Annotated in this window: 58 protein-coding genes and 2 pseudogenes (1 of these 60 running past the window's edge); 40 read left to right on the forward strand and 20 right to left on the reverse strand. The window is 76.5% G+C overall.

The window, feature by feature from the left end:
* On the reverse strand, nt 1-1384 hold a 1384-nt coding region (locus ACI8AR_RS07560), incomplete at its 3' end, for a DUF349 domain-containing protein (RefSeq protein WP_457050457.1).
* Between the two features lie 40 nt (nt 1385-1424).
* Between ACI8AR_RS07560 and ACI8AR_RS07565 the strand changes: the two genes are divergently transcribed.
* Genes ACI8AR_RS07565 through dapF form a run of 3 tightly spaced genes read left to right on the forward strand, consistent with a single transcriptional unit; the run spans nt 1425 to nt 3948 of the window.
* Entirely contained in the window at nt 1425-2144 is a 720-nt protein-coding gene (locus tag ACI8AR_RS07565; protein ID WP_457050458.1) for a hypothetical protein, read from the forward strand.
* Complete coding sequence (gene miaA, locus ACI8AR_RS07570) at nt 2141-3061, forward strand: tRNA (adenosine(37)-N6)-dimethylallyltransferase MiaA (protein WP_457050459.1); 921 nt, start codon at nt 2141-2143, stop codon at nt 3059-3061. Before ACI8AR_RS07565 ends, miaA begins: the two co-directional genes overlap by 4 nt.
* A complete protein-coding gene (gene dapF / locus ACI8AR_RS07575; RefSeq protein ID WP_457050460.1) occupies nt 3058-3948 on the forward strand; it encodes a diaminopimelate epimerase in 891 nt (296 codons plus the stop codon). Before miaA ends, dapF begins: the two co-directional genes overlap by 4 nt.
* On the opposite strand, the gene ACI8AR_RS07580 is transcribed toward dapF, so the two are convergent.
* On the reverse strand, nt 3945-4148 hold the full coding sequence (locus tag ACI8AR_RS07580) for a hypothetical protein (protein ID WP_457050461.1): 204 nt from the start codon (nt 4146-4148) through the stop codon (nt 3945-3947). The genes dapF and ACI8AR_RS07580 overlap by 4 nt on opposite strands.
* A gap of 152 nt (nt 4149-4300) precedes the next feature.
* Between ACI8AR_RS07580 and hflX the strand changes: the two genes are divergently transcribed.
* The 3 genes from hflX (at nt 4301) to ACI8AR_RS07595 (ending at nt 7667) form a co-directional block, all read left to right on the forward strand.
* Nucleotides 4301-5764, forward strand: a complete 1464-nt coding sequence (gene hflX, locus ACI8AR_RS07585; RefSeq protein ID WP_457050462.1) for a GTPase HflX — start codon at nt 4301-4303, stop codon at nt 5762-5764.
* Between the two features lie 114 nt (nt 5765-5878).
* Nucleotides 5879-6625, forward strand: a complete 747-nt coding sequence (locus ACI8AR_RS07590) for a phosphatase PAP2 family protein (protein ID WP_457050463.1) — start codon at nt 5879-5881, stop codon at nt 6623-6625.
* Nucleotides 6597-7667 carry a hypothetical protein gene (locus tag ACI8AR_RS07595; protein ID WP_457050464.1) on the forward strand — a complete coding sequence of 357 codons (1071 nt, stop codon included), beginning with the start codon at nt 6597-6599 and terminating at the stop codon, nt 7665-7667. The genes ACI8AR_RS07590 and ACI8AR_RS07595 overlap by 29 nt, the downstream gene beginning before the upstream one ends.
* Nucleotides 7668-7696: 29 nt before the next feature.
* Here ACI8AR_RS07595 and lexA read toward each other — a convergent pair whose 3' ends face one another.
* On the reverse strand, nt 7697-8476 hold the full coding sequence (lexA, locus tag ACI8AR_RS07600; protein ID WP_457050465.1) for a transcriptional repressor LexA: 780 nt from the start codon (nt 8474-8476) through the stop codon (nt 7697-7699).
* A 237-nt stretch (nt 8477-8713) separates the two neighbouring features.
* On the opposite strand from lexA, the gene ACI8AR_RS07605 reads away from it, so the two are divergent.
* The 5 genes from ACI8AR_RS07605 (at nt 8714) to ACI8AR_RS07625 (ending at nt 15926) form a co-directional block, all read left to right on the forward strand.
* Nucleotides 8714-9349, forward strand: a complete 636-nt coding sequence (locus ACI8AR_RS07605; protein WP_457050466.1) for a LysM peptidoglycan-binding domain-containing protein — start codon at nt 8714-8716, stop codon at nt 9347-9349.
* 121 nt (nt 9350-9470) lie between these two features.
* Nucleotides 9471-10046, forward strand: coding sequence for a hypothetical protein (locus ACI8AR_RS07610; RefSeq protein ID WP_457050467.1), 576 nt, complete (start codon nt 9471-9473; stop codon nt 10044-10046).
* A gap of 499 nt (nt 10047-10545) precedes the next feature.
* A complete protein-coding gene (nrdR, locus tag ACI8AR_RS07615; protein ID WP_456938295.1) occupies nt 10546-11091 on the forward strand; it encodes a transcriptional regulator NrdR in 546 nt (181 codons plus the stop codon).
* A gap of 136 nt (nt 11092-11227) precedes the next feature.
* Complete coding sequence (locus ACI8AR_RS07620) at nt 11228-14095, forward strand: vitamin B12-dependent ribonucleotide reductase (protein ID WP_457050468.1); 2868 nt, start codon at nt 11228-11230, stop codon at nt 14093-14095.
* Nucleotides 14096-14471: 376 nt separating this feature from the next.
* The gene (locus tag ACI8AR_RS07625) at nt 14472-15926 is read left to right on the forward strand and encodes an FAD-binding oxidoreductase (protein ID WP_457050469.1); all 1455 of its coding nucleotides are present in this window, start codon (nt 14472-14474) and stop codon (nt 15924-15926) included.
* 212 nt (nt 15927-16138) lie between these two features.
* Here ACI8AR_RS07625 and ACI8AR_RS07630 read toward each other — a convergent pair whose 3' ends face one another.
* Both ACI8AR_RS07630 and ACI8AR_RS07635 read right to left on the reverse strand, forming a co-directional pair.
* Nucleotides 16139-16411 carry a hypothetical protein gene (locus ACI8AR_RS07630; protein WP_457050470.1) on the reverse strand — a complete coding sequence of 91 codons (273 nt, stop codon included), beginning with the start codon at nt 16409-16411 and terminating at the stop codon, nt 16139-16141.
* 137 nt (nt 16412-16548) lie between these two features.
* Nucleotides 16549-16854 (reverse strand): hypothetical protein, encoded by a 306-nt coding sequence (locus ACI8AR_RS07635; RefSeq protein ID WP_457050471.1) that lies wholly within the window; start codon nt 16852-16854, stop codon nt 16549-16551.
* A 223-nt stretch (nt 16855-17077) separates the two neighbouring features.
* On the opposite strand from ACI8AR_RS07635, the gene ACI8AR_RS07640 reads away from it, so the two are divergent.
* The 6 genes from ACI8AR_RS07640 to ACI8AR_RS07665 all read left to right on the forward strand — a co-directional run bounded on the left by ACI8AR_RS07640 (nt 17078) and on the right by ACI8AR_RS07665 (nt 24085).
* The gene (locus tag ACI8AR_RS07640) at nt 17078-18874 is read left to right on the forward strand and encodes a multicopper oxidase domain-containing protein (RefSeq protein WP_457050472.1); all 1797 of its coding nucleotides are present in this window, start codon (nt 17078-17080) and stop codon (nt 18872-18874) included.
* A complete protein-coding gene (locus ACI8AR_RS07645; RefSeq protein WP_457050473.1) occupies nt 18871-19986 on the forward strand; it encodes a flavin-containing monooxygenase in 1116 nt (371 codons plus the stop codon). The genes ACI8AR_RS07640 and ACI8AR_RS07645 overlap by 4 nt, the downstream gene beginning before the upstream one ends.
* Before the next feature lie 27 nt (nt 19987-20013).
* Entirely contained in the window at nt 20014-21378 is a 1365-nt protein-coding gene (locus ACI8AR_RS07650; protein WP_457050474.1) for a DJ-1/PfpI family protein, read from the forward strand.
* A 39-nt stretch (nt 21379-21417) separates the two neighbouring features.
* Nucleotides 21418-21876: a hypothetical protein gene (locus ACI8AR_RS07655; protein ID WP_457050475.1), complete on the forward strand. Its 459-nt coding sequence runs from the start codon at nt 21418-21420 to the stop codon at nt 21874-21876.
* 144 nt (nt 21877-22020) lie between these two features.
* A complete protein-coding gene (locus ACI8AR_RS07660) occupies nt 22021-23184 on the forward strand; it encodes a patatin-like phospholipase family protein (protein ID WP_457050476.1) in 1164 nt (387 codons plus the stop codon).
* 112 nt (nt 23185-23296) lie between these two features.
* A complete protein-coding gene (locus tag ACI8AR_RS07665) occupies nt 23297-24085 on the forward strand; it encodes a GAF domain-containing protein (protein ID WP_457050477.1) in 789 nt (262 codons plus the stop codon).
* 34 nt (nt 24086-24119) lie between these two features.
* Here the strand turns inward: ACI8AR_RS07665 and ACI8AR_RS07670 are convergent, their stop codons facing one another.
* Complete coding sequence (locus ACI8AR_RS07670; RefSeq protein WP_456938282.1) at nt 24120-24332, reverse strand: hypothetical protein; 213 nt, start codon at nt 24330-24332, stop codon at nt 24120-24122.
* 166 nt (nt 24333-24498) lie between these two features.
* Here ACI8AR_RS07670 and ACI8AR_RS07675 point away from each other — a divergent pair, with 166 nt between their 5' ends.
* The gene (locus ACI8AR_RS07675; RefSeq protein WP_457050478.1) at nt 24499-24696 is read left to right on the forward strand and encodes a hypothetical protein; all 198 of its coding nucleotides are present in this window, start codon (nt 24499-24501) and stop codon (nt 24694-24696) included.
* Between the two features lie 12 nt (nt 24697-24708).
* Here ACI8AR_RS07675 and ACI8AR_RS07680 read toward each other — a convergent pair whose 3' ends face one another.
* Complete coding sequence (locus tag ACI8AR_RS07680; protein WP_456938280.1) at nt 24709-25194, reverse strand: hypothetical protein; 486 nt, start codon at nt 25192-25194, stop codon at nt 24709-24711.
* Between the two features lie 237 nt (nt 25195-25431).
* On the opposite strand from ACI8AR_RS07680, the gene ACI8AR_RS07685 reads away from it, so the two are divergent.
* The 8 genes and pseudogenes from ACI8AR_RS07685 (at nt 25432) to ACI8AR_RS07720 (ending at nt 32149) form a co-directional block, all read left to right on the forward strand.
* Nucleotides 25432-26127: a SemiSWEET transporter gene (locus ACI8AR_RS07685; RefSeq protein WP_457050479.1), complete on the forward strand. Its 696-nt coding sequence runs from the start codon at nt 25432-25434 to the stop codon at nt 26125-26127.
* A gap of 55 nt (nt 26128-26182) precedes the next feature.
* Nucleotides 26183-27028 carry an SDR family oxidoreductase gene (locus ACI8AR_RS07690; protein WP_457050480.1) on the forward strand — a complete coding sequence of 282 codons (846 nt, stop codon included), beginning with the start codon at nt 26183-26185 and terminating at the stop codon, nt 27026-27028.
* The gene (locus tag ACI8AR_RS07695; protein WP_457050481.1) at nt 27025-27348 is read left to right on the forward strand and encodes a hypothetical protein; all 324 of its coding nucleotides are present in this window, start codon (nt 27025-27027) and stop codon (nt 27346-27348) included. Before ACI8AR_RS07690 ends, ACI8AR_RS07695 begins: the two co-directional genes overlap by 4 nt.
* Nucleotides 27349-27381: 33 nt before the next feature.
* Nucleotides 27382-27891: pseudogene (locus ACI8AR_RS07700) on the forward strand (alpha/beta hydrolase fold domain-containing protein); the annotation flags it as partial.
* A gap of 110 nt (nt 27892-28001) precedes the next feature.
* Nucleotides 28002-28634: an ATP-dependent Clp protease proteolytic subunit gene (locus tag ACI8AR_RS07705; protein ID WP_457050482.1), complete on the forward strand. Its 633-nt coding sequence runs from the start codon at nt 28002-28004 to the stop codon at nt 28632-28634.
* On the forward strand, nt 28631-28873 hold the full coding sequence (locus tag ACI8AR_RS07710) for a hypothetical protein (RefSeq protein WP_457050483.1): 243 nt from the start codon (nt 28631-28633) through the stop codon (nt 28871-28873). The genes ACI8AR_RS07705 and ACI8AR_RS07710 overlap by 4 nt, the downstream gene beginning before the upstream one ends.
* Before the next feature lie 61 nt (nt 28874-28934).
* Nucleotides 28935-30950 (forward strand): DUF222 domain-containing protein, encoded by a 2016-nt coding sequence (locus ACI8AR_RS07715; protein ID WP_457050484.1) that lies wholly within the window; start codon nt 28935-28937, stop codon nt 30948-30950.
* A gap of 221 nt (nt 30951-31171) precedes the next feature.
* On the forward strand, nt 31172-32149 hold the full coding sequence (locus ACI8AR_RS07720; protein ID WP_457050485.1) for an NAD-dependent epimerase/dehydratase family protein: 978 nt from the start codon (nt 31172-31174) through the stop codon (nt 32147-32149).
* Here ACI8AR_RS07720 and ACI8AR_RS07725 read toward each other — a convergent pair.
* From ACI8AR_RS07725 to ACI8AR_RS07735, 3 genes are all read right to left on the reverse strand, one after another.
* A complete protein-coding gene (locus tag ACI8AR_RS07725; protein ID WP_457050486.1) occupies nt 32134-34257 on the reverse strand; it encodes a phosphotransferase in 2124 nt (707 codons plus the stop codon). The genes ACI8AR_RS07720 and ACI8AR_RS07725 overlap by 16 nt on opposite strands.
* A complete protein-coding gene (locus tag ACI8AR_RS07730; protein ID WP_457050487.1) occupies nt 34254-34982 on the reverse strand; it encodes an SDR family oxidoreductase in 729 nt (242 codons plus the stop codon). Before ACI8AR_RS07730 ends, ACI8AR_RS07725 begins: the two co-directional genes overlap by 4 nt.
* A 101-nt stretch (nt 34983-35083) precedes the next feature.
* On the reverse strand, nt 35084-35899 hold the full coding sequence (locus tag ACI8AR_RS07735; protein ID WP_457050488.1) for an alpha/beta fold hydrolase: 816 nt from the start codon (nt 35897-35899) through the stop codon (nt 35084-35086).
* A gap of 163 nt (nt 35900-36062) precedes the next feature.
* Here ACI8AR_RS07735 and mgrA point away from each other — a divergent pair, with 163 nt between their 5' ends.
* Entirely contained in the window at nt 36063-37094 is a 1032-nt protein-coding gene (gene mgrA / locus ACI8AR_RS07740) for an L-glyceraldehyde 3-phosphate reductase (protein WP_456928952.1), read from the forward strand.
* A gap of 31 nt (nt 37095-37125) precedes the next feature.
* Entirely contained in the window at nt 37126-37686 is a 561-nt protein-coding gene (locus ACI8AR_RS07745; RefSeq protein WP_457050489.1) for a putative glycolipid-binding domain-containing protein, read from the forward strand.
* 6 nt (nt 37687-37692) lie between these two features.
* Here the strand turns inward: ACI8AR_RS07745 and ACI8AR_RS07750 are convergent, their stop codons facing one another.
* Nucleotides 37693-38028 (reverse strand): VOC family protein, encoded by a 336-nt coding sequence (locus ACI8AR_RS07750; RefSeq protein ID WP_457050490.1) that lies wholly within the window; start codon nt 38026-38028, stop codon nt 37693-37695.
* Between the two features lie 67 nt (nt 38029-38095).
* Entirely contained in the window at nt 38096-38602 is a 507-nt protein-coding gene (locus ACI8AR_RS07755) for a MarR family winged helix-turn-helix transcriptional regulator (protein ID WP_456928949.1), read from the reverse strand.
* A gap of 88 nt (nt 38603-38690) precedes the next feature.
* Between ACI8AR_RS07755 and ACI8AR_RS07760 the strand changes: the two genes are divergently transcribed.
* A complete protein-coding gene (locus ACI8AR_RS07760; RefSeq protein WP_457050491.1) occupies nt 38691-39383 on the forward strand; it encodes a GTP cyclohydrolase II in 693 nt (230 codons plus the stop codon).
* Between the two features lie 3 nt (nt 39384-39386).
* On the forward strand, nt 39387-40268 hold the full coding sequence (locus tag ACI8AR_RS07765) for a dioxygenase family protein (protein ID WP_457050492.1): 882 nt from the start codon (nt 39387-39389) through the stop codon (nt 40266-40268).
* A gap of 67 nt (nt 40269-40335) precedes the next feature.
* Here the strand turns inward: ACI8AR_RS07765 and ACI8AR_RS07770 are convergent, their stop codons facing one another.
* Nucleotides 40336-40917 (reverse strand): alpha/beta hydrolase family protein, encoded by a 582-nt coding sequence (locus tag ACI8AR_RS07770; protein WP_457050493.1) that lies wholly within the window; start codon nt 40915-40917, stop codon nt 40336-40338.
* A 57-nt stretch (nt 40918-40974) separates the two neighbouring features.
* On the opposite strand from ACI8AR_RS07770, the pseudogene ACI8AR_RS07775 reads away from it, so the two are divergent.
* Nucleotides 40975-41238: pseudogene (locus tag ACI8AR_RS07775) on the forward strand (VOC family protein); the annotation flags it as partial.
* A gap of 3 nt (nt 41239-41241) precedes the next feature.
* On the opposite strand, the gene ACI8AR_RS07780 reads toward ACI8AR_RS07775, so the two are convergent.
* A complete protein-coding gene (locus ACI8AR_RS07780) occupies nt 41242-41397 on the reverse strand; it encodes a hypothetical protein (RefSeq protein ID WP_456938256.1) in 156 nt (51 codons plus the stop codon).
* A 60-nt stretch (nt 41398-41457) separates the two neighbouring features.
* Here ACI8AR_RS07780 and ACI8AR_RS07785 point away from each other — a divergent pair, with 60 nt between their 5' ends.
* Nucleotides 41458-41847, forward strand: coding sequence for a hypothetical protein (locus tag ACI8AR_RS07785; protein ID WP_457050494.1), 390 nt, complete (start codon nt 41458-41460; stop codon nt 41845-41847).
* Between the two features lie 6 nt (nt 41848-41853).
* On the opposite strand, the gene ACI8AR_RS07790 is transcribed toward ACI8AR_RS07785, so the two are convergent.
* Nucleotides 41854-43425, reverse strand: a complete 1572-nt coding sequence (locus ACI8AR_RS07790; protein WP_457050495.1) for a Na+/H+ antiporter — start codon at nt 43423-43425, stop codon at nt 41854-41856.
* The gene (locus ACI8AR_RS07795) at nt 43425-43682 is read right to left on the reverse strand and encodes a ubiquitin carboxyl-terminal hydrolase 14 (RefSeq protein WP_457050496.1); all 258 of its coding nucleotides are present in this window, start codon (nt 43680-43682) and stop codon (nt 43425-43427) included. The genes ACI8AR_RS07790 and ACI8AR_RS07795 overlap by 1 nt, the downstream gene beginning before the upstream one ends.
* A 134-nt stretch (nt 43683-43816) precedes the next feature.
* Between ACI8AR_RS07795 and ACI8AR_RS07800 the strand changes: the two genes are divergently transcribed.
* Together ACI8AR_RS07800 and ACI8AR_RS07805 are read left to right on the forward strand one after the other, a co-directional pair.
* Nucleotides 43817-44749: a hypothetical protein gene (locus ACI8AR_RS07800; RefSeq protein ID WP_457050497.1), complete on the forward strand. Its 933-nt coding sequence runs from the start codon at nt 43817-43819 to the stop codon at nt 44747-44749.
* A gap of 54 nt (nt 44750-44803) precedes the next feature.
* Nucleotides 44804-45610, forward strand: coding sequence for an SDR family oxidoreductase (locus ACI8AR_RS07805; RefSeq protein ID WP_457050498.1), 807 nt, complete (start codon nt 44804-44806; stop codon nt 45608-45610).
* Here ACI8AR_RS07805 and ACI8AR_RS07810 read toward each other — a convergent pair.
* From ACI8AR_RS07810 to ACI8AR_RS07820, 3 genes are all read right to left on the reverse strand, one after another.
* A complete protein-coding gene (locus ACI8AR_RS07810) occupies nt 45607-47004 on the reverse strand; it encodes an NAD(P)/FAD-dependent oxidoreductase (protein WP_457050499.1) in 1398 nt (465 codons plus the stop codon). The genes ACI8AR_RS07805 and ACI8AR_RS07810 overlap by 4 nt on opposite strands.
* Before the next feature lie 152 nt (nt 47005-47156).
* Nucleotides 47157-48092 carry a diguanylate cyclase domain-containing protein gene (locus tag ACI8AR_RS07815; RefSeq protein ID WP_457050500.1) on the reverse strand — a complete coding sequence of 312 codons (936 nt, stop codon included), beginning with the start codon at nt 48090-48092 and terminating at the stop codon, nt 47157-47159.
* Nucleotides 48093-48190: 98 nt separating this feature from the next.
* On the reverse strand, nt 48191-49135 hold the full coding sequence (locus ACI8AR_RS07820) for a S1C family serine protease (protein WP_456928928.1): 945 nt from the start codon (nt 49133-49135) through the stop codon (nt 48191-48193).
* A gap of 298 nt (nt 49136-49433) precedes the next feature.
* On the opposite strand from ACI8AR_RS07820, the gene ACI8AR_RS07825 reads away from it, so the two are divergent.
* The 3 genes from ACI8AR_RS07825 to ACI8AR_RS07835 are packed head-to-tail and all read left to right on the forward strand — an operon-like array spanning nt 49434 to nt 52522.
* Nucleotides 49434-50570, forward strand: coding sequence for a carboxylate-amine ligase (locus tag ACI8AR_RS07825; RefSeq protein WP_457050501.1), 1137 nt, complete (start codon nt 49434-49436; stop codon nt 50568-50570).
* Entirely contained in the window at nt 50571-51854 is a 1284-nt protein-coding gene (locus ACI8AR_RS07830) for an erythromycin esterase family protein (protein WP_457050502.1), read from the forward strand.
* A gap of 2 nt (nt 51855-51856) precedes the next feature.
* On the forward strand, nt 51857-52522 hold the full coding sequence (locus ACI8AR_RS07835; protein WP_457050503.1) for an alpha/beta hydrolase: 666 nt from the start codon (nt 51857-51859) through the stop codon (nt 52520-52522).
* A gap of 118 nt (nt 52523-52640) precedes the next feature.
* Here ACI8AR_RS07835 and ACI8AR_RS07840 read toward each other — a convergent pair whose 3' ends face one another.
* The gene (locus ACI8AR_RS07840; protein WP_457050504.1) at nt 52641-54086 is read right to left on the reverse strand and encodes an NAD(P)/FAD-dependent oxidoreductase; all 1446 of its coding nucleotides are present in this window, start codon (nt 54084-54086) and stop codon (nt 52641-52643) included.
* A gap of 155 nt (nt 54087-54241) precedes the next feature.
* Between ACI8AR_RS07840 and ACI8AR_RS07845 the strand changes: the two genes are divergently transcribed.
* From ACI8AR_RS07845 to ACI8AR_RS07855, 3 genes are all read left to right on the forward strand, one after another.
* Entirely contained in the window at nt 54242-54907 is a 666-nt protein-coding gene (locus tag ACI8AR_RS07845; RefSeq protein WP_457050624.1) for an alpha/beta fold hydrolase, read from the forward strand.
* A gap of 4 nt (nt 54908-54911) precedes the next feature.
* Nucleotides 54912-56078: an ROK family protein gene (locus ACI8AR_RS07850; protein WP_457050505.1), complete on the forward strand. Its 1167-nt coding sequence runs from the start codon at nt 54912-54914 to the stop codon at nt 56076-56078.
* 176 nt (nt 56079-56254) lie between these two features.
* Nucleotides 56255-56399, forward strand: partial view of a sugar ABC transporter ATP-binding protein gene (locus tag ACI8AR_RS07855; RefSeq protein ID WP_457050506.1) — the beginning only. It continues 1406 nt past the right edge of the window; the window shows 145 of its 1551 coding nt (coding positions 1-145); it begins with the start codon at nt 56255-56257; its stop codon lies off the right edge, out of view.

Raw genomic sequence — 56399 nt, forward strand, 5'->3', positions numbered from 1 at the left:
GCGGGGTGGGGGGGGGGCGGGCGCGCGTTGTGGTGGAGCTTGGGGTCGAGGGGGCCGCGCCCCCCCCCGGCGCGCCCCCCCCCCCCCCCCCCCCCCGCTGCTCGACGGCCTGCATGCGGTCCTCCAGCGAGCGCATCGCGCCGCGCGGCACGTGCCCGATGGCGTCGTAGCGCTCCTGGATCCGGCGCAGCGCGGCCTGGGCGCCGCGCAGGTCGGTCGACGGGTCGAGCTTCTCGGCCTCGGCCAGCAGCTCCTCCTTCGCCTGCTGGTTGGCCAGCTGCTCGGAGTTGCGCGCCTTGTCCGACTCGGCGCGGGCGGTGAAGAAGACGTCCTGCGCGGCGCGGAACTGCTTCCACAGGTCGTCGTCGCCGTCGCGGCCGGTGCGCGGCACCGCCTTCCAGCGGTCCATGAGCGACCGCATGGCAGCGCTGGTCGGGCCCCAGTCGGTCGACGTCGACAGCCGCTGCGCCTCGGCGATGAGCTCCTGCTTGGCCGCGCGGGCCTCGCCGCGCTGGGCGTCCAGCGCCGCGAAGTGCGCGCCGCGGCGGCGGCCGAAGGCGTCCCGGGCGGCGGCGAAGCGCGACCACAGCGCCTCGTCGGTCTTCCGGTCGATCCCGCGGATCGTCTTCCACTCCTCGACGATCGCCTTGAGCCGGTCGCCGGCGGCCTTCCACGACGTCGACTCCGCGGCGATCTGCTCCGCCTCGGCGGCCAGCGCCTCCTTGCGGGCGACCTGCGCGGCGCGGGCGGCGGCCTTCTCGGCGCGCGACTCGGCGGCAGCGGAGTCGGCGGTGCCGACCATGGCGCGGGCGCGGGCGGCCAGCCCGTCGAGGTCCCCGACGGCGGTGGCGGTGGGGATGGTGTCGGCCAGCGCCTGCGCCTTGGCCTTGATCTCGTTCGGGTTGCCGGTGTGCGCCTTCAGCCGCGCCTCGAGCAGCCCGACCTCGGTGGCCAGGTCGTCGTAGCGGCGGGCGAAGTGCGCCAGGCCCGCGGCCGGGTCGCCGGCCTGCCAGGAGCCGACCGCGCGCTCGCCGTCGGCGGTGCGCACGTAGACGGTGCCGTCCTCGTCGACCCGGCCCCACTGCGCGGGGTCCGACGCCGCCTCGGCGGCCGCTGCGGTCACCCCTCCGGCAGGCGGCGCGCTCTCGGGGGCCGCGGCATGGGCCTCGGGGACAGCGGTCTCAGGGGCGGCGGGCTCCGGGGCGGCGGGCTCCGGGGCAGCGGTCTCCGGGGGAGCGGCCTCCGCCGTCGGGTCGGCCAGCGCCGCCTCGTCGGGGGTGGGCGCGGCGGGGGTCCCGGCCTCCGGGGTGACCGCGTCGGGACCCGCCGTCTCGGGCGTGGGGACCTGCTGCGACCCGTCTCCGGGGTTCGTCGTGCTCGACACGCACCGCAGTGTCCCACGCCGCATCGGCGAGACTGCTCCGGTGAGCAGCAGTCCCGCCGCAGCCGTCCCGGTCGCCTTCTGCCCGTGCCCGCCGCTGCTGCTCCCCGAGGTCGCCGGACGGGCCGCCGCGGACACCGCCGCGCTGCGCGCCGCGTGCACCGACGCCGTCGCCGCGCTGGTGGCGGCCGCGCCGGGACCGGTGGTCGTCGTCGGCCCCGACGCGGAGGGCCGGCACGGCCCGGGCGACGCCGGTGACCTGCGCGGCTTCGGCGTGGACGTCGAGGTGTCGCTGGACGGGCAGGCGCGGCCGGGGGGCCGTCGGCTGCCGCTGTCGCTGACCGTCGGCACGTGGCTGCTGCGCGGTGCCGGGCACACCGGCCCGCGGGTCGGCGTCGGCCCCGGCGACCTCGCCGCCGTCGTCGCGGAGCTGCCCGGTGCCGGCCTGCTGGTCGTGGGCGACGGCTCGGCGCGCCGCAGCGAGAAGGCGCCCGGCCACCTCGACCCGGCCGCCGCGCCCTTCGACGCCGCCGTCGCCGCGGCCCTGGCCGCCGGGGACGCCGCGGCGCTGGCCGCGCTGGACCCGGCCGAGGGGGAGCGACTGCTGGCGGCCGGCGTGCCGGCCTGGCGGGCGGCCGGTGCGCTGCTGACCGGCCGGGACGTCACCGCCGAGCTGCGGTTCGACGACGCCCCCTTCGGCGTCGGCTACCTCGTCGCGTCCTGGAGCGTCGCGTCCCGGACGGCCGCCGGGACCACACCGTGACGCTCCCGCCCGTGGTCGCGGTCGTGGGGCCGACGGCGACCGGCAAGACCGCGCTCGCGGTGACCCTCGCCCAGCGGCTCGGCGGCGAGGTGGTCAACGCCGACTCCATGCAGCTCTACCGCGGCATGGACATCGGCACCGCCAAGCCCGACCCCGCCGAGCGGCAGGGCGTGCCGCACCACCTGCTCGACGTCTGGTCCGTGCGGCAGGCGGCGTCGGTGGCCGAGTACGCGCGGCTGGCGCGCGCCGAGGTGGACAGGCTGCGGGCGCGCGGGGTGCTGCCGCTGCTGGTCGGCGGGTCGGGGCTGTACGTGCGCGCCGTCCTCGACGACCTCGACATGCCCGGCACCGACCCCGCCGTGCGGGCGCGGCTGCAGGCCGAGCTGGAGGAGGCCGGGCCCGCCGCGCTGCACGCCCGGCTGGCCGCGGTCGACCCTGCCGCCGCGGCCGCGGTCCTGCCGTCGAACGGACGGCGGATCGTGCGCGCGCTGGAGGTCGTGGAGATCACCGGCCGGCCGTTCCGCGCGACGCTGCCCGAGCCGCGGCCGCACTACCCGGCGGTGGTCGTCGGCCTGGACCGCGAGCCCGCCGAGCTCGACGAGCGGGTCGCCGCCCGGGTGGACCGGATGTGGGCCGCCGGGTTCGTCGCCGAGGTCGAGGCGCTGGTGGCCGAGGGCCTGCGCGAGGGGCCCACCGCCTCCCGGGCACTGGGCTACGCGCAGGTGCTCGCCCAGCTCGACGGCGGGCTCACGGCCGCCGAGGCGCGCGAGCGGACGGTCAGCACCACCCGTCGCTTCGTCCGCCGGCAGCGCTCCTGGTTCCGCCGGGACGCGACGACGACGTGGTTCGACGCCGCCCGCCCCGACCTCGCCGACGCCGTCGGGGCGCTGCTCGCCGGCCGTACGATCGTGCGGTGAGCGACCGGTTCCTCCTCGGGCACGGCACCGAGAACGACTTCGTCGTCCTGCCCGACCCCGACGGGGACCGCTGGCCCGGGGACCGCCTCGACGCCGCCCTCGTGCAGCGGCTGTGCGAGCGCCGCGCGGGCCTCGGCGGCGACGGCGTCCTGCGGGTGGTGCGCAGCCGGCACGTGCCCGACGCGCCCGCCGTCCTCGGCGACGCGCTCGACGCCTGCGAGTGGTTCATGGACCACCGCAACGCCGACGGCTCGCACGCGGAGATGTGCGGCAACGGCATCCGGCTGTTCCTGCACGCGCTGGTCACCGAGGGCCTGCTCGACCGCGCCGCCTGCGCCGACGGCGTGCTGGTCGGCACCCGGGGCGGCCCGCGGCGGGTCGGCGCCGGCGCCGACGGCAGCTACTGGGTCGACATGGGCCCGGCCCGGCCGTTCGGCCGCGGCGAGGCCACCGTCGCCGGGCAGGCGTTCCCGGGCCAGGCGGTGTCGATGGGCAACCCCCACCTGGTCTGCCTGACCGACGCGGATCTCGACGCCCTGGACCTCACCGCCCAGCCCGGCTTCGACCCGGGCCTGTTCCCCGAGGGCGTCAACGTCGAGTTCGTGCGGGTGCTCGCGGGTCCGGCCGAGGGCGCCGACGCGCACGTGCGGCTGCGGGTGCACGAGCGCGGCGTGGGGGAGACCCGCTCCTGCGGCACCGGCGCCTGCGCCACGGCGTACGCGGCGCTGGCGGCCCGCGCGGACGGGCCCGCGGTGCGCGGCACCGTCGTGGTCGACGTCCCCGGCGGCCGGCTCACGGTGGACGTCTCCCCGGAGACGACGGTGCTGCGCGGTCCCGCCGTCGTCGTCGCCTCCGGGGAGCTGACCCGGGAGTGGCTCGCCGGCTAGGGGTTGTCCGGGGTGTCCGCGCGGGTCTCGGGCTCGTCGGTGGGCGCCTCGGGCTTGTCGGCCGGGCCGGTGTTGCCGGTGCCGCGCGGCTCGCCGCGGCCGGTGTCCTGGTCGGCGCCGCCGAACGGGTTGCGCGGCGGGTCCAGGCCGGCCGGGTCGCGGCCGGGGTCGTCGGTGCCGGCGTCGCTGCTGGTGCTCACGGGGGTCCCTCCTCGGCTGTGGTGTCCGTCCCGCCCTACCCGCCTCCCGGCGGGATGCACCTGACCCGTTCCGGTGTTGTAGGGGGCGTATGACGACTGCAGAGACGACAACCCAGGTGACCGGCGTGGCCTCGCGTGTCACGCTGGACGTGATGACGACCGCCTCCGAGAGCACCCCCCTCGACGACGACACGCTCGCCGAGACCCGTCCCGCGCCGGCCGGCCAGTGGGACGAGGACGACGACACGACCGGCTCCTACGCGCTCGAGGCCCGTGGCGCACTGCGCCGCGTCGCCGGGCTGTCCACCGAGCTCGCCGACGTCACCGAGGTCGAGTACCGGCAGCTGCGCCTCGAACGCGTCGTGCTCGTCGGTGTGTGGACCGAGGGCACCCAGGCCGACGCCGACCGCTCCCTGGCCGAGCTGGCCGCGCTCGCCGAGACCGCGGGCTCCCAGGTCCTCGAGGCCGTGAGCCAGCGGCGGGACAAGCCCGACGCCGGCACCTACGTGGGCTCGGGCAAGGCCAACGAGATCCGCGACATCGTGGCCGCGACCGGCGCGGACACCGTGATCTGCGACGGCGAGCTGACCCCCGGCCAGCTCAACGCGCTGGAGAAGATCCTCAAGGTCAAGGTGGTCGACCGGACCGCGCTGATCCTCGACATCTTCGCCCAGCACGCCACCAGCCGGGAGGGCAAGGCCCAGGTCGAGCTCGCCCAGATGCAGTACATGCTGCCGCGACTGCGCGGCTGGGGTGAGTCGCTGTCCCGGCAGGCCGGTGGCCGCGTCGCCGGCGGTGGCGGCATCGGCACCCGCGGTCCCGGTGAGACGAAGATCGAGACCGACCGGCGGCGGATCCGGTCGCGGGTGAGCAAGCTGCGCCGCGAGATCGCCGGCATGGCGACCGCCCGGGCCACCCAGCGCTCGGGCCGCGACCGCCACGCCGTCCCCGGCGTGGCGATCGCCGGCTACACCAACGCCGGCAAGTCCAGCCTGCTCAACCGGCTGACCGGCGCGGGCGTGCTGGTGGAGGACGCACTGTTCGCCACCCTCGACCCGACGGTGCGCCGGGCCCAGTCGCCCGACGGCCGCGAGTACACGCTCACCGACACCGTCGGCTTCGTGCGGCACCTGCCGCACCAGCTCGTCGACGCGTTCCGCTCCACGCTCGAGGAGGTGGCCGGCGCCGACCTGCTGCTGCACGTCGTCGACGGCTCCGACCCCGATCCGCTCGGCCAGATCGACGCGGTGCACGTGGTGCTGCGCGAGATCGACGCCGCCGCGGTGCCCGAGCTGATCGTCGTCAACAAGGTCGACGCCATGACCGAGGACGACGTGCTGACCCTGCGCCGGGCGCTGCCCGGGGCCGTGTGGGTCTCCGCGCGCACCGGCGAGGGCATCGAGCAGCTGCGCGAGGTCGTGGCCGCCCGGCTGCCGCACCCGGACGTCGAGGTCGAGGTGCTCGTCCCCTACGACCGCGGCGACCTGGTCGCCCGCGTGCACCGCGACGGCGAGGTGCTCAGCGAGGACCACGAGGCCGCCGGCACCCGGCTGACCGCCCGCGTCGACGGCGGCCTGGCCGCCGCGCTCGAGCGGTTCGCCGTCCCGGTCGGCTGACCGCCCCCTCCACCCCGGACCGCCCGGGTGCCCGGCTCCACGCCGGGTGCCCGGGCGGCTCGCCGTTCCGGCCCGTGAGGTCACGGGCGGGTCACGGCCCGGTACCGTGACCCGGTGACCAGCGGCGTGGTGCGGCGCACCTCCGGCGCGCCGGCCGGGCGCCCGGAGCGGGCCGCCCGGCCGCCCGCCGTGGTCGGTGCCGGCCGCCCGCCGTGGTGGCTGCTGCTCGTCGCGTTCGCGGTCACCGTCGGGGTCACCGTCGACCTGCTCAGCCGCGGGGTGCTCGAGCGGCTGGACCTCGAGGTCTCCGAGGTGGTCAGCGCCTGGGACCTGCGCGACTCCCCGGCCTACTGGCCGGTGTGGGCGGTCACCCAGATCGGCGGCCGCGGCACCATCCTCATCGTGCTGGCCGCCCTGGTCGGCTGGCTGTGCCTGCGGGAACGGACGCTGCTGCCCCTGCTGCGGGTGGTCACCGCGCTGGCCCTGCTCACCGTCGTCGTCTACGCGTTCAAGTTCGGCACCGGTCGCACCGCGCCCGCCTATCCCGGCTCGTTCTTCCACCGCGACGGCGCCAGCTACCCCTCCGGGCACGTGGCCAACGCCGTGCTCATGTGGGGCGTGGCGCGCTGGCAGGCGGTCGAGTACGGGCTCGGTCCGCGGGTGCAGCGCACGCTGTGGTGGCTGGCCGTCGTCGGGCCGGTGGCCACCGGGATCGCGATGGTCTCGCTGGACTTCCACTGGGTCACCGACGCCGTCGTGGGCGCGGCCGTCGGGCTCCTGCTGCTGGGCGTGGTTCACGCACTCGACGCGCTGGTGCTGTCACGCTGGGCGAGTGCCCGAGCCGGCCGCCCGTCCGCGTAGCGTCGCCCGGCGGGCCCCGGCCGTCCTGCTGACCACGGTCCTGCTCGGCCTCCCGGCGGCCCCGGCCGCCGCCGAGGAGTCGGCCGCCCCCTCGGTCCGCTGCCAGGTGACCGACCCCCGGCTGGCCGAGCTCTCCGGCCTCGTCGACGTCGGCGACCGGGTGCTCGCCATGGTGGACGGCGGCGACCAGGTCGCCGTGTACGTGCTCGACGGCGCCTGCCAGGTGGTCGACGTGACCACCGCGCCGGTGGACCCCTACGACCCCGAGGACCTCGCCGTCGGCCCGGACGGCACGGTGTGGCTGGCCGACACCGGCGACAACACCGCGGTCCGGACGACGGTCGCGCTCGTCGCGCTGCGGCCCGACGGCGGGACGGCGCTGTACCGGCTGACCTATCCCGACGGCCCGCACGACGCCGAGGCGCTGCTGCTGGCCCCCGACGGCACGCCGTACGTGGTGACCAAGGAGGTGCTCGGGGCCAGCCACGTCTACCGGCCGGCCGCGCCGCTGGTCGACGGCGGCACGGTCGCGCTGGCCGACGTCGGCACGGTGGCGTTCACGCTCACCGGCACACCTGGCGGTCCCGTGGGCCGGGCGGGGCAGCTGATGGTCACCGGCGGGGCGGTGGCCCGCGACGGCAGCCGGATCGCGCTGCGCACCTACACCGACGCCTACGTCTGGCCGCTGACTGGCGCCGACGTCCCGGGGGCGCTGGCCGGGGAGCCCGTGCGGATCGCGCTGCCCGAGGCGCCGCAGGGGGAGGCGGTGTCGTTCACCGCGGACGGGAGCGCGCTGCTGGTGGCCGGCGAGGGCGTGCCCGGGGACGTCACCTCGGTGCCCGTCCCGGCGGGGTCCGCGCCGCCGGCGCCGGCGGGGTCCGACCCGGCCGGCCCGTCGCCGTCGGCGCTGCTCGGCGGGGACTCCGCGGGCCCGTCGCCGGTGACCGCGGGCGTGGCCGCGGCCGTCGTCGCGACCGCGCTGGTGTGGTGGGGCGAGCGGCTGCGCCGCCGCCGGTCCGGTGGTCCGCCCGCCGGCGCCTGAGCTCCGGCGCCGGCGGGCGGACCTGCGGCTCAGACCCGTCGCAGGACGGTGACGACGCGGCCGAGGATGGTGGCCTCGTCGCCGGGGATCGGCTCGTAGGCCGGGTTGTGCGGCAGCAGCCAGACGTGCCCGTCCCGGGGCTTGTAGGTCTTGACCGTGGCCTCGCCGTCGAGCATCGCGGCGACGATCTCGCCGTTCTCGGCGGTGGGCTGCTGGCGGACGACGACCCAGTCGCCGTCGCAGATGGCCGCGTCGACCATCGAGTCACCGGCGACGCGCAGCATGAACAACGTGCCCTCGCCGACGAGCTCGCGGGGGAGCGGGAAGACGTCCTCGACGGCCTGCTCGGCGAGCACTGGGCCACCGGCCGCGATCCGCCCGACCAGCGGCACGTAGGTGGGCGCGGTCGAGCCGTCGGCGGCCGCGGCGGGCGCAGCCGGGGCGGTCTCGCCCCCGGTCTCGCCGGGCAGCCGCACGTCGAGCGCGCGGGGCCGGTTGGGGTCGCGCCGCAGCCAGCCCTTCTTCTGCAGCACCGACAGCTGGTGGGCGACCGACGACGCCGACGACAGGCCCACCGCCTCGCCGATCTCGCGCACCGAGGGCGGGTAGCCGCGCCGCTCGATCGAGTCGCGGATGACCTCGAGGACCCGGCGCTGCCGCTGGGTCAGGCCGTCGCCGGCCTCGCCGCGGTCGGGGAAGGTGCGCACGGCGCCCGCGCCGTCCGCGCCGGCGCCGCGCTCCGCGGCCGGCCGGCGGGTCGTCGTGCCGCCGCCCCGGGTGCCCTGGCCGGTCCCGCTCGTGCCCGCCACGTCTCCTCCTCGCCGGCCGCGTCCCCGCGGCCCGTCCGTCGCCCTCCCGGCCCCGAGGCCGGTCGGCGGGCGGTGCGCCCGCACGGACCGTAGCGCGCCGGCGCCGGAGGTTCAAACGTGTGTTCGAAGGACACGCCGCGCCGCTCTCGCACTCGTCGGACCCGTGCGGTAGACATCCGATCAGACGTTCGATCGAACACGCGTTCGATGCGGTCGACCCGATCAGGAGGAGCGGTCATGGGCAGCGTGCGGCAGGCAGTGCTCGAGTTCGACGCGGCGGTCCGGGTCCCGTGGCGGCCGCCGCTCCGCGGGGAGGGCGCGCCGGCGGCCGCCGGTGCGGGCCGCTCCGCGTCGCCGGCGCGCACCGACCGGCCGGCTCCGCGCGCTGCCCTGCCGGGCTCGGGTCCCCGCGTCACCGGGCACCTGCGGCCGGTGCCCGACCTCCCCGCCGCGGCGCCCGCCCGCGCCGCCGGGCCGGCCGCCGAGGGGCCGCGCACCCGCCGCGACCCGGCCCGCCCGAGCGGTCGGCCGGTGCGCTCGGAGCCCGCCCGGGCCGCCGTCCGCGCTCGGTGTGCGCCGGCCCCGGCGCCGGTGCGGCTCACCCGCCGCGGGCGCCGCCTGGTCACCGTGCTGGTCCTCGCCGCCGGTGTCGGCGGCGCCGCCCTCGGCCGGGAGTTCCTCGCCCCCCACGACGGTCTGCGCCTGGCCGGCGGGAGCAGTGTCGTGGTCGAGAGCGGGGACACGGTGTGGTCGATCGCCGCGGAGGTCGCCGGCGCCGACCAGGACGTGCGCGCGGTGGTCGACGCGATCGAGGTGCTCAACGGCCTGGAGGGGGCGGTCGTCGTCCCCGGCCAGGTGCTCCGCCTGCCCTAGGCGCCCCGCGCCCGGCGCCGTCACCGCGGAGATGTTGACGAGACCACGCCGGTGAGTTCGTCAACCGTGCAGGCGCCGTCGTTTACGTTCCGGAGTCGTCAGGGCACTTACGGTCAGGAGCGTGTCAGCAGCCGTGAACAGCAGCGCAGCGGTGACCTTCCGGTCCCCGCAGGACGTCGAGGTGCTCGTGGACGGTGCCTGGGTGCCGGGCGCCATGCTCGGCTGGCGCCACGACGTGACCGGCGGCTGCGAGGCCCGCGTCCGGCTGCGCGACGCCGCGGGAGCGGACAGCTGGGTCGACCTGGCCGTCGTGCGGCTGCCCGAGCGGCACCTGACGCTGGCCTCCGGCCGCCCGGACCCGGCGGCCGACCCCGCGGGGACGGCCGTGCTCCCGGCCGTGGACCGGCGCGCGGTCGTCCCGGCTGCCCACGCCGCCCGCCGCGGTGCCCGCCGGCACGGCGGTGACGTCACCGCCGAGCAGCCCGCCGTCCGCCCCACCGCGGCCGGGCGGCACCGCGCGCCCGCCGGCTCCGGCCGGCACCGGGCGGTGACCGCCGAGATGCCGGTCGTCATCTGCCCGGCTCCGGCCGGCGGTGCGGCCGCGGAGGAGTCGGACATGCTGACCCGCCCCATCCGCCTCGGCGACCTGGTGCCGCACCCTCGCGGCGGCCGCCCCGCGGTCCGTCCTCCCGCCTGATCCGATGCCGGGGCGCGTCCCCGGCGGTCCTCCGTCCACCTCCGCCGGCGTCCCGCCGGACGTCCCGGGGAGGCGTCTGCGCGCCGGCCGGGCGTCCGCGCGTGCCCTGCGCGCGGTGGCCGGTTACACCCGGACACCCCTCCCCGCGCGCCGACACGCGCGGCTCCCCGGCGTGTCGTGTGACGGGAGGGAGTCCTGCTCGCGCCTGGTCACCACGGGGTCACGACCGGGTCTCGGCGGAAGAGACACGCGGGTTCCCACCTTGCAGATGTAGTGGAGCGCGGCCTACTGTCCCCCTACATCTAGTAGTTGCACCGATGGAAGTCCTCCACAGGCCGTCCTCAGGACCTCCACGGGGTGTCCACCGGATGTCCCCAGAGGGGTCCACAGACAGACGCAGACGGGCGGGTCCGCCAGGACCGGACGAGCCCGCCGGCACCAGCCGCCCGAGCCGGGTCCCCGGTCCGGGCGGGTCTACCGCGGAGGGAGGTGAACCGCAGTGCGCTGCCCGTTCTGCCACAACCCCGACAGCCGGGTGATCGACTCGCGCGAGGCCGACGAGGGTGCCACCACCCGTCGCCGCCGCTCGTGCCCGGCCTGCGGTCGCCGGTTCACCACCGTCGAGGAGGCGGTGCTCGCCGTCGTCAAGCGCAGCGGGGTCAGCGAGCCGTTCAACCGGACCAAGGTCGTCGCCGGGGTGCGGCGCGCCTGCCAGGGCCGGCCGGTCGACGAGGACCAGCTCCAGCAGCTGGCCCAGCAGGTCGAGGACGCCATCCGCGCCAGCGGGGTGGCCGAGGTCCCCAGCCACGAGGTGGGGCTGGCCATCCTGCAGCCGCTGCGCGAGCTCGACGAGGTCGCCTACCTGCGCTTCGCCAGCGTCTACCGCGCCTTCACCTCGGTCGAGGACTTCGAGAAGGAGATCACCGAGCTGCGTGCCCGCCACCACCGCGGCGGCACCCCGCCGCTGCCGGGGCTGCAGATCGAGCCGCCTGCGCCGCGCCGCCGGGGCTCCGCCCGCACCCCCTCCACCACCCGCGACGGCTGACCGCCGTCCGCGCGTCCAGACGTGCGCCGGCAGCGTCGCCGGCCCTCTCAGCACCACCGGAACCGTCAGCAGGACCAGATAGGAACAGGGTGGCTCTCTTCCCCAGCCGCCCGCACCACTCACCGAGGGAGAGCTCGTGACCGAGATCGAGGACCGCCCGGCAAGCCGTACGCGCCGGGCCGCCAAGGCGCCGACCAGGGGGAAGGGCCTGAAGGTCAAGCGGGTCTACACGACCGCCGGCGTCCACCCGTACGACGAGGTGACGTGGGAGCGTCGCGACGTCGTCATGACCAACTGGCGTGACGGCTCGATCAACTTCGAGCAGCGCGGCGTCGAGTTCCCCTCCGAGTGGAGCATCAACGCCACCAACATCGTCACCACGAAGTACTTCCGCGGCGCCGTCGGCACCCCGCAGCGGGAGAGCAGCCTGCGTCAGCTCATCGACCGGGTGGTGCTCACCTACGGCGCGGCCGGCCGCGAGCACGGCTACTTCGCCACCGAGGGCGACGCCGAGGTCTTCGAGCACGAGCTGACCTGGATGCTGCTGCACCAGGTGTTCAGCTTCAACAGCCCCGTGTGGTTCAACGTCGGCACGAGCGCGCCGCAGCAGGTCAGCGCCTGCTTCATCCTCGCCGTCGACGACACGATGGACTCGATCCTCAACTGGTACCGGGAGGAGGGGCTGATCTTCAAGGGCGGCTCCGGCGCCGGCCTGAACCTCTCCCGCATCCGCTCGTCCAAGGAGCTGCTGTCCTCCGGCGGCACCGCCTCCGGCCCGGTCAGCTTCATGCGCGGCGCCGACGCCTCCGCCGGGACCATCAAGTCCGGTGGCGCCACCCGGCGCGCGGCCAAGATGGTCGTCCTCGACATCGACCACCCCGACATCGAGGAGTTCATCGAGACCAAGGCGCGCGAGGAGGACAAGATCCGCGCGCTGCGGGACGCCGGGTACGACATGGACCTCGGCGGCAAGGACATCACCAGCGTCCAGTACCAGAACGCCAACAACTCGGTCCGCGTCTCCGACGAGTTCATGCGCGCGGTGGAGGACGGCACCGACTTCGGCCTGCGCGCCCGCCTCGACGGCTCGGTCATCGAGCACGTCGACGCGCGGGACCTGTTCCGCAAGGTCACCCAGGCCGCGTGGGAGTGCGCCGACCCCGGCATCCAGTACGACGACACGATCAACGACTGGCACACCAACCCCGAGACGGGCCGGATCAACGCGTCCAACCCCTGCTCGGAGTACATGAGCCTGGACAACAGCTCGTGCAACCTGGCGTCCCTGAACCTCATGAAGTTCCTCGAGGACGACGGGACGTTCGAAGCCAAGACCTTCGTCAAGGCCGTCGAGCTGGTCATCACGGCGATGGACATCTCGATCTGCTTCGCCGACTTCCCGACCGAGCCGATCGGTGAGACCACCCGCGCCTACCGGCAGCTGGGCATCGGCTACGCCAACCTCGGCGCGCTGCTGATGGCCACGGGCCACGCCTACGACTCGCGGGGCGGCCAGACCCTGGCCGCGGCCATCACCTCGCTGATGACCGGCACCGCCTACCGCCGCTCGGCCGAGCTCGCCGGCATCGTCGGCGCGTACGAGGGCTTCGCCCGCAACGCCGACGCGCACGCCCGCGTCATGCGCAAGCACGCCGCCGCCAACGACGCCATCCGCCCGGTCGGCGCCGACGACGCCGACGTGCTGCGGGCCGCCACCGCCCAGTGGCAGGAGTGCCTGGAGATCGGCGCGGAGAACGGCTGGCGCAACGCGCAGGCCTCGGTCCTCGCCCCCACCGGGACCATCGGCTTCATGATGGACTGCGACACGACCGGCATCGAGCCGGACTTCTCGCTGGTCAAGTACAAGAAGCTGGTCGGCGGCGGGTCCATGCAGATCGTCAACCAGACGGTCCCGCGGGCGCTGAGGAGCCTCGGCTACCAGGACGAGCAGGTCGAGGCGATCGTCGAGTACATCGCCGAGCACGGCCACGTCGTCGACGCCCCGAGCCTGCGCCCGGAGCACTACGAGGTGTTCGACTGCGCCATGGGCGAGCGGGCCATCTCCCCGATGGGCCACGTCCGCATGATGGCCGCGGTGCAGCCGTTCATCTCCGGCGCGATCAGCAAGACGGTCAACATGCCGGAGACGGCGACCGTCGAGGACGTCGAGAACATCTACTTCCAGGGCTGGAAGCTCGGCCTCAAGGCGCTGGCGATCTACCGCGACAACTGCAAGGTCGGCCAGCCGCTGTCCGACGCGAAGGCCAAGAAGACCGAGGCCAAGGTCGAGGTGGAGGCCGCCCCGGTCGCCGCGACGTCGCACCCGGTCCGCCGTCGGCTGCCGAAGAAGCGGCAGAGCATGACGACGTCGTTCAGCGTCGCCGGAGCCGAGGGCTACATGACCGCCGGGATGTACGAGGACGGCAGCCTCGGCGAGGTGTTCCTCAAGCTCGGCAAGCAGGGCTCGACCCTGGCCGGTGTCATGGACGCCTTCTCGATCGGCATCTCGATCGCGCTGCAGCACGGTGTGCCGCTGGAGACCTACATCCAGAAGTTCACCAACATGCGCTTCGAGCCGGCCGGCATGACCGACGACCCGGACATCCGGATCGCCCAGTCGGTGATGGACTACATCTTCCGTCGCCTGGCGCTGGACCACCTGCCGGTCGAGACCCGCGCGACCCTCGGCATCTTCACCGCCGAGGAGCGGGCGGCGCAGGTGTCGGGCACGTACGGCGGCTCGGCCTCGACGGCGGAGGTCGTCGAGGAGGAGGAGGTCGACGTCGAGGCGCTGCGCGGCTCGGTGCCGACCGAGGCGCCCGCCAAGCCGGAGCCGGCCGCCGACAAGCCGGTCAAGGAGGCCCACTCCTCGGCCGAGCTGCTCGAGCTGGTCACGGGCAACGTCACCGACGCGCCGCTGTGCATGACCTGCGGCACGAAGATGCGCCCCGCCGGCAGCTGCTACGTCTGCGAGGGCTGCGGCTCCACCAGCGGCTGCAGCTGACCTGACCGGTCAGGGACGTCCCTGACCACCGAGGTCGCCACCGGCCCGGTCCCCTGCGGGGGCCGGGCCGGTGGCGTCCCACGGGCCGGAGGACCGGTGGCGGCGAGGTGCACCGGGTGCTCCGTCCGCTCGGCTGACAGGGCGAGCGGGGGCGGGGGATCCCGCACGGACGCCACCCACCGCACGGCAGGTCTCCGGCATGACCCGGCGGCGCACGGGGTCAGCCACGGGTCACCACACGCCGGGACCCGCCGGTCGACCGGGGATCCGGGCAACGGGCACGGGCGTCCGGCCACGGATCACGTGCGACGGTGCCGCATCGCTTCCCAGCGGTCACGGACCACCGGAGGCGAGCTCGAGTCCGCAGGGAGTCGTCATGCCGCTCGATCGCGCTGTCCTCACCCGTCTCGCCCGGTCCGTCGCCGGTCAGGTGCTGCAACCGGCCGACCCGGGGTTCGCCGCGGCACGCGCCGGGGCTGTCTGGAACGGCGCCATCACGCGCCGGCCGGCGCTGATCGTGCGGCCCGGGTCGGCGGAGGAGGTGGCACGGACCCTCGCCGTCGTGCGCGAGGAGGGGGCGGACCTGACCGTGCGCGGGGGCGGCCACAGCGGAGCCGGGAACGCCGTGGCAGACGACGCCGTCATGATCGACCTGTCCCGGATCGCCGGCGTCCGGGTGGACCCGGCGGCCCGCCGGGTCCACGTGGGAGGCGGCGCGACGTTGGCCGCCGTCGACGCCGCGACCGCGCCGCTCGGGCTGGCCGTGGCCGGCGGCACGGTCAGCCACACGGGCGTCTCGGGCCTCACGCTCAGCGGCGGCCTGGGCTGGCTGACGTCCCAACAGGGGCTGGCGTGCGACAACCTGGTGGCCGCCACCCTGGTCACCGCCGACGGGCGCACCGTGACCGCCTCCGAGGACACCGAACCCGACCTCTTCTGGGCGCTGCGCGGCGCCGGCACCAACTTCGGGATCGTGACCGAACTCGTGTTCGCCCCGCACGAGCTCGACCCGCTGGCGAACGTGGGCATGTTCTTCTGGCGACCTGACGACGCCCTCGAGCCGCTCCGCTTCCTCCGTGAGTACCTGTTCGACCTCCCGGCCGGGGTCACCGGGGCCGTGGTCGGGATGTCCGCGCCGCCGGAGCCGTTCGTGCCCGAGGAGCACCGGGGCGCGCGGGGCGTCGCGGCCATGGTCGCGGGCTGGGGCAGCGCCGAGGAGCACGCCGCGGCGATCCGGCCGCTGCGCGAGCGCAACCCGCTGTTCGAGATGGTCACCCCGATCCCGCACGTGGCGCTGCAGCGGATGCTCGACGACGCCAACCCGTGGGGCATCCGTGCCTACGACAAGGGGCTGAACCTCGACCACCTGAGCGACGAGGCACTCGCGGTCGTCCTCGAGCGGCTCCCCCTCATGCGCTCGCCGCTCTCCTACGTGCCCATGTTCCCGCTCACCGGCAGGTACAGCGAGATCTCCGACGACGCGACGGCGTGGGGCAGTCCCCGACGTCCGCACTGGGCGCTGGCCCTGCTCGCCCTCGCTGCCGACGACCAGACCTACGAGGCTGACCGGGTGTGGGTCCGTGACCTCTGGAACGCCTTGCGCCCCTACGCCCCCGATGACGGGACGTACCTGAACTTCGAGGCCGACACCGACGAGCGGCGGGTGCGCGCCTCCTACGGCGAGAGCAAGTACCGCCGCCTCGCCGAGCTCAAGAGCGCGTGGGACCCGGACAACGTCTTCCGGCACAACCCCAACATCCCGCCCGCCCCGGCCGACATCCCCTCGCCCCGTGAGCCGGTGCCGGCTCCGACAGACGAGGTCGTCCGCTGACCCCGCGCACCCTCGCGGACCTCCTCCCGGCGAAGTGCCGGACGGACACGGGATCGCTCGTCGGGACGTCGCCCGGCTCGCCGGTGACGGCTCGTGCCGAGGTCGGCAGCCCACTCGAGCTCGGCACGGCGATCCCGCCCGGCCGGCGACCGTGGACCCTCGGTGCGGCCACCGGGTCGCCGCCCGCCCGGAGCAGGCGGGCGGCGCGGAGGTCAGACGGCGGCCGGCTGACCCGCGACGATCACGGAGTGCTCACTGACCTCGAACACGTCGTTGATCGCGTTGTCACCGACGAGCTGGTCGAGGACGCCCTCGAGTACCTCGCGGCTCGGCACCCGCCACAGGCACAGGGCCCGGGCGTCGTCTGTCGAGGTGCAGGTCGACAGGAGGTCGACGCCCTCGGGCAGGGTGCCGAGGTCGGCGGTCTCGATCATGTGCTCCCACCGGCCACCGTCCCGGATGGTGTGGATGACTCCGAAGTACACGGCTGCCTCCCTGATCGCGGATGGCTGTGGAACGCAGCACAGGGTGCTCGTGGAACCGGCCCGCGGACAGAGCCCTGGGGCTCTGCTGCGGCCCCCACCCGGGGGATCGGTCCCGGGCGACGACCTCAGCCGCCCGGTCAGGGCAGCCGCGCGAGCAGCGCCCGGGCGAACGCCGCGGCCGCCGGGTCGGCCGGCCGGGACGTCGCGGCGGCGCGCAGCCAGTCCGCCAGCGGCGCGGCCAGCGCGGGGGAGAGGGCCGCGATCCACGCACCGGTCCCGGCCCGCGCCTCGGCCACGTGCTCGGTGCTCCCGTCGGGGAGGTGCGCGACCACCTCGGGGCGGGTCGCCAGCAGCCCGCCGGTCCGCCAGTCGCCGGGAGTCGTCCGGGCGGCGAGCGCCTCGAGCCGGTCGGCCGCCGTCCGCAGCAGCTGCTCGGGGTCCACGGCCGGATGGTGCCCGCCGGGCCGGACCATCGCCGAGCGTCTGGACAGCCCACACCCGGCGGCGGTGGACTACCAGTCCGCACAGGAGGCGCCATGACCGCGGAGCACGTCGTCGAGCCCGCCCGCGCCGGTGCGCGCGGTGCCGCGGACTCCCTCGGATCCCCTCACGCCGCCGGCGGCACCCGGAGCTGAGACTCCACGCTCACCGACAGGAGGACGTCCCGTGGACACCTTCCTCTCCACCGACCTCACCGGCCTGCCCGAGGCCGCTGCGCCCGAGGTGATCGAGCTGCGGAACGACGAGGAGCTGCAGCTGCGCCCCGCGCCGGTCGCCAAGCGGATCGGGGACAACACGGTGCGGATGCTGGCCTACAACGGCTCCATCCCCGGCCCCACGCTGAGGGTCCGGCAGGGCTCGGAGGTCGTCGTGCACGTCACCAACGGCACCGACCTCGACACCACCGTGCACTGGCACGGGCTGCGCCTGGAGAACCGCTACGACGGCGTGCCGCACGAGACGCAGGCACCGATCCCGCCGGGCGGGGAGTTCACCTACCGCATCCAGTTCCCCGACCCGGGCCTGTACTGGTACCACCCGCACGTCCGCGAGGACGTCACCCAGGAGCTGGGCCTCTACGGCAGCATCCTGGTCACCCCGGCCGAGCCGGACTACTGGCCGCCGGCGCACCGCGACGTGGTGCTGACCCTCGACGACCTGCTGCTCGAGGACGGCGCGATCGCCCCGTTCAGCCGCACCGAGACCAACTACGCGGCGATGGGCCGCTACGGCAACGTGATGCTCACCGGCGGGGAGACCGACCCCGCGTTCACCGCGCGGACCGGCGAGGTCGCCCGGCTGTGGCTGACCAACACCGCCAACAGCCGGGTCTTCCGGGTGGCCGTGCCCGGTGCCCGGATGAAGCTCGTCGGTGGCGACAGCGGCCGGGTGGAGCACGAGGAGTTCGTCCCGGACGTGGTGCTGGCCCCGTCCGAGCGGGCGGTCGTGGACGTGCTGTTCGACCGGGCGGGCGAGTTCGCGCTGGAGCACCGCACTCCCAAGCGGACCTACCGCCTGGCGGCGTTCACCGTCACCGGTGAGGTCGCCGAGCCGCCGTTGGCCGACCGGTTCGAGACGCTGCGCACCGCACCGGAGCTGGTGGCCGAGCGGGAGCGGCTCGGCGCGTGGCTGGCCGCGGCGCCCGACGAGGTCCTCGCGATCGTCGCCGAGATGGACGACCCGGCCGCGCCCGCGGCGGGACCGACGAGCTACGCCTGCCCCATGCACGCCGAGGTGGTCAGCGACCAGCCCGGACGCTGCCCGAGGTGCGGCATGAAGCTCATGGCGACCACACCTCCCGTGACGTACGCGTGCCCGATGCACCCCGAGGTGGTCAGCGACGAGCCGGGGCGCTGCCCGAAGTGCGGCATGAAGCTGATGGCGGCCGCCCCCGCCGGGGCGGCCACCGCCGGTCACGACACGGGCCACGGTCACGACGTGGGCCACGGTCACGACACGGGCCACGGGACGGACGCCGCGGAGGCGTCGGAGACGGGCCACGACGCCGCGCACGCGCACGCCCACCACCACGGTCCCGCCACCGCCGACGGGATCGAGTGGGAGGACGAGATGGCCGAGACGAACCGGGCCACCACCACGGAGACGATGCGCTGGAAGCTGCTGGACCGCAGCCCCGGCCGCGACGGGCTCCCCGTCCACTGGCACTTCACCGCCGGCCAGCGGGTCAAGATCCGGCTGGTCAACGAGATGGACTCCGACCACCCGATGCACCACCCGTTCCACGTGCACGGCGCCGGCCGCTTCCTCGTCCTGAGCCGGGACGGGACCGTCGAGCCCAACCTGGTGTGGAAGGACACCGTGCTCATCACGACCGGTCAGACCGTCGACATCCTGCTCGACGTCACCAACCCCGGCCTGTGGATGGCGCACTGCCACATCGCCGAGCACATGCACGCCGGGATGATGTTCAGCTTCACCGTGGACCGCGGAGCGACGCCGTGACCGCCCCGGCCGAACCGTTCGACGTCGTCGTCGTGGGCGGCGGGCAGGCCGGCCTGGCCGCCGCCTGGCACCTGCGCGAGCGGGGGCTGCGCTTCCTGGTCCTGGAGGCCGCGGCGGAGCTCGGGCACACCTGGCGCACCCGCTGGGAGTCGCTGCGGCTGTTCACCCCGGCCGAGCACGACGCGCTGCCCGGCCTGCCGTTCCCGGCGCCGGCCGGCACCTACCCGGGCAAGGAGGCGGTCGCCGACTACCTGCGCGACTACGCCGCCGCCTTCGACCTGCCGGTGCAGCTGGACGCGCGGGTCACCCGGCTCGAACGCACCGACGCCGGTTTCCGGATCGGCACCGCCGATCGCACGTACACCGCCCGGCAGGTCATCGTGGCCACCGGACCGTTCCAGACCCCCTTCGTCCCGCCGCTCGCCGCCGGCCTGGACGCCTCGGTGACCCAGGTGCACAGCTCCGGGTACCGCAGCCCCGAGGCACTGCCCGAGGGACCGGTGCTGGTCGTCGGCGGCGGCAACTCGGGCTTCCAGATCGCCGAGGAGCTGGCCCGGACCCGGCCGGTCGAGCTGTCGGTCGGCTCGGCGTACCCCGCGCTGCCGCAGCGGCTGCTCGGCCGCGACCTGTTCTGGTGGCTGACCCGGCTGCGCCTGTTGCGGGTGACCGCCGGCTCCCGGCTCGGCCGCCGGGTGCAGGCCCGCGGTGAGTTCCTCATCGGCAGCAGCCGGCGCGGCCTGCAGCGGGCCGGCGTCCGCTTCCGGCCGCGGCTGACCGACGCCGCCGGCCGCACCGTCCGGTTCGCCGACGGCAGCAGCGGGGAGGTGGGCGTCGTCGTCTGGGCGACCGGCTACCGGCCCGACCACTCGTGGATCGACGTCCCGGGAGCCCTGCGCGACGGCCGGGTCGTCCACACCCGCGGGATCACCGACGTCCCCGGGCTGTACGTCCTCGGCCTGTCCTGGCAGCACACCCGCGGCTCGGCGCTGCTGGGCTTCGTCGCCGACGACGCCGCCCACGTCGTCGAGGCTGCCGCGAGGAGCAGCGCACCCGTACCCGGACCGCGCGGTGCGCCCGACGCGCAGGCGGCTCCGCACGACCTCCGGCACTGACCGCCGAGCACCGGAAGGGAGACCGCCATGCCCGGCAAGGAGAAGGTCCTCGCGTTCCCGGTCTACCCCGGCGTGACGCCGCTGGACCTCATCGGCCCGCTCACCATGCTGATGGGCCCCGGCATCGGCGGCATGCGGTACCGCACCGTCGTGGTCGGCGAGCGCGCCGAGCAACTGCCCACCGACACGCCGCTGGGGCTGCTGCCGGCCGCCACCTTCGCCGAGGTGCCGGACCCGTGGGCGGTGATCGTGCCCGGCGGCGGGGCGGCCACCCTGACCGCGGCGGAGGACGAGGCGCTGCTGTCCTACGTCCGCTCGGCCGCCGTCGGGGCGCAGGTGGTGGGGTCCACCGGCAACGGGGCTCTCGTCCTGGCCGCGGCCGACCTGCTGCGCGGCGCGCGGGCGGCCGTCCACTGGGCCTTCCGCGAGCCGCTGGAGAAGCTGGGCGCGATCCCCGCCGCCGAGCGGTGGCGGGCTGACGGCCGGCTGCACACCGCCGCCGGCGGCACGGCCGGCATGGACATGGCCCTGTCCCTGCTGGCCCGGATGCGCAGCCGGGCCATCGCCCGGCTGACCCAGCTGTCCGCGGAGTACGACCCGCAGCCGCCGTTCGGCCGGGTGAGGCCCGACCCTGCCGACGACGACCTCGCCCGCGCGCTGCGCGACCCCGGTAGCGCCCCTCCCGGCGGACCTGCACCGGACGAGCGGCTCGTCGCCCTCGTGCTCTACCCGGGGCTGACCGTGCTGGACCTGGTCGGCCCGCTGCAGGTCCTCACCGTGCTGCAACGACTGGCGCCGGGCCACCGCCCCGTGACCGTGTGGGCCCGCCGCGAGCCGGTTCCCACCGACGTCGGCGTACGGGTGCTGCCCGACCGCACGTTCGAGGAGGTCCCGCACCCGGCGATCGTGCTCGTGCCCGGCGGCGCCATGCCCACCATCCGCGCGATGGGCGACCCCCTGGTCCGGGACTACGTGCGTTCCGCCGCCGCCTCGGCCGACCTGGTCACCTCGGTGTGCACCGGCTCGCTGATCCTCGGCGCGGTCGGGCTGCTGGAGGGGCGCGACGCCACCACCAACTGGTTCTACTCCGGGATCCTGGAGGACCTGGGCGCGACGTACCACCGGCGCAGATGGGTCGAGGACGGCAACCTCGTCATGTCCGCCGGGGTCTCGGCCGGCATCGACATGGCCCTGCACCTCGCGGCCCGGCTGACCGACGAGGCCACCGCCCGCCGGGTGCAGCGGGCCCTCGACTACGACCCCCGACCGCCGTGGGGCGGCATCGACTACGACCACATCCCGCCGCTGCCGCGGGCCGTGCGCGGCGCGATCGGGCTGACCGCGCCGGTGGTCGCCGGACGCGCCAGGCGGCTCACCCACGCCGGACGCTGACCCGCGGCCGGACCGGTGTCGCGTCGGGGAGGGGAGGGCGTGACCACCTCCGAGAGCGCGCAGCGCCGCGGCGCGACGGCCGGCGGTATGCGCGGCCTGCGCACGCCGGTCCTCTGGGGCGTGGTGTGGGGCTGCCTGCAGGCCGCGTCGCCGCTGGCCTTCCCCTGGCTCGACGACGCCACCGTCTACGCGATGGGACTCGTCCTCATCGCCGCGGTCTACATCGGGTTCGGCGTGGCCGACGGGCGGGCCAGGGTCATCGCCGTCGAGACCGTCGTCGCCGCCGTCTTCGTCGTCGTCGCCGCGGCGGGGGTGACCGGCTCGGCCTGGCTGCTCGTGGCCGGCCTGGCCGGCCACGGCCTGAAGGACCTCTGGCAGCACCGCACCCGGTTCGTGGCGAACACCCGCTGGTGGCCCCCGTTCTGCGCCGCGGTCGACGTCGTCGCCGCGGCACTCATCGCCGTCGGGATCGTGGCCGACGTCCACCTCGGCTGGTGAGCGGCCGGGAGCCGCGCGCCGGGTCGGGGCAGCCTGGGCGGGCACGACACTCCGGCGCGACGGGGGGAGGACCTGACCGAGGGCTCGGTGCGGAGGTCCGAAGGCCCCCTCCCGCACCGGTGCGCCCGGCGGGAGTGTGGTCCCGTGGAGCGGATCGGCCTGGTCCTCGGTGCGGGCGGGGTGGTGGGCCAGGCGTACCACGCCGGCGTGCTCGCCGCGCTGCAGCACGACCACGGCCTCGACGCCCGGCGCGCCGACCTGGTCGTCGGGACCTCTGCCGGGGCGATCACCGGCGCCCTGCTGCGGCTGGAGGTCTCCGCGACGGACCTGGCCTCCTGGGTCCAACGGCTGCCGCTGACGGAGGACGGCGAGATCCACCGCCGGATGGCCCTGGCCCCGGTCCCCGACCTGCCGCCGATCCGGCCGCTGCACCTGTTGCTGCGCCCGGCCCGACCGCCCACCCGGCACATGGTCCGGCGCGCGGTCGTCCGCCCGTGGCAGTTCCGCCCACTGGCGGCCGGACTCGCCCTCCTCGCCCCGGGGCGCGACTCGATCGAGGAGCGGCTCGCGCCGCTCCGCGGGTCGGGGCGCCCGGAGTGGCCCACCCGGTCCCTGTGGATCTGCGCGGTGCGCCGTCGCGACGGCCGCCGCATCGTGTTCGGCCGGCCCGGGAGTCCCCCGGCGTCGCTCGAGAAGGCGGTCGCCGCCTCCTGTGCGGTGCCCGGCTACTTCGCGCCCGTCGAGATCGGTGGGCACACCTACGTCGACGGCGGCGCGCACTCACCGACCAACGCGGCCCTCCTGCGGGGCTGCGACCTCGTGGTCGTCGTCTCGCCGATGAGCGGGCCGCCGGGGATCCGGCCCGACTTCCACGCCGCCGCCCGCCGCCACGCGGCGCGGCTGCTCCGGCGCGAGATCGCGGCACTGCGGGCCGCCGGGACCCGGGTCCTGGTCTTCTCGCCCGCGCCGGACGAGCAGGAGGTCATGGGGGACGACGTCATGTCCGCCGCCCGCCTCGACGAGGTCGTGCACGCGTCCTCCGCCGCCGCGAGCCGGCGCACGGACACCCCCGAGGCCCGCCGCCTGCTGCGTCTCGCCGCCGAGGCGCTCCGCCGGGCGCCGTCGGGACCCGGGAGCCGTCCGGTGCCGGACACCGGCACTCCGTCCCGGGGCACCCCGCCGGTCAGCGGGCAGGTGACGGTCCCGCTGCACCGTCCCGACGGCGACGTCCACCCGTGGACCGGCACGGCCGCCGATCGCAGCGGCGTCGCGGGCTCCGCCGAGGGTGCGCCGTCGGCGACGGCGTAGCGTCCGGGGCGGCGCCGGCGAGGACAGCCGGGACGAACGGGACGTCCGGCCAGGGCGTCACGCGGCAGTGAGCCGCCGCCGGGGCGACCCCGGTGCCAGCAGACGGAATCCCGTGACCAGAGACGAGCAGGACGCCTCCGCGACGCCTCGTCCGCGGAGGCGTGCCGCGGCGCTCGACCCGTCCGTGCAGCGGCTGTTGCGCTCGGTCGCCGACCTGGCCAGGAGGGTGCTGCCCGACGTCGCCGAGACCTCGGTGACGCTGGTGGTGGAGAGCCGACCGGGCACCGTGGCGAGCACCGGCCCGCCGGCCACCGACCTCGACGGGAGCCAGTACGCCGCCGGTGCCGGGCCGTGTCTGCACGCCGCCTGTGAGGGGGAGCCCGCCGAGGTCCCCGACACGCGGACCGAGCGCCGATGGCGGGCCTATGCCGGGTGCGCCGTCGACCACGGGGTGCTGTCGTCCCTGTCGGTCCCGCTCGACCTCGACGGCGACGGGCGGCGGACCGGCTCACTGAACGTCTACGCCCGTCGGCCGCACGCCTTCGACACCGACGCCCGCCGTTCCGCCGTCCGCCGCTTCGCGGACCTGGCCGCCACCGTCGTCCGCGGCCGGCCGGGACACGGCGGAACCGCACTCCGGGAGACCGCGCCCGTGGCCGACCCGCGCTCCCTCGTGGACGCCGGGCGGCGGGTCCGCGCCGAGGTCGTGCGGCTGCAGGCCCGGCGGCGGGTGCTGCGCGCCCGGCTCGCCGCGACCGACACCCGCGTCGCCGCGACGCTGGAGCAGATGGCGCTGCGGGCCGCCGCTCGCGGCCGGCTCGCCGAGGCCGACCGGTTGCGGCGGCTCGCAGCCGCCGCGCGCGCCGACGCCGTCCGCACCCGTGGCTCTGCGAGTCCCTGACCCCGGTGACGCGGGGCGGCCCGGGGACGGCGGCTCAGGCGGGGGAGGGCAGGGTCCGTGCGAGTGCCGCGGTGAGCGTCAGCCGGAGGTCGAGCAGGTCGTCGAGCGCCTGCTGGGCCGCCTGGCACAGGGTGAAGCCCTCGCCGCTCGGGGAGTTGCGGAACCCGTCGCGGGCGGTGCCGAGCTCCTGGTAGGCGACCGTGATGCGGCGGTCGACGTCGGGGACCTGGGGACGAGGGAGCGACACGTCGCCTCCTCCTGCGGATCGGTGATGCCGGGAGGGGGTTCCCGGTCGTCCGTGCGGCGCTCTACCCACCCGGGGCCGTGCGCACGCACGTCCCGCCGCGCGGGCACGGGCACCCGGACGGGGAACGCCGCCGGGGAGTGTCGGTGCCGTCCCTACGGTGAGGAGCGTGACCCGTCGCACCGCCCCGTCCTGCCCCCACTGCGCCGGGTCCCCGCGCGCGGTCCCGCTCGTCATCGGGCTGCCCTCCGCGGAGGCGTTCGACGCGAGCGACCGCGGCGAGGTCGTGCTGGGCGGGTGCCTGATGACCGAGGGCGAGCCGCTGCCCGACCGGGCCTGCCCGGAGTGCCGGCAGCCGCTGCGCTGATCCCGCGCGGGGTCAGCCGATCCCGCACTCGTCGCGCAGGTAGGCCTCGACGTTCGCGCTCGCCGTGTCCAGCCCGCTCCCGGCCTCCTCGAGCGCGGCGACCGAGTCCCCGTCGGTGAGGTCCAGGTCGGCCACCGCGTCCGCCATCCGGTCCAGGCCGGCCTGCATGGTCTCCCAGTCGGCGGCGATCTCCTCCGGTGGGTCGACGTCCCGCATCTCCTCCCCGAGCTGACGGAAGACCTCGGGGAGCGAGGCGTCGCCCTCGACCTCCGCGAGGGCGTCCTCCACCCGCTGGTCGAGGTCGGCGGCCCGGGCGCAGAAGTCCTCCCCGGCCGCCGTGTCCTCCGCCGTGTCCTCCGCGGGGGAACTGGTCGCCGGGGTGTCGGCCGCCGAGCCGCCGTCGCCCGAGCCGCCGTCGTCACCGGAGCACGAGGCGAGCAGGACGACGCCGAGGACCGCGGCCACCCCGGCCCGGACAGGACGCAGCTGCTGGCGCATGGACCGACCGTCCCGCGACCGGCGGCCCGGGGGCAGGGTCGAAGGACCGCCCCGGGGCGAGCGAGGTCACAGGAGGATCACGGCCGATCGGGTTCCGTTGCCGACGGTGGGCGCCGATGACACCTGCGGTCACCCGGGGATCCGCTCAGTGACGAGGGACCCGAGCCGGTGGAGCGCCGTCTCCCGGCCGGTGGCCGCGCCCCTCGCTCGCCCTCCCGAATGGATCCCCGCACCGCCATGCCCGCCGTCCTCGGCATCGTCGCGTCCACCCTCAGCATCGCCGTCGTCTGGCCCCAGGTCTGGCTCTCCTGCCGGCACGGCCGCACCCGGGGGCTGTCGCCCACGGGCAGCTGGCTGGCCGTCGCGCTGAACCTGGCCTGGCTGACCTCCGGCCTGCTGGCGCACGACCCGGCCCAGGTGGTCACCAACGCCGTCGTCGGCGCGGGCAACGCCGCGGTGCTCGCCGCCCTGCTGCTCACCCGGCCGGCGCAGCGCACCCGGCGGGTCCTCGCTCGCACCGCTTCCGGCGCCGCCGCGCTGGCCGCCCTGGCCGGGAGCTGCCTGGTCGCGGTGGACCTCGGCGCCGCGCCGGCCGCGGCCGCCGCCGTCCTCGCCGCCGTGGCCGCGGTCGTCGGCGCCGCCGCCGCGGTGCCGCAGCCGCTGGGCCTGCTGCGCGACCGCACCCAGGACGTCTCCGGGCTCTCGCCGGTGCGGTGGTGGCTCGGCGCCGGGTCCTGCGCCGCCTGGACCGGGTACGGCCTCGCGGCGGGACAGCAGGCGATGGCGCTGTCGGCCGCGGTGGGGCTCGCGTGCGCCCTCGTCACGTGCGCGGTGCTCGCCGCCCGCCGGACGCCGGCGCCGGTCGTCCCGCTGCCGGTCCGCCGCCCGGTCCGCCCCGCCGAGCCGCGCCCGGTGCTGGCCGCCGCGGCCTGAGGACGCCGCCCGGGCGAGGATCGGGCGTCGTCCGCACCCACCCCGAGGAGTTCCGTTGAGCCCGAGCCCCGTCGCCGTCACCGGCTCGACCGGACAGGTCGGGGGCCGGGTCGCCCGCCGGCTGTCCGCCGCCGGCGTCCCGCAGCGCCTGCTGGTCCGCGACCCGTCCCGCGCGCCGCGGCTGCCGGGTGCGACCGCCGTCGTCGCGCCGTACGCCGACGGCGACGCCGTCCGCCGGGCGCTGGAGGGCGTGGGGACGGTGTTCATGGTGTCGGCGTCGGAGTCCGCCGACCGGGCCGACCAGCACCGCGCCTTCGTCGACGCCGCCGCGGCCGCCGGCGTGCGGCACCTGGTCTACCTGTCGTTCCAGGGCGCCGCCCCGGACGCGACCTTCACCCTCGCCCGCGACCACTGGGCCACCGAGGAGCACGTCCGCGCCCGCGGGCTGCGGTCCACGTTCCTGCGTGACGCGCTCTACGCCGACTTCCTGCCCGGCCTGGTGGGGGAGGACGGCGTCATCCGCGGCCCGGCCGGTGACGGGCGGGTCGCCGCGGTCGCCCAGGACGACGTCGCCGACGCCGCGGTCGCCGTCCTCCGCGACCCCGCCGCGCACGCCGGGCGCACGTACGACCTCACCGGGCCGGAGGCGCTGACGCTGACCGAGGTCGCGGAGACGATCACCGCCGTCACCGGCCGCCCGGTCCGGTACCACGCGGAGACCGTCGAGGAGGCCTTCGCCTCCCGCGCCTCCTACGGCGCCCCCGGCTGGCAGGTCGAGGCCTGGGTGTCGACGTACACCGCGATCGCGGCTGGTGAGATGGCCGCCGTGAGCAGCGCCGTCCCCGACCTGACCGGTTCCCCGGCCACCACCTTCGAGCAGCTGCTGCGGGCCACCGCGTGAGCCTGGCGATGCGCGCGGTGGCGGGGTACCTGCGGCTGACCGCCAAGCCGCGGATGGCCACCGCCGGGCGCGCCCGGCAGCGGATGGCCGCCCCCGGCGCGCCCGCCCCGGTGCCGGACGCGCTGCGCCGGCGGCACGAGGTGGCCACCCGGCTCGTCGAGGGCCGTGAGGTGCACACGGTGGCCCCGCGCGGCGGCGGGTCCGGTCGGGTCGCCGTCTACCTGCACGGCGGCGCCTACGTCGCCGGGATGGCGCCGCAGCACTGGGCGCTGGTCGGGCGGCTGGCCGACGCCGGCGTCCGGGTGGTGGTGCCCGACTAGGGCCTCGCGCCGCGGTGCACGTACCGCGACGCGTACCGCCTGCTCGACGCGGTGTACCGCGACCTCGGCGACGACGTCGTCCTCGCCGGCGACTCCGCCGGCGGTGGGCTGGCCCTCGGCTTCGCCCAGACCCTGCTCGGCACCGGCCTGCCGCAGCCGCGGCGGCTGGCGCTGATCGCGCCGTGGCTGGACCTGGCGCTCACCGGGCCCGGTGTGGCCGACGCCGAGGCCCGGGACCCGTGGCTGTCCAGCGCCGGCCTGGCCGAGACCGGCCGCGCGTGGGCCGGCGGCGACGACCCGGCCGACCCGCGGCTCAGCCCGGTCCACGGCCCGCTCGCCGGGCTGCCGCCGGTGCGGGTCTGGATCGGCACCCGCGACCTGCTCCACCCCGACGTGGTGCGCCTGCGGGACCGGGCCGTCGCCGAGGGGGCGCAGGTGGACGTGACGGTCCGCCCGGGCGCCGTCCACGTCTACCCGCTGACGCCGACCCCCGAGGGCCGGGCCGGGACGCGGGAGGTCGTCAGGGCGGTGGCCGGGGACTGACCCGCCGCGCCGTTCCGCCGCGAGCGGAAGAATTGCGCGAATGGTGAAACCGGACCATTCGGGGGCGCCTTCCTGTCGCGTTCCCGATTGACTGCGGCGGTCCGATCCCGGTGGCCCAGGAGGTACCGACCGTGCAGACCTCGACCGGCTCCCCGTCCCTGCACGACGCCGTCGCCGACCGCCTGCTGCGCGAGCGCATCGTCGTGCTCGGCAGCGAGGTCGACGACGACGTCGCCAACCGCCTGTGCGCGCAGATGCTGCTGCTCGCGGCCGACGACCCGCGCCGCGACGTCCACCTCTACGTCAACTCACCCGGCGGCTCGGTGACCGCCGGGATGGCCGTCTTCGACACGATGCAGGCGATCGGCTGCGACGTCGCCACCTACGCGTTCGGGACGGCGGCCTCGATGGGGCAGTTCCTGCTGACCGCCGGCACGCCGGGCAAGCGGTTCACGCTGCCGCACACCCGGATCCTCGTGCACCAGCCCTCGGGCGGGCTCGGCGGCACGCAGTCCGACGTCGCCGTCCAGGCCGAGGCGCTGCGCCGGCTGAAGCGGGACGTCGACGAGTTGCAGGCGCTGCACACCGGGCAGACGGTCGAGCAGGTCGAGCGGGACTCCGACCGGGACCGCTGGTTCACCGCGCAGGAGGCCGTGGCCTACGGGCTGGTCGACCACGTCGTCGCCTCGGCCGCGGCGCTGCCCGGCCCGGCACTGGTCCCCGCCGGCTGGGGCGTGCCGTGACCGACTGGCTCACCGCGACCCTCGACGACGCCCGCGCGGCCGAGCTCCGGCGGTCGGTGCGGCACCACCGTCGGGTCGCCGCCGCGGCCCGGCGACGCCGCGCCCGCCGGCTGGCCGCCCGTGCGGCCGCCCTCGCCGAGCGCTCCGCCGTCCTCGCCGCCCGGGCGGCGCTCCTGTCGTCCGGACCCCGCGCGGAGGCGCGGTCGGACGCCGGGGCGGACCGGTCACTGACGGCCTGAGCTGCGTCTTCGTCCTGTGGATGTGTTGCTGCTCGTCGTCTTCGAACGTATGATCGAACACGTGGACGACGTGCTGACCGCTCCGTTGCCGGTGGCGCCGGCGATCGGGATGTCGTCCGGGCCGCTGGGTGTCGTGCAGGCCGCGGACCGGAACATCGCCCGGCAGACGGCGCTGCGGGCGCGGGCGGTGGCGGAGTTCGCGGCGTCCCGGCCGTCCTCGGGGGACCGTCCGCAGGATGCGCCGGGCGCGATGTCGGCCGAGCGGTGGGCGGCGCGGCCGGAGGTGCTGCGGCCGGTGAGCGAGTGGGCCACGCAGGAGCTGGCGGTGGCGCTGTCGCTGTCCTCGGAGGCGGCGCAGGCGCTGCTGGAGCGGTCGCTCACGCTGGTGCACCGCCTGCCCGCCACCCTTGATGCTCTCGAGGCCGGCGCGCTGCACCCGGGGCACCTGTGGCCGCTGCTGGACGAGGTCGCGCCGATCACCGACGACACGGTGCGCGCCGGCCTGGAGCGGGACCTGCTGGCGTGGGCAACGGGGCGGGTGACCACGCCGGCGCAGCTGGGCGACAAGGCGCGGCGGGAGGTGCTCCAGCGGGGCGCCCGCGCGGCCGCCGACCGGCTGGCCAGGGCGGTGCGGGAGCGCGGGGTGTCCGCCCGGCCCGACCGGACCGACGGGATGAGCGTGGTCGGCGCGCTGCTCACCACGCCGGAGGCGGCGGCGTTGGTCAAGGCGCTCGGCGCGTACGCGGACGCGCTGCCCGACGACGGCCGCACCCGGGGGCAGAGGATGGCCGACTGCCTGCTCGACCTCGTTCTCCGCCCCGGCGAGCACGGGCTGCCGCCGGTGCAGGTGCGGCTGGACGTCGTGGCGCCGGTGGGTGCGCTGCTGGGTGGCGACCAGCCGTGCCAGATCGACGGGCAGGTGGTGCCCGCGGAGGTGGTCCGCGCCCTGCTCACCGCCCTCACCGGCACCCCTCTGGTCACTGGCACTGAGCCCAAGGGGACCGATCCCGAGGCCATCGAGTCCGAGATCAGCGCTCCGGAGGCCACCGCCCCGACCGCGGACGGCGGAGTCGACAACTCGACAAGCGGCTCCTCGGCGACCGTCCCTACGCCGGCCGACACCACAGCGACCGACGCCGCACCGGTCGAGTTCGCCACCGACGCCGATGACTGGCCGCTGCTCGGTCTCACTGCGGCCGACATCGCCCACTACGAGTCCGAGGCCGACGAGCTGTCCGCCTGGTGGGACCGGATGGAGGCCCGGGTGCTGGCGGGGGAGTTCGACGACCGCCCGGTGTCGTGTCCCGTCGACGAGGAACCACCACCGGGCCTCGTCCCACCGCCGGACGAATCTCCACCGCCCGACGACTCAGCGCCTCCGCCGACCGACTCCCCACCGCGTGCGGCCGTGCCCGAGGGCTGGTGGGCGCGCGCCGACCGCGCGGTCGACGACGCCGGCGACGCCGTCCTGGCTGCGCGGCGGGCGCTCGGTCACGCCGCCCGGATGGTGGCCACCGCCGAGCGCGCCGCCACCGCCGACGAGACCGTCTGGACGCACAGTCCCGCCGGCCGGGTCACCGCCGCACCCGACGCCCTGACCGCGCTGGGTGCGGCCACTCAGTCCGGCCGTGAGGCGCTGGCGGGACTGCTGCGGCGCACCGCCGGCGGCGGCCTGGCCGACCGGCCCCGCCTGGTCCTCACCGACGCGCTCACCGGCGCGCTACTTACCCTCACCGACCTGCCCGCCCTGCACCGCGCGGACAGGACCGGCACCGGGCTGAGCGTGCCCGGGCCGTCCGCCGGCTACCACCCCGGCGCGGCGCTGGACCGGCACGGCCGGGCGCGGGACCGGCGCTGCCGGTTCCCCGGCTGCCGCCGCCGCACCGGCCACCTCGACCACGCGATCCCCTGGCCGGCCGGGCCGACCGCCGCGCCCAACCTGGCCGGCTACTGCGCCGGCCACCACCGCGGCAAGCACCAGGCCCCCGGCTGGCACCACCGCCTGGCCCCCGACGGCACCCTCACCGTCACCACCCCCACCGGCCTGACCGCGACGACCACCCCACCGCCCTACTGACGCCCTCCTGAAGTGGCGCCGGGAATGTCCCGGCGGACGGTGCGTTGGAGCAGGTGCCGGTCCGGTCCATGCCCCCGGGCCTCACCCCCCGCCGCTGCGAGCGGCCACTCGCCGAGAGGCGGCTGTCGGGCCGGCGCTGCACGACCCGGCCGCCCGGAACACCAGGACCGGGCGGCCGTCCGCGTCCGGGGACCGGCCGGGGACGTGCCAGGGTGGCGGGCGTGCGTGTCCTCGTCACCGGCAGCTCCGGCCACCTGGGCGAGGCGCTGGTCCGCGTGCTGCGCGCCGCCGGTGAGGACGTCGCCGGGCTGGACCTGCTGCCCTCGCCGTGGACCGACGTCGTCGCCTCCGTCACCGACCGCACCGCCGTCCGGGACGCGCTCGCCGGCGCCGACGCGGTGCTGCACACCGCCACGCTGCACAAGCCGCACGTCGGCACGCACGGCCGGCAGGAGTTCGTCGCCACCAACGTCACCGGCACCCTCGCCGTCCTCGAGGAGGCGGCGGCCGCGGGCGTCGGACGCGTGGTGGTCACCAGCACGACCAGCGCCTTCGGTCGCGCGCTGACCCCCGCGCCCGGTGAGCCCGCCGCGTGGGTCACCGAGGCCGTGCCGCCGCGGGTGCGCAACGTCTACGGCGCCACCAAGGTCGCCGCCGAGGACCTCTGCGAGCTCGTCGCCCGCGACACCGGCCTGCCCGTCGTCGTCCTGCGGACCTCGCGGTTCTTCCCCGAGGGCGACGACAGCGACGACGTCCGCACCGCCTACGCCGACGACAACGTCAAGGTGAACGAGCTGCTGTACCGGCGGGTGGACCTCGCCGACGTCGTCTCCGCCCACCGCGCCGCCCTCGACCGCGCGCCGGCGCTCGCGTTCGGCCGCTACGTCGTCAGCGCCACCACGCCGTTCGGCCGGGACGACCTGGTACAGCTGCGCACCGACGCCCCGGCCGTCGTCGAACGGCTCTTCCCCGACGCCCCGGCGCTCTACGAGCGGTTGGGCTGGCGGCTGTTCCCCTCGATCGACCGCGTGTACGTCAACGCCGCCGCCCGCGCCGACCTCGGCTGGACGCCCGAGTGGGACTTCCGCGCCGCCCTCGACGCGCTCGCCGCCGGCCGCCCGCCGCGCAGCGAGCTGGCCCGGACGGTCGGCGCGAAGGGGTACCACGCCGTCCCGACCGGCCCCTACACCGTCCGCTGACCGGGGGACTCCAGCACCACGACGTCGTCCTCGTGCAGGCCGGAGGCCACCACCGTGCCGCCGCGCTCGGCGACCGCGGTGACGAAGCCGTAGCCGGCGTCGGTGGCGCGCAGGTCGTGCACCCGGCGCCCGTCGGCGGGGTCGAACGCCATCACCCAGGCGATCGGTGTCGCCTCCGGCCGCACCCGCTCCGGCACGTTCCACAGCAGCAGCCGCAGCACGCCCGGCAGGGGCAGCAGCCGGTCCAGCAGCGCGTTGCGCGGCGCCGCGATCGCCACCCACAGCAGCCCGTCGCTGCCGAGCGAGGCGTTGTCGGGGAACCCGGGCAGGTTCTCCACCAGCGGCTCGGTGGTGCCCGCCCGCTCGCCGGTGAGCCAGTGGCGCAGCACCCGGTAGCGAGCCGTCTCGGCCAGCAGCAGGTGCGAGCCGTCGGGCGCGCGCACCAGCCCGTTGGCGAAGCCGAGCCCGGACAGCACCGTCGTCACCGTGCCGTCGGGGTCCCGCCGGACCAGCCGCCCGGTGGCCGAGTGCTCGAACAGGTCGCCCAGGTGGTGCTCGACGTCCCACCGGCCGGTCGACGTCGTGAACCACACCGTGCCGTCCGGCGCCGCGACGACGTTGCTCGCGAACGTCACCGGCTCCCCGTCGACCTCGGAGACCAGCACCTCGACGCCGCCGTCGGGGAACACCCGCAGCAGCCCGCGGTCGTGGTCGCAGACGAGCACGCTGCCGTCGGCGCACGGCTCCACCCCGAGCGGGCGGCCGCCGGTGCGCCCGATCAGCGTGCGCTCCCCGGTGCGCGGGTCGATCCGCACGACGCTGCCGTCGCGCAGCCCGGTGACCACCAGGCCGGCGTCGTCGAAGAGCACGTCCTCGGGGCCGGAGTCGCCGGTCGGCAGCCGGCGGGCGACGCGGAACGGCGCGGTCGGCCCGGGGTCGGCGAACGCCGGCGGGGTCCAGCGGCGCGGCCGGATGCGGCGGCGGGTGAGCAGCGGGCTGCCGACCTGCGCCGCGGCGCGGTCGGGGGTGAGCCGGCCGGCCCGCCGGATGACCGCCAGGCAGCGCCGCTCGAGCAGCCGGACGGCGAGGCCGAAGGAGCGGAACGCCGGGTTCGTCGTCTGCCCCGCCCGGTAGCGCGCCCACACCTGCTGGGCGATGACCGCGACGCGGAACAGGCCGAACACCTCGTACCAGGCCCACTCGGCGTTGGTGACCCGCTGCCCGGTCCGCGCGCTGTAGTACGCGACGACCTGCTCGCGGGTCATCATCCCGGGCAGCGTCGTGGGCTGGCGGCTGAACCGGCGCATCAGCGGGCCGTCGTCGGCCTGGATCCAGTAGCCGAGCGCGCTCGCGAGGTCCATCAGCGGGTCGCCGACGGTGGCCAGCTCCCAGTCCAGCAGCCCCACCGGGCGGGTGGGGTCGGCGGGGTCGAGGACGACGTTGTCGAACCGGAAGTCGTTGTGCACCAGCGTGTGCGGCCGGTCGGCGGGCTGGTGCTCGGCCAGCCACGCGGTCACCCGGGCGAAGGCCGGCACGTCACGCGTGCGCGCCCGCGCGTAGCGCTTCGTCCAGTTCTCGACCTGGCGGCGCACGTAGCCGGGGCCGCGGTCGAGGTCGGCCAGCCCGGCGGCCCGCACGTCCACCGCGTGCAGGTCGACCAGCAGGTCGACGACGTTGCGGCACAGCCGCGCGACCTGCTCGCGGTCCAGGTCCACGCCCGGCGGCAGCGAGCGGCGGGGGATCGGCCCCTCGACCCGCCGGACGACGGAGAACGGCGTGCCGACGACGGCGGTGTCCTCGCACAGCGCGACCGTCCGCGGCACGTGGGGGAGGACCCGGCCCAGCGCGTCCTGGACGCGGTACTCGCGGGCGACGTCGTGCGCGGTGCCGGTGTGCTCCCCGCGCGGCGGGCGGCGCAGCACCAGGTCGCCGTCGGGGTAGCGCAGCAGGTAGGTCAGGTTGGAGACGCCGCCGGCGAACTGGCGCACCTCGGGGACGGCGGACAGGTCGACGCCGGCCCGCGCGGGGTCGGCGTGCGCGGCCAGCCAGGCGGCGACGGCGGCGACGTCGAAGGCGTCCTCGGCCCGGACGGGGCGGGCGTCGGTCACGAGAGCCGCCGCACGACGGAGAGCGGCAGGACCCGCATCGCGACGCCGATCGGCCCCCACGGCCAGGCCGGCACGTACGCCTTCGCCTTCCGCGCCTCGATCGCCCCGACCATCGCCCGCACGCCGGTCTCGGTGTCCACCATGAACCGGGTGGCCTGCTGCACGTGCTCGTTCATCTCCGACCGGATGTAGCCGGGGTAGACCACCGACACGTCGACGCCGGGGATCCGCTCGGAGCGCAGCCCCTCCGCGAGCGCGGCGACGCCCGCCTTGGTCGCGGCGTAGGTGGTCATGCTCCTGCGCATCCCGCGCAGCGCGGACATCGACGAGACCAGTACCAGATGGCCGCGGCGCTGCCGGCGGAACACCTCCAGCGCCGCCTCGCACTGCGCCAGCGCGCCGACGAAGTTGGTCATCGCCGTCTCGCGGTTGGCGCCGGCGCGGCCGGTGCCGAGCGGGGCGCCCTTGCCCAGGCCCGCGTTGACGACCACCCGGTCGAGCCCGCCGAACGCCTCGTCGAAGCGGCGGAACACCGCGGGCACGGCGTCGGCGTCGGTGACGTCGAGCGCCGCCGTCTCCACCCGCCGGCCGGTCGCCGTCCGGATCCCGTCCGCGAGGGTGTCCAGCCGGTCGGTCCGGCGGGCGCACAGCGCGAGGTCCCAGCCGCGGGCGGCGAACTGGCGCGCCATCTCCGCGCCCAGCCCGGAGCTGGCCCCGGTGATCACGACGACGCCCGGGCGGGCTCCGAGAGGGGACGGGGAACCGGGGGAGGCAGAAGGCACCCGGGCACGCTAGTTCCGGCCGGTACCGGGCCGGTGTCCGGGGCTCAGGTGCGGACGGTGGGGCGCACCTGCGCCAGGACGAACCCGGCGACGACGTCGTGCACGGCGTCGCGGTCGTGCTCGTTGAGGACGTCGTGCAGGTCGCCCGGGAAGGTGCGGAGGGTGGCCCGCGGCAGCCGCGCGACCAGGGCGCGGGAGTTCGCCAGCGGGACGACCGGGTCGGCCTCGCCGTGCAGGACCAGCGTCGGGACATCGGGCCGGCCCGCGGCGAGCCCGTCGGCCACCGCGGACCAGGAGCGGACCACCGCCTCCAGGGTCTGCCGGGGCACCGGCCCGCGGTTGACCAGCGGGTCGGTGCGCAGCGCCTCCAGGTAACCGGGGTGGGTGCTGAACACCTCCGCCGGGTCCGGCGGCTCGACCTCCGCGACGTCGTCGGCGAGCAGCGCCTCGATGACCGGCACGGGTCGGGCCGGCGGGTCGGAGACGACCAGCGCCTCCGCCACGTCCGGGGACCGCTGGGCCAGCAGCAGCGCGGCCACGCCCCCGCCGGAGTGCCCCATGAGCACCAGCGGGCGGCCGGGGTGCCGGGCCCGGGCGATCGCGGCCAGCGTGCGGAGGTCGTCGGCCTGGTCGTCCCGGCTGAGCATGAGGTCGCGCTCGCCGTCGCTGCGGCCGTGGCCTATGGCGTCCAGGGCGTGCACGGCGATCCCGTCGGCGGCCAGCCGCCGGCCGAGGGGCGCGTAGAGGCCCAGGTGCTCGCCGAAGTCGCCGTGGTGGAGGACGACGACCGCGCGGGCCTCGCCGTCGGGGAGCCAGGCGTCGTGGTGCACGCGGCCCCGGGTGCCGTCGAAGAAGGGCATCGCGCCCCTCCCTCCGGGTCGGGCGGACGGGCCCCCGCGCGGGTGATCGTCCTCGCCGCCGCCCCGGTACAGCGGGGTCCCGCCGCCGGCCCGGGGAGGGGACGGCGCTGCGTCACCCGGGGCGCCCGGTTCGGCTCCGCGCGTGCCGGGCAGGATCGTCGTCATGACGTATGCCGCAGCCGAGGGCCGCTACGACTCGATGACCTACCGCCGGACCGGCCGCAGCGGCCTGGACCTCCCGGCGATCAGCCTGGGACTGTGGCACAACTTCGGCGACGACGTGCCGCTGGACCGCCAGCGCGCCATCCTCCGCCGGGCCTTCGACCTGGGCATCACGCACTTCGACCTGGCCAACAACTACGGCCCGCCCTACGGCAGCGCGGAGACCAACTTCGGCCGCCACCTGCGCGACGACTTCCGCCCCTACCGCGACGAGCTGGTGCTCTCCACCAAGGCCGGCTGGGACATGTGGCCCGGCCCCTACGGGCAGGGCGGCGGCTCGCGGAAGTACGTGCTCGCCAGCCTCGACCAGTCGCTGCGGCGGATGGGCGTCGACTACGTCGACGTCTTCTACTCCCACCGGCCCGACCCGACGACGCCGCTCGAGGAGACGATGGGCGCGCTGGACACCGCCGTCCGGTCGGGGAGGGCGCTCTACGCCGGCATCTCCTCCTACTCGCCGGAGGACACCGCGAAGGCCGCGGCGATCCTCGCCGACCTCGGCACGCCGCTGCTGATCCACCAGCCCAGCTACTCGATGCTCAACCGCTGGATCGAGACCGAGGGCCTGCTCGACACCCTCGCCGACGTCGGCGCCGGCTGCATCGCGTTCTCGCCGCTGGCGCAGGGGATGCTCACCGACAAGTACCTCGGCGGGATCCCCGAGGGCTCGCGGGCCAGCCAGGGCAAGTCGCTCTCGCCGGACCTGCTCACCGACGAGGCGATCACGCACGTCCGCGCGCTGGGCGAGCTGGCGGCCGAGCGCGGGCAGTCGCTGGCGCAGATGGCGCTGGCCTGGGCGCTGCGCGACCCGCGGGTGACCAGCGTGCTCATCGGCGCCAGCAGCGTCGCCCAGCTCGAGCAGAACGTCGGCGCGCTGGAGCGGCTGGACTTCAGCGACGAGGAGCTCGCCCGCATCGACCGGCACGCCGTCGACGCCGGCATCGACCTGTGGGAGGGCGCCCGCACCGCCTGAGACCGTCGCCGGTCGCCCCTAGCCTCCGTGCATGGACACCCGGGTGGTGGCGTGGCGGCGGACCGACGAGGACACCGGGCACAGCCTGGCCCGCGTCGAGCGGCACGACGGCGGCTGGCTGGCCCACGGCACCGAGGTGCTGGCCGGCCCGGGGACCCTGCTCGCCTGCACGTTCCGCGTGCGGCTCGACGCGGCGTGGGCGACCCGCGCGGTCGAGGTCTCGTCGGTGTCCGCCGCCGGGGAACGCCGCCTGGCCCTGTCGGCGGACGACCGCCGCCGGTGGACCGTCGACGCCGAGCGCGCCCCGGAGCTCGACGGGTGCGTGGACGTCGACGTCGCCGCCACCCCGCTGACCAACACCTTCCCGATCCGGCGGCTGGCGGACCTCGCCGTGGGCGAGGAGGTCACCACGCCGGTCGCCTGGGTCGACGTGCCGGCGCTCGGGGTGACGCGGGTCGACCAGACCTACCGCCGGCTGGGCCCGCTGCGGTGGCGGTACGCCGACGACGCGCACGGCGCCTTCGAGCTCACCGTCGACGGCGACGGCCTGATCGTCGACTACACCGGCATGGCCACGCGCGTCGCCGGCTGACCGCGCTCAGGCGCCGGTCAGGACGACGCGGTTGCCGTCGGGGTCGCGCAGCCGCACGACGCGGCTGCCCCCGCCGGGCTCGGGACCGTCGTGCGCGACCCCTGTGGCGGTGAGGTCCCGCGCGGTCGCGTCGAGGTCGGCGGCGCCGATCACCATCGTCGAGCGGCCGCTGCGCTCCGGCTCGCGCCACACCTGGACGCCGGCGGAGTCGGTGAGGTGCCACTCGAGCAGGCCGTCCATCGGGCGGCTGTCGGGCTCGCGGCCGAACAGCGCGGCGTACCAGCGCTCGGCGCGGTCGAGGTCGGCGACGGTGGCCTGGGCGAGCACGCTGGTGGCGTGCATGAGGACCTCCTCGGGGTCGGTTCCCCAGGGGAGACCGGCCGGACGCCGCGGACTCATCGGTCCGGCGTCACCGGTCCCGGCCGCGCGCCTCCGCCGCCGCCAGGCCCGTGGCCAGGCGGCCGTCGGGGTCGAGCCGTTCCAGCAGCGCCCCGGCGACGTCGGCGAGCTGGCCCACCTGCTCCGGCGTCAGCGCGTCGATGACGTGCTCGCGCACCGTGGCCAGGTGCCCCGGCGCGGTCTCGCGCACCTTGGCCCAGCCGGCGTCGGTGAGCCGGGCGTTGGTGGCCCGCCCGTCGTACGGGCACGGCGCCCGCTCGACCAGGCCGCGCTCCTCCAGCCGCCGCACGACGTGGGAGAGCCGGGGGAGGGTGGCGTTGGTGCGGGTGGCCAGCTCGGTCATCCGCAGCGTGCGCTCCGGCGCCTCGGACAGCATCGCGAGCACGTGGTAGTCGAAGTGGGTCAGCCCGGCGTCGCGGCGGAGCTGGCCGTCGAGGACGCCGGGCAGCAGCTCGACGACGGCGACCAGGCGCAGCCAGGCCCGCATCTCGTCGTCGTCCAGCCACCGGGGTTCCACGACGACATCGTCCCACCCGGGTGCTTGTTGCTTCAACCAATGCAGGCTAGGGTCGTCGGTTGTAGGTACAAGTGACGTGGAGGCCGCAGTGACCCTCTCCCTCGACCCGGACCTGGTGTCCCCGGTCCCCTCGGCGACGGTGCGCACCCGGGTGACCGTGCCGCTGCGCTTCGCCGACGGGTACGCCACGACGGCCGAGGTGGTGACCTTCGACGGGCTGGCCGACGGCCGGGAGCACCTGCTGCTCGGGCTCGGCGACTGGCGCGGCGCGCTGGCCCGCTCCGCGGCCGGCGGGGAGGCGCCGCTGGTGCGCCCGCACAGCGAGTGCCTCACCGGCGACGTCCTCGGCTCGGAGCGGTGCGACTGCGGCCCGCAGCTGCGCGAGGCGGCCGAGCGGATCGCGGACGAGGGCGGCTTCCTGCTCTACCTGCGCCAGGAGGGCCGCGGCATCGGCCTGTACGCCAAGCTCGACGCCTACGCGCTGCAGGACGCGGGTCTGGACACCTACGAGGCCAACCGGGCGCTGGGCCGCGGCGAGGACGAGCGCGACTACACCGCCGCCGCGCAGATGCTGCAGGCCCTCGGTGCCGACCGGGTCCGGTTGCTGTCGAACAACCCCGACAAGGCAGCAGGGCTCGAGCTGCTCGGCGTCGCGGTGACCGGGCGGGTGCCCACCGGCGTCCACCTGTCGGCGGCCAACGCCCGCTACCTCGCCGTCAAGCGCGACCACACCGCGCACACCCTCGACCTGCCCACCCTCGACCTCCCGCTGGCGGGCTGAGCCGTGCACCCCACCGCCGCCGCCGACGCGCTGATCGACCCCCGCCACCCGTTCGCCGCGCACCTGCGGCACGTCGCCGGGCTGGGGGAGCACCGGCCGTGGACGCCGGACGACGGCCCGCTGCCGGCGCTGTACCTCAGCCACGGCGCCCCGCCGCTGTTCGAGGACGCGCCGTGGATGCGGGAGCTGGCCGCCTGGGCCCGCGCGCTGCCCCGGCCGCGGGCGGTGCTGATCGTGAGCGCGCACTGGGAGTCGGACTCCCTCGGCATCACCAGCACCGTGCCCACCGGGCTCGTCTACGACTTCGGCGGCTTCGACCCGATGTACTCGCGGATGCGCTACGACACCCCGGGGTCCGGCGAGCTGGCGCGGCAGCTGCTCGCCGTCCTGCCGGAGACGGCGCACGTGTACGAGCACCGCGGCCGCGGCCTGGACCACGGCGCCTGGGTGCCGCTGAAGGTCATGTACCCGGAGGCCGACGTCCCGGTGCTGCAGCTGAGCCTGCCCACGCACGACACGGCGACGCTGCTGGCGCTGGGGGAGCGGCTGCGGCCGCTGCGCGAGCAGGGCGTGCTGGTGGTCGGGTCGGGCTTCATGACCCACGGCCTGCCGTACCTGACCCGGGAGGTGCTCGGCGGCGCCGTCCCCGGCTGGTCGGCGGACTTCGACGCCTGGGCCGCCGACGCGCTCGACCGCGGCGACGTCGAGGAGCTCGCCCGCTTCCGGCTGCGGGCGCCCGGCCTGCGCTACGCCCACCCGACGGTCGAGCACTTCACGCCGCTGTTCGTCACCCTCGGCGCCGCGACCGACCCCACCGCCGGCGTCACCACCGCCATCGACGGCTTCTTCATCGGCCTGGCCAAGCGCTCGTTCCAGGTGGCCTGACCGCCCGGTGTCGACCTGCTGCCGTCTCCGCGCCCGGGAGGCAGCAGCAGGTCGACGAGCGGCGGGGTCAGGCGCGCTGCGCGCCCAGCTCGGCGAAGGTGTCGGCGACCCAGTCGGCGACGAAGGTGCTCACGGACGGCAGGTGGTCCAGGCCGATGTGCTCGGTCGCGCCCTCCTCGGGCGTGAAGACCCGCAGCTCCCGCTTGGGCGAGTTGACCGCCTGGGAGTGGGAGCGGTGCGCCATCTCCAGCGGGATCTGCCGGTCGTTGGCACCGTGCGCGATCAGGAACGGCACGGTGATCTTCTCGACGACGCCCTCGAGGGTCACCTGGTCGGCGATGTCGAGGAACGCGTCCAGGTCGTTCTCGTCGCCGGGCTGGCCCCACACCCACAGCACGTGCTCCCAGTAGTGCGGCACCGGCCGCTCGCCCTCGCGCTGCCGGCGGCGGCGCTGCACCGCGCCCCAGTCGTGGTTGGCGCCCCAGGCCACGCAGAGGGCGAACCGCTTCTCGAACGCCGCCGCGCGCGGGGCGTAGTAGCCGCCCAGCGACCAGCCGACGATGCCGATCCGGGAGGCGTCGACGTCGTCGCGCGTCTCGAGCCAGTCGACGGCCGGCCCCGCTCCCGAGGAGGTCCCCGTGGACGTCACGGTCGTTCCCGTCCCCGTCAGCGACCAGGACGCCGCGCTGCGCTCCCGGACCGTGCAGGTCGGCCTGCAGGTGCTGCGCGACGCGGAGTTCGCACCCGGCGCGCGCTGGGTGCAGGTGGGTTCGACCGGATGCCGCCGGGCTCGCTGCAGGGCCTGGTGTTCGAGGTCGACGACGTCGACGCCGAGCACGCGCGGATGGCCGGCGCGGGCGTCCCGTTCGAGGGGCCGCTCACGACCGAGGCGTGGGGCCGGCAGGCGGTGTTCGCCGATCCGGACGGCAACCGGTTCGTGCTGAGCAGCCGCGCCCGGGTGCCGGCCTGAGGATCAGCGGCGGGGGCGCTCCCGCATGCCGAGGGCGGCGGTGACGAGCAGGAGCATCAGGCCGACGAGGACCAGCCAGAACATGCCCTCGACGACCCACCCGACGATCGTCACGGCCAGCCAGACGACCAGCAGCAGACCGAGCAGACGCAGCAGCACGGGGACCTCCGGGGGACGGCTGCGGCCAGCCTAGGCCCGGTCGGGGGCAGGATGGCCGGGATGGACGACGACCCGTGGGACCTCCTGCTCGCCGGCCTGCCGCCCGCCACCGCCGACCTCGTCCGCGCCGCGGACGCCCTCGTCCGGGGGGCCGACCCCGGCGTCGTGCGGGTGGTGTGGCCGCACCAGCGCACCGTCGGCTACGGCGTGGGCCCGCGGAAGAACTCCGAGCACTACGCCTACCTCGACGTCCACGACCGGCACCTCAACCTCGGCTTCAACCGCGGCGCGGCGCTGGCCGGCGCGGGCCTCGACGGGGGGCTGCTCGAGGGCACCGGGAAGTCGTTCCGCAAGGTCGCCGTCCGCGGCCCCGCCGTCCTCGCCGACCCGCGGCTGCCCGGCCTGCTGCGCGCCGCCCGCGAGGAGCGGCTGACCGCGCTCGGCCGGTGAGGGCGGTCACTCGCGGAGCAGGGTGACCTCCTCGAGGTCCATCTCGTGCTGCACCCGCCGGAACACCTCATCGTCGATGCGCCGGGCGTCGCGGTACCGGACGAACACCTCGCGCTCGGCCTCGAGCATGGCCCGGCGCATCCGCCGGTAGACCGCGCTCGGCGTCTCGCCGCCGCCGGCGACCGGGCCGCCGAGCCGCTCCCACGCCGCGTTGGTCCGCGCCTCCATCCGCTGCCGCAGCTCGGCCACGGTGGCGGCGTGCAGCGGGTCGCCGTCGTCGAGGCTGTCGAGCCGGGCCACGGCGGCCCGGCCGGCGTCGTTCTGCGCCTGCGCCTCGGCGAGGGCGTCGGCGGCCTCGTCCGAGGCCTGCACGCCCAGCCGCCGGATCACCGCCGGCAGCGTCAGCCCGTGCAGCAGCAGGGTGCCCACGGTGACCACGAAGGTCAGGTAGACGATCTCGTCCCGTCCGGGGAAGGGCGCGCCCGACAGCGTGGTCAGCGGGATGCCGGCCGCCGCGGCGAGCGAGACCACGCCGCGCATCCCGGCCCAGGAGATGACGGCGGGGTACGTCCACGGCGGCGGGGACCAGTCCTGGCGGCGGCGGGCCAGCGGCCGCAGGTAGGTGGTGGGGAAGACGAACACGACCCGGGCCGCCAGCGCGACGAGCACGAGGAACAGGCCGACCGCCGTCAGCGTGCCCACCGACGGCCCGACGCCGGTGACCACCGCGCGCAGCTGCAGGCCGATCAGCGCGAAGACCGTCGCCTCGAGGACGGTGTCGGCCGCCTGCCACACCGCGCGGTCCTGCAGCCGGGCGACCGGGTGCGCCGCGGGGGAGCGGTGCCCGAGGTAGAGACCGGCGAGGACCACCGCGAGGACGCCGGAGGCGTGCACCTCCTCGGCGACGGTGAAGCCGACGAACGGGACGAGCAGGCCGAGCGCGCTCTCCAGCACGCCGTCGCGCAGCAGCAGGCGGATGCGGTGCACGAGCCAGCCCAGCGCCCAGCCGATCGCGGCGCCGCCGGCCGCGGCGAGGACGAACACGCCCAGGCCCTCGGCGATGCCGTAGCCGGCGCCCGCGGCGACCGCGACGGCGACCCGGTAGACGGTGAGCGCGGTGGCGTCGTTGACCAGGCTCTCGCCGCCCAGGATGGTCATGACCTTCCGCGGCAGGCCCAGCCGGCGGCCGACCGAGGCGGCCGCGACGGCGTCCGGCGGGGCGACGACGGCGCCGAGCACCAGCGCCGAGACCAGCGGCAGGCCCGGCACCAGCCACCACGCGGCCAGCCCGACGGCGACCGTGGTGAGCAGCACCGCCCCGACCGCGAGCATGCCGATGGGGCGGAGGTTGGCGCGCAGCCGCAGGTAGGAGCTGTCCAGCGCCGCGGAGTACAGCAGCGGCGGCAGGACCAGCGTGAGGATCAGGTGCGGGTCCAGCGCGTAGTCGGGGACGCCCGGCAGGAAGGACACCGCGAGCCCGACCAGGACCAGGAGCAGCGGCGGGGAGACCCCCAGCCGCCGCGCCAGCGCGCTGACGGCGAAGGAGCCGGCGAGCAGGCCGACGAGGGGCAGCTCCATCACACCAGCGCCTGGTCGACGTAGCACCAGCGCCACTCCTCGCCCGGCTCGACCGACCGGACGATGGGGTGGCCGCTGGCGCGGGCGTGCGCGGTGGCGTGCCGGTTGGGGGAGGAGTCGCAGCAGGCCACGTGCCCGCAGGTCAGGCACATCCGCAGGTGCACCCACCGGCTGCCGATGGCCAGGCAGTCGCCGCAGCCCTCGTCCGAGTCGGGCGACACGTCGCGGATCTGGTCCAGGTGCCCGCACGTCGTCATCGCGGTCCCCCCCTCTCGTCGCGGCCGTCGCCGGGAGTCGACCACCCGCGCGACGCGGGCGGCAACGTCCCCCGGCCGGTCCGCTCTTCCCGTGGCAGGGTCGGCGGCGACCGTGCGAGCCGGGAGGAGGCGCCGTGGACCTCGACGAGGTCGCCGAGGAGCTCTACGCGGTGCCGCCCGGGCAGTTCGTCGCCGCCCGCACCGAGGCCGCCCGCCGCGCCCGGGCCGCCGGGGACCGGGCGCTCGCGCGGGAGATCGGCGCCCTCGGCCGGCCCTCGACCGCGGCGTGGGCGTGCAACGTCCTGGTGCGCGAGCAGCCCGACGAGATCGCCGGCCTCGTGGAGCTCGGCGACCTGCTGCGCGAGGCCCAGCAGACCCTGGCCGGCGACGAGCTGCGGCAACTGGGCACCCAGCGCTCCCGGCTGCTGGCCGCGCTCACCCGCCAGGCGCGGGCGGTGGCCGCGCGCCGCGGCACCCCGCTCAGCGACGCCGTCGCCGACCAGGTGGAGGAGACGCTGCGGGCCGCGCTGGCCGACCCGGAGGCGGGGGAGGCGCTGCTGGGCGGCCGGCTGACCGCGCCGCTGTCCTCCCGCGGCCTCGGGCCCGGCTTCGGCAGCCGCCCGGACCTGCGGGTGGTGCCCCCGCCGCGGACCGGGCGCACCCCGCCGGCCGCCCCGCGGACCAGCGCCCGGGAGGGCGCCGCCCGGCGCGCTGCCGAGGAGCGGCGGCGGGCCGCGCAGGAGCGGCGGGACCGCGAGCTGGCCGCCGCCCGCGAGGAGGCGGAGGCGGCCGAGCGGGAGGCCGCGGAGGCGGAGGCGGCCGCCCGGGCCGCGCACGAGCGGGCCGGGCGGGCCGCCCGCCGGCAGGAGGAGCTCGCCGCCCGCGTCGAGGAACTGGCGGCCGAGCTCGAGGGGGTGCGCGCCGACGCGGAGGCGGCCGGCGCCGAGGCCACGCGGACCGGCCGGCGGGCGGAGGCGGCCGACCGGGCGGCGCGGCGGGCGGCGGCCGACCGCGACCGCGCCGCGGACCGCGTCAGCGAGCTGGAGCGGGCGCCGCTGGAGGCCTGACCGGTGCACCGCCGCCGCGTCGCGGGCCCCCTGCCCCGCCCCCAGCATGGGCGCATGACGGAGTCAGCGGGCCGCGTCGCGGTCGTCACCGGGTCGGAGTCGGGCATCGGGCGGGCGGTCGCGGTCGCGCTCGCCGAGCAGGGGTGCGACATCGGCATCACCTGGTACCGGGACGAGGCGCACGCCCAGGCCACCGCCGACGAGGTGCGGGCCCGCGGGCGGCGGGCCGAGGTGCGCCACGTCGACCTCACGCAGCTGCCGCAGGCCGCCGGCGTCGTCGACGACCTCGCCGAGGCCCTCGGCGGCATCGACGTCCTGGTCAACGACGCCGGCACCGGCCACTCCACGCTGGTCCTCGACACCGACTACGCGACCTCGCGCGAGGTGCTGGCCACCGACCTCGACGCGGCGTTCCTCTGCCTGCAGCGCGCGGCCCGCCGCATGGTCGCCGCCGGGCGGGGCGGGCGGATCGTGAACGTCACGAGCGTGCACGAGCACCAGCCGCGGGTCGGCGCGGCCGCCTACTGCGCGGCCAAGGGCGGGCTCGGCCTGCTCACCCGGGTCGCGGCGATCGAGCTGGCCGGGCACGGCATCACCGTCAACGCCGTCGCGCCGGGGGAGATCGCCACCCCGATGACCGGCCAGGAGGACGAGGACCCGACCGCGCCCGGCCACGAGCGCCCCGGCGTCCCGGTCGGCCGGCCCGGGAGCGCGCACGAGGTGGCCGCCGTCGTCGCCTTCCTCGCCTCCCCGCAGGCGTCCTACGTGACCGGCTCCTCCTACGCCGTCGACGGCGGCATGCTGCAGATGGGCCCGATGGCCGGCTCGCACCTGACCGGCGACGACTGGCGCCGTCCCTAGGCGGCCAGCAGCTCCAGCAGCCGGGCGCGGTCGGGGCCGGGGAACGGGCGCGGCGGACCGGGCACCGCCGCGGCCACCCGCTCGCGGACCAGCGGCACGGCCAGCAGGTCGGCCAGCGGCGCCATGCACAGCCGGTACTCGAGCATCGCCCGGAACACGTCGGCGTCCCGCATCGCGACCCCGAGGAAGGCCGCGAGCTCCGGGTACAGCGGCGGCTCGGGCACCCCGCGCCGGGCGGCGTCCATCTGGGCCAGCCGGGAGCGGTCCTCGGCCAGCTGGTCGGTGACCAACGGCCCGACCCGCTGCTGCGTCGCCGCGTCGAAGGCCGCGGCGAGGTCGGCGGGCCGGTCCAGGTCGCGGGCGACCGCGGCGCGCAGCAGCGCGGCGTGCGCGATGCCGATCGACAGGCCGCGGCCGGCCGACGGGTTGGTGCACGCCCACGCGTCCCCGACGGCGGCGAAGCCGGTCACCACCGGCCGGCCGTCGACGGTGGAGCGGCGGCTGCGGTCCAGGCCCCCGGCCATCGCGGCGACCCCGCCCAGCGGCCGCCCGTCCAGCCAGTGCGCCTGCAGCGGGCACGCCGCCACCACCCGGTCGAACACGGCGGGGTCGCGCAGCTCCCGCAGGGGCCGGTCGCCGGTCTGCCCGAACACGGTCACCGACCAGGTGTCGTTGTCGCTCTCCACCGTGAGCACCGAGACGCTGCCCAGCGGCATGAGCCCGGGAGCGCGGCGCACCGGCCGGTCGGGGCCGGTGAAGTACCGCGTGTAGTAGACGAACCCGGAGGCCTGGGCGCGCTCCTCCGGCGGCCGGGCGCCGAGGTCGGCCAGCCACCGTGCCGAGCGGGTGCGCCGGCCGGTGGCGTCGACCACGAGGTCCGCCCGCAGCTGCTCGCCCGCCGCCGTCCGCACCCCCGCCACGTGTGGGACGCCGTCGGTCGCGGACGGCCCCGGCAGGAGGCCGGCCACCTGCACGCCGCGGCGGACCGTGACCCGCGGGGCCTCCTCGGCGGCGGCCGCCACCGTGGACTCCACCACCGGCCGGCGCCCGGTGACGAAGCGCAGCCGCTCGTCGGCGACCCGGGGCGCGCGGTCGGGGATCGACCGCGGCAGCATCGTGGTGTAGTCGATCCACACGCACCCGTCGGCGACCAGCCGGTCGGTGAGGCCGGGGAGCTCCTCGTCGGCGACCGCACGGAAGCGGGCGAAGAGGTTGTGCGGCTGCCGGAACTGCGCGACCCCGGTGCGCCGCCAGGACTCCCACGCCTCGGCGGGCGTGGTCGGGGCGCCGTCGGGATCGCCCTCGAGGACGGTGACGTCGTGCCCGTCGGCCGCGAGCATCATGGCGGCGCACAGCCCCACCACGCCGCCGCCGCAGACCACCACCGAGGCCATGGCCGCCCCCTCGTGCCCGGGACGGCGCGCGCGGCCGGTCGCCGGGCCGGCCCAGGGTGGCACCGGCGGCGCCGTCGGGGCGCGTGCCGCCGGGGCGGGCCGCGGGGTCCGTGGCGCGTCGGCACCGAGGGGCGCCGGGCCGACGCGGGAGGTCAGCCGGCGGCGGAGTGGCGGGCGCGCTTCTCCCGGTACAGCGCGGCGTCGGCGCGGGCCAGCGTCGCGGCGAGGTCCTCGCCGGGCCGTGCGCCGGCCGCCCCGGCCGACCACGCCCCGACGGAGACGGCGCGCAGCCGGTCCAGCAGCTCGGCGGCGCGGTCGGGGCCGGTGCCGGGCAGGCAGAGCACGAACTCGTCCCCGCCGAGGCGGCCGAGCAGGTCGGAGCGGCGCAGCTCCCGGCTCCAGGCCGAGGCGAGGGAGCGCAGCAGCGCGTCACCGGCGGAGTGGCCCTCGGTGTCGTTGACTGCCTTGAACCCGTCGAGGTCGAGGACGACGACGGTCAGCGGCTCCCCGGTGCGCTGCGCGTGGGCGAGCAGCCGGGCGGACTCGGCCTCCCAGGCGCGGCGGTTGGCCACCCCGGTCAGCGGGTCGGTGCCGGCCGCGCGGCGCAGCGCCCCGGACTGCCGGATCTGCGCCTCGGTGAGCACCGCGACCGTGGTGACGGCGGCCAGCCAGGCGGAGAGGAAGCCGTCCGGCGTCGCGGCGAGCGCGCCGGCGGTGACGACGGCGACCCCGCCCGCGACGTGCAGCCGCGCCTGAGCCGGCGCGAGGACGTGGCCGGCGAGCACCCCGAGCGCGACCATGACCGGGCCGAGGCCGACGACGCCGACCGCGGTGACCGAGCGCCAGGCGAGCAGCGCGGTGAGCAGGGACAGCAGCGCGAGGGCGGCGTGCACGACGCTCATCGGCGCGCGCTCGCGCCCGTGCCACAGCGCCGCGGAGCCGAGCCCGCCCACGGCCGCGAGCGTCGTCAGCAGGACGACCGGCGTGCGGGGGTGCATCGGCCACAGCGCACCGGCGGCGCACAGGACGGCGGCGCAGCCGTAGAGCAGCGCGAGCAGGCCCAGCCCACCCCTGCGGTCACCGTGCACGGGCCCTCCCTCCGTCGCGGACGACATCGTCACCCATCGCGCCGGTCCTGAGCGCGACGACGGCCGTCCCCCTCGGAGGGAGGGGTGCGGGGGGAGGGTCAGCCGGTGAGCTCGGTGGGCACCGCGATGACGTCGACCATCGCCCCGAGCCGGTACACGGTGACCGGCAGCGGCCGGCCGATCGCCTCGGCGAACAGCAGCCGCTGCAGGCTCTGCGCCTCGGCCACCGGCGCCCGCCCGGCCTCCAGCACCAGGTCGCCGGCGCGCAGCCCGGCCCGGTCGGCCGGTGACCCCGGGACGACGTCGACCACCCGCAGGCCGCGGCGCCGGCCGGTGCGCTCGGCCAGCGGGGCCGGCAGCGGTGCGGGGCTGCTGACCAGGCCCAGGTAGGCGCGGCGCACCCGCCCGTCGCGGACCAGCGCGTCGACGATGCGGCGGGTGGTGGCGTTGACCGGCACGGCCAGCCCCAGGCCCCACCCGGCGACGGCGGTGTTGATGCCGACCACCCGGCTGGCCGAGTCGGCGAGCGCGCCGCCGGAGTTGCCGGGGTTGAGCGCGGCGTCGGTCTGGATGACGTCCTCGACCACCCGGGCGGTGCGCCCGTCGCGGGTGGGCAGCGAGCGGCCCAGGCCGCTGACCACGCCCGCGGTCACCGACCCGGCCAGCCCGAGCGGGTTGCCGACGGCGACGACGAGCTGGCCCACCCGCAGCTGCGCGGCGTCGCCGAGCTCCGCGGGCTCCGGTGCGCCGGCGGTCGCCCGGACGACGGCGAGGTCGGACAGCGGGTCGGTGCCCACCACCTCGACCGGCGTCTCGGTGCCGTCGCCGAACACCGCGCGCCCGCTGCGCGCCCGGCCGACGACGTGCGCGTTGGTGAGCATCAGCCCGTCGCCGGGGACGACGACCGCGGAGCCGGCGCCGCCCCCCCGGCCGTCGGGCGCGGTCACCTGCAGCGCGGCGACGTGCGGGGTGAGGTCGGCGGCGACCGCGGTCACCACCTGGGAGTAGGCGTCCAGGGCCGCGTCGGTGTCGGGTCGGGCCACGGTCCACCTCCGGTCGTGATTACAGCGTTGCACCGACCAGTGGACGCCTCGCCGGACCGCGCTGCCACCCCCTCCGTTCCGCCTTCGGTGAACGGCGGGAGGTGTCCCGGGCGCGCTCGTGCTCCGCCCCCGATGCGGACCAGAGCACGAGCATCCGCCGGGGAACCCCGGGTCCCTCCCCTCGTGCTCTGCCCCCAGGTGGGGGGAGAGCACGAGCGCGCTGGTCAGCAGGTGCGGCGGGACCCCGGCGGCCGTAGCGTCGGCCTGCCCGGCGTCCGGACCGGCACCGAGGAGGGGCGTGCGCACCGACGGCCTGCAGACCGAGGGCGGTGCGGTCGGGCGCACCCTCGGCGTCGAGGAGGAGTTCCACCTCGTCTCCCCGGACACCCTGGAGCTGACGCCCGGCCCGCGGGCGTCCGCGGCGGCGCTGGCCGGCGAGGCGGGGGAGCGGGTGCACCCGGAGATCGCCACCACGCAGCTGGAGATCGCCACCGGCGTGTGCACCACGCTCGAGCAGGTGCGCGCGGAGCTGGTAACGGCCCGCACCGAGGCGGCCGCCGCGGCCGAGCGGGACGGCCTGCTGCTCCTGCCCGCCTCCACCCACCCGTGGGACTCCTGGCACACCATGCCGGTCACCCCCGGCGAACGGTACGAGGCGATGGTCGACCGCTGGGCCGGGCTCGCCCGCCAGCAGGACATCTGCGGCTGCCACGTGCACGTCGGCGTCCCCGACCTCGACACCGCCGTCGCCGTGCTCGACCGCACCCGCCCCTACCTGCCGGTGCTGCTCGCGATGACCGGCAGCTCGCCGTTCCACGACGGCGTGGACACCGGCTACGAGTCCTGGCGGACGCTGTGGTGGACCCGCTTCCCGCACGCCGGCGCGCCCGAGCCGCTCGGTGACGCCGACGGCTACCGCCGGGTGCTGACCGCGCTGGTCGCCTCCGGCGTGGTGGCCGACGGGTCGCACCTGTACTGGGACATCCGCCCCTCGGCACGGCTGCCCACGATCGAGTTCCGGCTGGCCGACGTCTGCACCACCCTCGACGACACCGTCCTGCACGCCGCGCTGGTCCGCTCCCTGGTGCGGGTGCTCGCCGGGCGGGCGCAGCGGGGCGAGCCGGTGCCGGAGCTGCGCCCGGAGGTGCTGCGCGCGGCGCGGTGGCGGGCGGCCCGCTCCGGGCTCAGCGGCCCGCTGTTCGACCCGCTGCGCGAGGAGCTGGTCGACGCCCGCACCGCGGTGACGGGGCTGCTGGCGGAGCTCGAGGAGGACCTGACCGGCGCGGGGGAGTGGGACGAGGTCACCGCCCGGGTGCAGGACCTGCTCGGCCGGGGTACGTCGGCGGCGCGGCAGCGGAGCACCTGGCTGCGCACGGGCGACCGCCGGGCGGTCGCGGAGTGGGTCGTCCGCGAGGGGGCGGCCGGGAGGACCTGAATGGACGGCTTCGGGGAGCTGGCCCGCCCGCTGCGCGACGCCGCCGACCTGGACCCGCTGCTCGAGCGGATCGGGGACGCGCGCGTGGTGGCGGTCGGCGAGGCCAGTCACGGCACGCACGAGTACTACGCCTGGCGCGCCGCGCTGACCCGCCGGCTGGTCGAGGAGCACGGGTTCGGGCTGGTCGCGGTCGAGGGCGACTGGCCCGACTGCGACCGCGTCGACCGCAGCGTGCGGCTGCGGCCCGGGGGCGCCGAGGACCCGCGGACGGCGCTGGACGCGATCGGCCGCTGGCCGACCTGGATGTGGGCCAACGACGACGTCGTCGACTTCTGCCGCCGGCTGCGGGAGTGGAACGCCGGCCGTCCCGGGGCCGAGCGGGTGCGCTTCGCCGGCCTCGACGTCTACAGCCTCTGGAACTCGATGCACGAGCTGCTGGCGTGGGTGCAGGAGCACGAGCCCGGGCACGTCGACGCGGCGAAGCGGGCCCTGCGCTGCTTCGAGCCCTTCGGCGAGGACGGCGTCGAGTACGCCTTCGCCCAGCGGTTCGCCCCGGCGGCGTGCGAGGAGACCGTCGTCGCGCTGCTGAGCCGGCTGTGCGAGCAGCGCGGCGCGGACGGAGGCACGGGGGACGACGCCGACGACCGGTTCGGCGCCGAGCAGAACGCCGCGGTGGTCGTCGGCGCGGAGCGCTACTACCGGGCGATGGTCGGCGGCTCGGCGGAGTCGTGGAACGTCCGGGACGTGCACATGGCAGACACCCTCGACCGGCTGGTGGACCACACCGGCGCGAAGGCCGTGGTCTGGGAGCACAACACGCACGTCGGCGACGCCCGGGCCACCGACATGGCCGACGCCGGCATGACCAACGTCGGCCGGCTGCTGCGCGAGCGGCACGGCGCCGGCGACGTCGTCCTGGTGGGGTTCGCCGGCCACCGCGGCGGCGTGATCGCGGGCCGGGAGTGGGGCGCGCAGATGGAGCGGATGACCGTGCCGCCCGCGCGCGAGGGGAGCCTCGAGGACCTGCTGCACCGCGAGGTCGGGCGCGACGCGCTCGTCGTCGTCCCGCGCGGGGAGCGCCCGGACTGGCTGGACCGGCGGCTGGGGCACCGGGCGATCGGCGTCGTCTACCGGCCGGAGCGGGAGCGCTGGGGCAACTACGTGCCCACGGTGACCGGCGACCGCTACGACGCCCTGCTCTACCTGGAGGAGACGACGCCGCTGCGGCCGCTGCACCTCGAGCGGCCGGACGAGCACGTGCCGCCCATGGCGCACGCCGTCTGACCGTGGCCGCCCCCGCCGCCACCGGCCGCCTCGACACCCGGCCGGGCCCGCAGCCCGCCGGCCCGCCGCTGCCGCCCGGCACGACGGCGCTGGAGCTGGGCGGCCCGCAGGCGCTGGTCGCCGTCCCCGGCGGCCCGCCCGGCCCGCGGCCGCTGCTCGTGTTCTGCCACGGGGCGGGCGGGACGGCGGACCAGTCGCTGGCCGCGGTGGGCGAGGTCGCCGCCGCCCGCGGGGTCGCGGTCCTCGCGACCTCCTCGGTCGCCTCGACCTGGGACCTGCTGGCCGGCGGGCTCGGCCGGGACGTGGCGGTCCTCGACGCCGCGCTGGCGCAGGTCGCCGCCGGGCTCGCGGTCTCCCGGGTCGCGCTCGGCGGCTTCTCCGACGGTGGCTCGTACGCGCTCTCGCTCGGGCTGGCCAACGGCGACCTGTTCGAGGCGCTGCTGGCGTTCTCACCGGGCTTCGTCGCCCCGCCCGGCCGCACCGGGCGGCCGCGGATCTGGATCGCGCACGGCACCCGCGACCGCGTGCTGCCGGTGGCGCGCTGCGGCCGCCGGGTGTCCCGGGACCTGACCGCGGCCGGCTACGACGTCACCTACGACGAGTTCGACGGCGGCCACGTCGTCACGCCCGGCCTGGTCACCGCGGCGCTGGACACCTGGCTGCGCTGAGCACCGGGCCGGGCGGGTCCCGGACGCGCGACGGCCCGGGCCCCTCGAGGGGGTCCGGGCCGTCGGACGTGCGGTGCGGCTAGGCGGTGCGGCTAGGCGGTGCGGCTAGGCGGTGCGGCTAGGCGGTGCGGCGGCCGACGAAGTCGTGCTGCTGCTCGCCGTTGACCTCGTCCGGGGTGTCCGGGTGGTCCTTCGGCCCGCCGGTCTTCGACGCCTCGAAGCCCGGGCCGAGCTTCTCCAACGCCAGCCGGCCGTAGACCTGCTGCTGGGTGGCGACCCGCTGCGAGCGGCCGCGGCCGAGGAAGCTGACCATCCAGTGCAGCACGGTGGTGACCCGGCTCTTGAAGCCGATGATGTAGAAGAGGTGCACCACCAGCCAGATCACCCAGGCGATGAAGCCCTCGAACTTCATCTTCTTGATGTCGGCGACCGCGGAGAACCGCGAGATGGTCGCCATGTTGCCCTTGTCCCGGTACCGGAACGCGCCGCGCGGCGCCTTGCCGGCGAGCTTGCGCTTGATCTGGTCGGCGGCGTAGCGCCCGCCCTGGATGGCCACCTGCGCGACGCCGGGGTACTTGTCGGGGTGGTTGGCCATGTCGCCGACGACGTGGATCTCGGGGTGTCCGGGCAGCGTCAGGTCCGACTGGACGGCGATGCGCCCGGCGCGGTCGACCTCGGCACCGGTGCGGTCCCCGAGCAGCCGGCCCAGCGGCGAGGCCTGCACGCCGGCCGCCCACACCTTGGTGGCCGCGGAGATGCGGCGCTGCTGGCCGTCGGCGTCCTTGACGGTCAGGCCGTCGGCGTCCATGTCGGTGACCAGCGCACCGAGCTGCACCTCGACGCCGATCTCGTTGAGGTGCCGGCGGGCCTTCTCGCCCAGCTTGGGCCCGAACGGCGGCAGCACCTGCGGCGCGCCGTCGAGCAGGATGATGCGGGCCCGCTGCGGGTCGATGTTGCGGAAGTCGCGGCGCAGCGTGCGGTGCGCGAGCTCGGCGATCTGCCCGGCCATCTCCACGCCGGTCGGGCCGGCGCCGACGACCACGAAGGTCATCAGCCGGTCGACCTCGGCGGGGTCGGTGGCGAGCTCGGCCAGCTCGAACGCGCCGAAGATGCGGCCGCGCAGCTCGAGGGCGTCGTCGATGCTCTTCATGCCGGGGGCGAACTCGGCGAACCGGTCGTTGCCGAAGTACGACTGCCCCGCACCCGCGGCGACGATCAGCTCGTCGTAGGGGTGGATCGTGGTGCGGCCCAGGATGGTCGAGGTGACCGTGCGGGCGTCCACGTCGATGTCCACGACCTCGCCCAGGACCACCTTGGCGTTCTTCTGGTGGCGCAGCACCTCGCGGGTGGCCGGGGCGATCTCGCCCTCGGAGAGGATGCCGGTGGCCACCTGGTAGAGCAGCGGCTGGAACAGGTGGTGGCCGGTCTTGGCGACCACGGTGACGTCGACGTCGGCGTTGCGCAGGGCCTTCGCGGCGAACAGCCCGCCGAAGCCGGAGCCGATGATCACCACCCGCGGCCGGCCGGTCGACGAGCTGGCTGTGGGCGCAGGTGATGTCGTCATGATGACTGTGATCCTCTCCCGTCAGGGGCTCCGCTGTCTCCCGGTGGGCCGGTCACGGGGGTGATACCCGTCACGGCTGCCCTCCGCCGGTGCACTCGCGGTGTCCGGTCCTACCCGGTACAACCAGGTCGGTGCCCGTCGTCATCCCCCGGCTGGTGGTAGTCCCGGGTCTGGGCCTGGACGGGCGGTCGTGGTCACGGCTGTGCCGGCGGTTGCCCGCCGACGTCGTCCTCCTACCCGGGATGGGCCGGTCTGCACCTGTGCCCTCGCTCGACGTGCTGGCCGCCCGGCTGCGGGACCGGCTCGGCCCCGGTCCGGTCGTGCTGGCCGGGCACTCGCAGGGCTGCCAGGTGGTGGCCGCGGCCGCCGTCGACCCGCGGGTGGCCGGCGTCGTCCTGCTCGGCCCGACGACCGACCCGCGGCTGCGCCGGCCGCCGCGGCTGGCCGGGTGGTGGCTCCGGACGGCGCTGCGCGAGCCCTGGTGGCAGGTGCCGCTGGTCCTGGCGCAGTGGCTGCGCACCGGTCCACGGGCGATGCGGGCGCTGTGGCGGGTGGCCGCGCCCGACCGCATCGAGGCCCGGCTGCGCGCCGTCGGCGTCCCGGTGACCGTCGTCCGCGGCACGCGTGACCGGCTCTGCCGCGCCGACTGGGCGGCCGCGGTGGCCGCCGCCGCGCCGTCGGGGCGGGTGGTCGAGGTGCCCGGGGCCGCGCACATGACCGTCCAGACCCACCCGGACGCCGTCGCCGCCGTCCTCCGGCAGGTTCTCGGAGCTGCCGGGATCGCGGAGGAGGGGGGACGCGCCTCCGGCGTGTCACCATGACGTCATGGCCTCCACCTCCGCCTCGCCCGGCGCACTGCTGCACCACGTGCGCACCGGCCGCGCGCGGAGCCGGGCCGAGCTGGTCGCGCTCACCGGGGCCGCGCGCAACACCGTCAGCGCCCGCGTCGACCAGCTGATCGCCGCCGGCCTGCTGCAGGAGGGCGGCCGCGGCGGCAGCACCGGCGGGCGCCCGCCGACGCTGCTGCGGTTCAACAGCGGCGCGGGCTGCGTGCTCGCGGTCGACCTGGGGGTGACCAGCGTCGACGTCGCGGTCACCGACCTGTCCGCGCAGATCCTCGCCACCGTGGGCCACCCGATCGACATCGCCGACGGCCCCGACGTGGTGCTCGCCGAGGTGGACCGGCTGGCCCAGAAGGTGCTCGCCGAGGCCGGGCTGACCCCGGCCGACGTGTGCGCCGTCGGGGTGGGCGTGCCCGGGCCGGTGGAGTTCTCGACGGGGCGGCCGTCGCACCCGCCGATCATGCCGGGCTGGCACGACCACGACATCCCCGGCGCGTTCGCCCGCTACGGCTGCCCGGTCCTGGTCGACAACGACGTCAACGTCATGGCGCTCGGGGAGATCGGCGTCGGTGGCTCGGCCGAGGACGTGCTGGTGGTCAAGGTCGGCACCGGCATCGGCTGCGGGGTCATCGTCGACGGCGAGGTGTACCGGGGCGCGCAGGGCAGCGCCGGCGACATCGGGCACATCCACGTGCCGACGCCGGACGGCCGCACCGTGCTGTGCCGCTGCGGCAACGAGAACTGCCTCGAGGCGCTCGCCGGCGGTGGCGCGCTGCTCCGCGACGCCGTCGAGGCGGGGCTGCCGGTGACCAGCACCCGGCAGGTCATCGAGCTCGCCGCGCAGGGCGACGGCCCGGCGCTGGAACTGGTCCGGCGGGCCGGCCGCACCATCGGCACGGTGCTGGCCGCGCTGGTCAACTTCTTCAACCCGCACCGGATCGTGATGACCGGCGGGGTGGCGCAGGCCGGCGCGCCGCTGCTGGCCGGCATCCGCGAGGCGGTCTACGGCCGCTCGATGCCGCTGGCCGCCCGCGCGCTGGAGATCACCGTCAGCGACGCCCCCGACCTGTCCGGCCGGGTGGGCGCCGCGCTCATGGCCATCCAGGGCTACCTCGACGAGGACTCGGTCCACCAGGCCCTGGCCCGCTGAGCCACCGGCTGCCGTCGAGGGACGGCAGAAATGGCCATTTCTGCCCTGACCTGGCCGGTCGCAGGTCTCGGTTCGGTGACACCGCTCACGGCCCCTTGACCCCTTGTGACTCCGTTCATATGGTCACCGCTGCACAGACTAATGGTCAGCGTTGAGCAGAAGTCCGAGGTGAGGCCATGCCACCGGCAGGGGCGCCGCTGCTGGAGATGCACGGCATCGTCAAGACCTTCCCGGGCGTCCGTGCGCTCGGGGGCGTGGACCTCGACGTCCGCGCGGGGGAGGTGCACTGCCTCCTCGGCCAGAACGGCGCCGGCAAGTCGA

The organism is Geodermatophilus sp. SYSU D01036 (genome assembly GCF_054050435.1).

Bases quoted from the DNA above. Each gene is read 5' to 3' on its own strand.
- ACI8AR_RS07795 (WP_457050496.1), bottom strand. From the start codon at position 43,682: ATGACGACGTGCGGGCACCTGGACCAGATCCGCGACGTGTCGCCCGAC.
- ACI8AR_RS07735 (WP_457050488.1), bottom strand. From the start codon at position 35,899: ATGCCCTTCTTCGACGGCACCCGGGGCCGCGTGCACCACGACGCCTGG.
- ACI8AR_RS07840 (WP_457050504.1), bottom strand. From the start codon at position 54,086: ATGACGACATCACCTGCGCCCACAGCCAGCTCGTCGACCGGCCGGCCG.
- ACI8AR_RS07680 (WP_456938280.1), bottom strand. From the start codon at position 25,194: ATGCGCCAGCAGCTGCGTCCTGTCCGGGCCGGGGTGGCCGCGGTCCTC.
- ACI8AR_RS07605 (WP_457050466.1), top strand. From the start codon at position 8,714: ATGGGCAGCGTGCGGCAGGCAGTGCTCGAGTTCGACGCGGCGGTCCGG.
- ACI8AR_RS07850 (WP_457050505.1), top strand. From the start codon at position 54,912: ATGGCCTCCACCTCCGCCTCGCCCGGCGCACTGCTGCACCACGTGCGC.
- ACI8AR_RS07750 (WP_457050490.1), bottom strand. From the start codon at position 38,028: ATGCACGCCACCAGCGTGCTCGCCCAGGCCACCGTCGCCGACCTCGAC.
- hflX (WP_457050462.1), top strand. From the start codon at position 4,301: ATGACGACCGCCTCCGAGAGCACCCCCCTCGACGACGACACGCTCGCC.
- ACI8AR_RS07810 (WP_457050499.1), bottom strand. From the start codon at position 47,004: ATGGCCTCGGTGGTGGTCTGCGGCGGCGGCGTGGTGGGGCTGTGCGCC.
- ACI8AR_RS07685 (WP_457050479.1), top strand. From the start codon at position 25,432: ATGCCCGCCGTCCTCGGCATCGTCGCGTCCACCCTCAGCATCGCCGTC.
- mgrA (WP_456928952.1), top strand. From the start codon at position 36,063: ATGACGTATGCCGCAGCCGAGGGCCGCTACGACTCGATGACCTACCGC.
- ACI8AR_RS07745 (WP_457050489.1), top strand. From the start codon at position 37,126: ATGGACACCCGGGTGGTGGCGTGGCGGCGGACCGACGAGGACACCGGG.
- ACI8AR_RS07790 (WP_457050495.1), bottom strand. From the start codon at position 43,425: ATGGAGCTGCCCCTCGTCGGCCTGCTCGCCGGCTCCTTCGCCGTCAGC.
- ACI8AR_RS07805 (WP_457050498.1), top strand. From the start codon at position 44,804: ATGACGGAGTCAGCGGGCCGCGTCGCGGTCGTCACCGGGTCGGAGTCG.
- ACI8AR_RS07625 (WP_457050469.1), top strand. From the start codon at position 14,472: ATGCCGCTCGATCGCGCTGTCCTCACCCGTCTCGCCCGGTCCGTCGCC.
- ACI8AR_RS07785 (WP_457050494.1), top strand. From the start codon at position 41,458: ATGGACGACGACCCGTGGGACCTCCTGCTCGCCGGCCTGCCGCCCGCC.
- ACI8AR_RS07830 (WP_457050502.1), top strand. From the start codon at position 50,571: ATGGACGGCTTCGGGGAGCTGGCCCGCCCGCTGCGCGACGCCGCCGAC.
- ACI8AR_RS07650 (WP_457050474.1), top strand. From the start codon at position 20,014: ATGCCCGGCAAGGAGAAGGTCCTCGCGTTCCCGGTCTACCCCGGCGTG.